This is a genomic window from Natranaerobius trueperi, assembly GCF_002216005.1.
GTDB classification, from domain to species: Bacteria; Bacillota; Natranaerobiia; order Natranaerobiales; family Natranaerobiaceae; genus Natranaerobius_A; species Natranaerobius_A trueperi.
Genome location: NZ_NIQC01000016.1, coordinates 1 through 56,740, shown reverse-complemented (window position 1 = coordinate 56,740; position 56,740 = coordinate 1). Strand labels below are relative to the sequence as shown.

Sequence of the window (56,740 nt, the reverse complement as noted above, 5' to 3'; positions counted from 1 at the left end):
GAAGACATTAATGAACTACCTGTTTCTTATAACATTGCATGGTATGAACAAAAAGCTGTATTAGTACTTCTTGCATTATTGCACTTAGGTGTAAAGAAAATCTATATTGGTCCAACCTTACCAGCTTCTATATCAGAAAATGTATTAGTTGATAAGTTTGATATGAGACCAAACTCTACAGTTAATGATGATTTAGAAAAGATTATGGTTGGAGAGTAAGATTACACTGGTTTAGTGAGTGCTCCCCTTAATGGAATCGCCATTAAGGGGAGCACATTTTTATTTATGGCCTTTTATATAAAACGAAAAATCCACTTATAATCACAAATGTAGTTACAAGTCCACCTTCAATACCAAAGGCACCTCCAGTAAAAATATTATTTCCAACATATTCAATAGAGAATAGTCCTTGAACAGGCAAACCACTAACTGAAAATCCAAAAATGTTTCCTTGAAAGAAATTCCATGTTAAATGATACCCAATCGGCATCCATAAATTATCTGTAAAGAAAAACATTGCCGCAAATAATAATCCCACAAGAAAGATATTAAGTATTCCTATTAAGGTTAAATTGGGATTACCAATGTGAAGAATAGCAAAAATAATAGAAGAAATAACAACAGCTAAAGCCATCCCCCGTTCTTTAGTTATAACTGTCATACAATAACCACGAGCAAATAATTCTTCTACAAAAGCTACCATACTAAACATAAATAATCCAGATACTAGATAACCAAAAAGCTCTAAGTCGAATGTAGAAAGGTTTGCTTCAATACTACCAGTTAATAGTAGAATTAAAAAAATTACCGTAATAGAGACTGCTCCTAGAGCCATTCCAAATATTAAATCAGACTTAGTGTTTTTAGTTAAATTTGTTATCCCAATTATACTTAATGATCTACCTTCCCAGAATCTAACAAAGAGCCATACTGCTAATAGAAAGGCTACATTCTGTAATATAGCAAATATCATCATACCAGAGTTATTTAAGTTCACAATATCTATTCCACCAAATGTATTAACTAATATACTAACACCTACACTTAATATCGTCATAAATATAAAGGCCGTAACTAAAACAAGGGCTATTTTGATTAACCATTTAGGCTCACCTTGTTTATTCAGAAATAATACTTTCATGATAATACACCTGCCAATACTTTTTAGATTTTCAATTGATCCTGTTTCTTTTCATCAAATTGCTTAGTAAATTTAAGTTGTAAAAGAAAAATATAAGTAAAAATAATACCAGCTGTAAATCTAGCTAATAATAGAATAAGTGCATTTCCTCCAATTCCTGCAAATATAACAGTTTCTTCAATTAAAGAATGAGCGATACCAATAAAAACACAAGTAACAGTTAATTCTTGTTTGGTTAGGGTTCCTTCCCTTCCAACTTGCATAACTATTCCTGCTCCAAACTGTAAACCAATTGTCCATCCTATCACCACGGGGAAAGCTGCTTCGCCAGGTAAGTACATTCTTTTTGTAAAAGGTCTAAAAAAGTTAGTTAATTTCTCTAAAAAGCCATAAGCCTTTAAAAATTCTGTCCCTATGAGAAGAGGGATAACAATAAGAGCTATTTGGAGCATTGAAGCGATACTAGACTTTGTAGCCTCTAAGATCATTTCAAACCAGTTCAAGTTCTAATTCCCCCTCTAAATTGTTAAGAACAAATTAACTAAAAATCCAAAAACCAGACTTGCTATGACACGATAAATTAATACCCATCTACCTTGAGCACCAGCTTTACTAACTACTGCAGTTTCAGTAGGTAAGCTATGACTTATAGTAACCATTACACTTAATACTGTTAGTTGCTGTTGTGTTATATCTATACTAAGCATAGCACCAATTGCCCCATATACATTTGTTAAATTTCCAATTACAAGTACCATTGCTGCTTCACCAGGAAGTCCAAAAATATTCATCAAAGGTTCTGCAGACCCAGCTATAATAGGTAAGATTCCTGAGACCTCTAAAAAAGTAACAAAAAAAATTACGGGAACTAACACCTTCCCTAGCTCTAAAATGACTTCTTGTGAGCTCTTTAAACCATTTTTAATAATTGTTCCATTATCAACTGACTTCATTGTCATCCTCCCTATATCTTGCCTAACTCCTCTAATAATTGAGAAACATTATAGAAGTTGGTATCATGTGCGTATACTCTTTGTAAATGTGTAATAGCTCTATCATTTTGTCCATTTTCTTTATATGCAAGACCTAAGAGGTATTTAAAATACATTTTATCTTCGTCTAACTTTCTTGCACGCACTGGGCCTGATTTCAACACTTCTAATGCTAGCTCTGGATTGTCTTTTTTCATAAAACAATCCCCAAGATGGGAGATCACCTTTACTCTAGATTCATCTTCTTTTGATAAATCATTATTTAAAATATCCTGAAAAATATTTATAGCTTGATCAAAGTTATTTGCAAGCTTTAATGATAATGCATATTGGAATTTAACACCTATGTGTTTTGGATTATGGTCTAAATATTTTTCAAAATAATTACAAGCTTTTGTATACTCATTATTCTTAAGAAACAACTCACCTAAGATTGGATAAAGTTGAGGTATTTCCTGTATCTTTAATAATTCAGTAAAAACTTCTCTAGCCTTTTCATAGTCCCCTTCTGTTAATGCTTTCTTACCTGTTTTAAATTTATCTCTAGCCTTACCTTTAGAGGAGTTAGCTAGTTGTTTTTTCCCATATACAGCAATTGCTAACAAGAAAACACTAGCAATAGGTAAAAAAGGTAACAGAATTAACATTAAAATTATACATAATGAAGGATAATTAAAGCTTTTAAGATCTTGAGGCATGGGTAAAGGATCTTTGTTATTATCAGTAGATCTAGCCGTTTTGCTCGTAGAACTTTTCTTTCTATTAGATTTATTTAAATAATCTATGGCATAAATTCCTGTTCCAGGAATACTCATTGACCTATAGGCACCCTTAGGTCCAACCCCAAACCTCATACCTTTCCCACCTAAGCTGATACCAGCACCTCTTTTGCTCAAATTCACCCTTAGCCCCTTCCCAAGTTTCATACTTCTTCGAAACCTAATACCCATAAACATCCCCCTTAACCAATTTTATAATTACAGTATACAATATAATTAAACCTTTTTCATTAATAAAGCCCCGTATTTTTTACGAGGCTTTTATGATTACCTTTTATCAATCTGAAATTCTTGTGTTTCTCTGTTCCATGAGACCGTTACATCAAAGTAGTCTTCTAATACTCTAACAGGAATATATACACGACTTTCAATTAAGTATGCAGTACCCTTAAAATCTTCACCATCAAACTTTCCGTTAATTCTTCTTGAAATATTAGGTAGATCTTTTTTTTCATTAATCCTGCTTTCTACTTCTTCTCTTATTTGATGTATATTGAAATTATCTCCCGGACATGAAGTATTATTAAATTCCCTATTTTTTTCTAAAGTAGTATTTGGGAATTCATGACTCAACCAAGCTAATAAATCAATAAGGGCTTCTTTTTGGTCTGGAAATTCTTCAGGTTTATTACTATTAAAATTACCCGCTAAACAAACAGCCAATGATTTAGAATTTACACTAGATGTGTGAACACCTTGTTTAGTTATTGGCCTTCCCCGGTAGATACTACCATTTTGTCTAATATAAAAATGATAACCTATCCCTGCCCAACCTCGATCATTTTTATGAAAATTATTAATTGTTTCTACTCGCTGATCTAACGAAACCCCTGTATGATGAATTATTAAAAATTTAATATCTTCTCGTTTTAAATCACTCATAAAATTTAAGTTCATATTTAGTTCTTTTTTAATAATTTGTGGTTTTTCCATCATATTCCCTCCAATTATTAAACTTTAAAATAATTATATGGTCGCCAAATGCTATTAAGAATTTAAAAACTACAGTATAATTGTATCCCAAAAAACCAAAGCGTAAAAAACACCAACCATAATAATATGATTGGTGTCAGTGTTTTCACTATTGTTAGAAACAGTTCTACTGTTATACATTTATTTTTGCTCGTCTATTAAATCTTCGTAATCACATGTGAATTCAATTAACTGGAAATTAATAAAAATTGGTGCATCAAACCTTAATGCTAAAGCTATAGCATCACTTGGTCGTGCATCTATCTCAACAAACTCATCATTGTGATCTAACATATGAATTCTTGCATAAAATATATCATCTTTAACATCATTGATAAATATCTCTACAATCTCACCATCTAAAGTCTCACACAAGGTTTTTATTAAATCATATGTCATAGGTCGTTGATATTCTTGACCCTTTAGAGCTGAAATTATTCCTTGTGCTTCAAAAGATCCAACTACGATTGGTAATATCTTGGATTCTTCTAGATCAGATAATAACACCGCATAACTTTCTCCATTTTGAGAAGTACCAATTCCTTTAACTTTTACTTGTATACTAATAGTTTACACCTCCTATAGCCAAATGACCCAATAAACTCTTATTTAATTTACTTATAATTATATTCTAAACCCATTATAAAAATTCCTTCAGTTATTATTGTATAGAATACCGTCTAATTCAATTAAAAAAGTTATTCTAAAAAAATGTTCCATTACCAAAGGTAATGGAACATAAACCATTCCTAATCTATTTAGATTTAAAGTAAAATTTCAATATCACTATCTTCTCTTAATTCTTCAATAACTGTACCTGTTCTTTTCTGCATTTTTTGTTGTTTAGCCATTTCTTCTAACTGTGGCTTCATTTCTTCAAGTTCAGGAAGTTCTTCTTCATCAATTCCCTCTTGCCCTTGTTGCATAGCCATTTGTTCTTCATATATTTCTTCTAACTCTTCATCAGTAACTTCAAGCTCATCTTCATCAACTAATGTATCTACTAGTTCTTCTATCTTAATAGAATCTCTAATTTCATTTTCCAAATCATCAGCATCTAGATTAGCCATAGCTAACATTTCTTCCATTTCCTCTTCTGTTTCAAATTCTTCTTCTATAGCTTCAATTTGTTGTTCAACTACTTCTTCATCTACAGTAATACCTTCGTTTTCAGCTTCCTGAAGAAGTAAAGTTTCAGTAATCAATTCGTTGATAGCTTGTTCTTCAATCATTTCCATCATTTCGTCATCATCTTCATCAATTTCCATGCCGTACATCTCATACATTTCTTTTGTATGATTCAAGACACCCTCAAAGTCTTTTCTTAAAAGTTCCTCTCCGTTTACTGTTGCTACGACTTCCTCATCTTCTTCACCGCAACCCACTAGTGAAACTACCATTAAAATGGCTAAAGCTAATAATGAAATCTTTTTGAATAGCATCGAAAACCTCCTAATTTTAACTCTAATATTTCACAAGATACTACTGATATTATAGAGAACAGTTCAACAACTGTCAATAGTATAGCTCTCGGAATATAGGGGATTAGAGAACTGTCTCCTAACCCACTATTTTGGCAAGTACTTTCTCCTTTTTAAACTAGTGCTGCTGAAACTGATGTTCTTACTATAAGTCCTAATAGTTTTTCATCTTTATCAACAACAGCAATAGGATATTTACTGTCCTTTGCTATTGGAATCAAATCATAAACAAAAGTTTCAGGATCCGTTTATGGTAATCATCATTCAAGATTTCATCTAATGTACTATTATTCTTAAGAGAATTTCGTCAAACAAATTTGGCGATGGTTTTCCAACACTTTGGGTTGTTTACTCACAAAACAGTACAAGACAATGTTGAATTCGGACTAGAAGTAAAGGGGTATCTGACAAAGAACGAGAGAAAATTGCAATAGAAACATTGGATGCAGTTGGTCCTAAGGGTTGGGAAAAGAAATTGCCAAATGAGTTGAGTGGTGGTATGCAACAACGAATTGGTTTAGCAAGAGCGCTTGCTAATGATCCAGATGTACTGTTGATGGATGTTGACCTAGCTCTAATTTTATTTCTGGAAATTCTCTCATTTTAAATTGAACTGCCCCTGTAAATATCAGGAGCAGTATCTCTTCACCTCACTCTAGTTTAAAATTTTATGTTATTGAATATAATTTAAGACATTATAAGCTACTTCTGCATCTACCCATTCTGTCCATAGGTCTTAATATTCGTCGAAAAAGTATTTAGCAGCTTCTCTTTCATCTACATCGTTTTCTTCCATATAGGCTAATACTTCACTAGTAATCTCACTACTTGTTTCATAGTTACTTAAGAATTCAGTTACTTCAGGGGCCCTGTCATCAAGAGATTGATTTACAGATATAGTTACTTCCATAGACGGAATTTCTGTTGTATAACCACCTTCGTAGTAATTCTGTTCATTAAACTCCGGTTCTTTTAATAAAGTAAGATCATATCGACCCATAACCCACGTAGGTTCCCAATTATATCCTACCCAAGCTTCTCCACTTTCGTAAGCATCAGCTAAAGAAGTATTTAATGCTGGCTCAGAACCTGGCCTAAAATAGTTATAATATCTAATCCATAGGTTTGTATTTTAGTATCTATAATTTCATCAATAGCCCAATCCGACGGTGCCCCATATATTCTACCCTTATCACAGTCAGATGGGTCTTCAAATACTTCATTATAATCAGCTAGATCTTCTACATATTCTAAATTCGGAGCCATTGGTTCTATCCCTCTTTCTTCATCTCCTTCTATCACATAAGTAGGAACATATATACCCTGATGGTTATCATCAAAATTGATTCCAAGTACTTCAATATCACCTTGTTCTTTTGCTTCTTGATATTCTTATTGAATATTTTCTTGCCATGTTTCCATATAGATATCTATATCTCCATCTCTTAGTCCTGTAAAAGTAGCAGGGGTAGAACCTGGAGTCATGTCCATTTCATATTCACCATAACCTTTTTCTGAAATTATACCAGCGATATAATTATGGACTCGAATACTCTCCCAACCAACATCTGCAAACACAAACTTTTCGTCATCATCAATATCCGCACACCCTACAACTACCAAAACTAACAAACTTACTCCTAAAAAAATAATCTTTGGTCACATAATCTTTTTACTTTCATTTTATAAACCAACTCCTCCTTCGTCTAACATTTTTGTTTTCATTTTTTAAATCTGTTAAATAATTATACATAACATGCTTGTCTAGAAAAAATAGACATAAATGTGCTATAAAGCCAAGTTCTTTAATATGATTTTGTGATAACGTGCGAAAGAGTTATAGTAGTTGTAATGAACTAGTTAAAGTAAAATTTTCACTAAATATTAAAATGAAAATAACGTAACGGTAGCTGTATTTTATAAAAGCTTTTTTTTTTCATAAAAAATATATTACAATTAAAAGGACATACTTTTAAGAAGAATAGAAATGATTATAAATTGAAATATAAATAATTTCTCCTATAAGAACTACTATGATGTGAGGTGAAGTTTATGATTATTATAATTAATAAAGAAAGTATAACTGATAATGAAATCGAGCAAGTAACTCTTAGACTAAAAAATTTAGGATTTAACAGTCATGTTTCTAACGGTCAATCAAGAATTGTAATTGGTGCTATAGGTGAAAATAAGAAAGATGCTCAGAAAGCTTTAGAGGCTTTACCCTATGTAGAAAAAATTGTTCCTATAAGCAAACCTTTCAAACTAGTATCACGTGAGTTCAAAAGTCATGATACAAAAGTAGCCATCGAGGATCTCACTATAGGTGAAAATACTTTTTCTATCATGGCAGGCCCTTGTGCTGTAGAAAATAAAAATAGTTTAAAAGAAGTTGCTAAAGGAATTAAACAAGCTGGTGGAAAAATATTAAGAGGAGGTGTTTTTAAGCCTAGAACCTCCCCATATAGCTTTCAAGGGTTAGGTGAAGAAGGTTTGAAAATCCTTTATGAAGCAGCTAAAGAAAATGAACTTAAAATTGTAACCGAAGTAATGGATCCTAGACAAATTGATTTAGTTAGTAAATATGCTAATATCTTGCAAATTGGCGCTAGAAATATGCAAAACTATGAGCTATTAAAGGAAGTCGGTAATTCTAATAAGCCAGTAGTTTTAAAACGAGGCATGTCTTCTACTGTAGAGGAATGGCTAATGGCAGCAGAATATATACTTGTCCGTGATAATTATCAAGTCATCCTTTGTGAACGTGGTATTAGAACCTTTGAGACCTCAACTAGAAACACCCTAGATCTAGCTGCTGTTTCACTAGTTAAAGAACTAACTCATTTACCTGTAATAGTCGACCCAAGTCACGGAACAGGTAAATGGAAATTAGTATCCCCTATGAGCAAAGCAGCTTTAGCAGCAGGAGCAGATGGTGTAATGGTTGAAGTTCATCAATCACCAGAAGAAGCTTGTTCCGATGGCTTGCAATCGTTAACAATTGAAAACTTCACTAAACTAACTCAAAACTTACAAGCTTTAGCGCCACATTTTAATAAAAGAATGGTAACAAATTGAAAGGAAGTTATATTATGTATTTAATCATTGATAATACACAAAACAACAATAAGCTACATGGTGAGCTAGAAGTACCAGGAGACAAATCTATATCTCACAGAGCTTGTATCCTAGGAGCAATTTCAAAAGGTACAACAATCATTAAAGGTATAGCACCTGGTCGTGATGTAAACGCTACTAAAAAATGTTTAGAACGTCTAGGAGCAAATATACGTAATGAAAACAAAAAAACTATTTTCATTAGTTCGACCCTAAGTGAACCAGAAAATATCTTAGATGCAGAAAATTCAGGTACAACTGCTAGACTATTACTAGGACTATTATCAGGACTCAACCTATTTTCTTGTATAACAGGTGATTCTTCTTTAAATAAAAGGCCTATGGATCGTGTAATTAACCCATTATTAGAACTTGGTAAAGTTGTAAAAAGTAGAAACAATAATACATTACTTCCAGCTACTGTAATCCCTACTAGTTATGATACTAAAAAAACTCATATTTTTACAAAAATAGCTAGTGCACAAGTAAAATCTGCACTCCTTTTGGCAAGTTTAAATTCAACTAAAAATATTACTATTACCGAACCACAAATAACACGTGATCATACTGAGAGAATTCTAAAGTTTTTCGGATGTAATATCAGTTCAGCTAAAAACTCAATATGCAACAATATTACAATATACAGTAAACAAATATCAAATCTATATGGTCAAACATTTGATGTACCAGGAGATATATCCTCAGCCGCTTTTTTAATCGGAGCAGGGATTTTAGTGCCAAATAGTCAAGTTAGATTAAATAATGTTGGACTTAATCCAACACGAATTGGTTTTTTAAACATTCTTACTAAAATGGGTGCCGAGATTTCAATTACAAATAAGCAAGTCATGTCCGGTGAACCCAGAGGAAATATTACAGCGAAATATACTCAAAATATTAATAATATCAAACTGAAAAAAGAAGATATCCCTGATGCTATAGATGAGCTCCCTTTATTAGCTGTTATAGCAACTCAAGCACATGGGACCACAGAGATAACTGGTGCAAAAGAATTAAGGTTTAAAGAAAGTGATCGCATCCAAGCAATCAAAACTGAGTTAAAAAAAATGGGGGCAAAAATCGAAGAACTTTATGATGGATTAACAGTAACAGGCCCTACACCATTAAAGGGAGCCGAAGTGAATACATATGGGGATCATCGCATCGCTATGGCTTTAGCAATAGCTGGTTTAATTGCAACTGGTAGGACAGTAATACATAGTGCTGATTGCATAGATATTTCATATCCAAGTTTTCAAACAGACTTACAAAAACTTGGGGCGTCAGTAGAATAGCACAGAAAAATTATTTTTAGAACATTTGTAACTTATTTTAATAAGGTGGTTATCTTTTTATGGATAACTACCTTATTTCTTTACAGTATTAGGGCTTTCATCCCACGCTTTCAATCTTGGGATGAAAGCCTATTTTTTTAATAAAATACAGTTGTAGTATAAAGCAAAACCATATACAATTAAATCATATGAAACGAAGAAAAATATTTTCTAATCAAAAGGTAAAACAGCGTTTTAAAGAAATTGTTCATGAAGTATGTACTGAACAAAAAATTCCAAAGTGCTCTTCCTTCAATCATTTCTTCTAAACCACAAAAGAATCGAAGAAATCGTTCTTTTTGCTGAAATTTACCCCTCCTGAATGTTACGAGCTAATCTGATAAGCTAATTTAATTATACTTATATAGTAATATTCCTAAAGCATATCATTAATTTTCTATATAATTTCACAACTTCTAGCAAAAAGACCTAATCACTGAATTATAAAAAAAATATATAAGGAATACTTTTATAATTAAGATAGGGGGCGGTGACTAACCGCCCCCTCTTACACCACCGAACATACGGATCCGAATACGGCGGTTCCACATTATGTCTGACGTAAGAATTCATATCTAGACACAAGACTTTTAAGCCCTAGACCAGTCCAATAGGTTCGGTCTAGGGTTCTTTGTAGTATTGGACTTTTAGCTATACGCCAATAAGCTTTCCGGGAATTACCCCATTCATACGCTTTACATGGAGAAACTCCAAGTGAGATAAGATTCTTCACCTTTGTTCGTGGAAACCTCCATTCCTTCCACCTAATCATTCTCAACCTACGACTTAACCACGATTCGAGACCCTTCAGTTTGCTTTAAGTATCAATTAGTTGATAATAGCCAATCCATCCTATTAGGTAGCGATTCAGCTTCTTTATTCTTTTCTGCATACTAATCCGGTCCTTTGCGAGATGTTAGTTGTTTAATTTTAGCTTTGAAACGGTTTATTATTTGTCTAGCTAGTCGTAGCTTAGGGTTCTTTTTGTGATGAGTGAAGCTAAATCCTAGTAGTTTACGCTTCTATGGTCTATCCACCGCACTTTTCTCTTTTTTTACTTTTAGTTTTCAGTTTCTTCTCAATATAAGTTGTAATAGACTGCATTATTCTTTCGCCTGCTCTTTTGGATTTCACATAAATGTGAAAATCGTCAGCATAACGAACGAATTTATGACCTCGCTTTTCAAGTTCTTTGTCTAATTCATCTAAAACTATGTTAGAAAGTTGTACATGTTAACTTAAAAGTCCCCCGTGGGATTCACCACTTCCTTCTCAAGGTAGGAACTTTGTTTTCTGCTTCTTTGAGACAGATGAACGCCTGGTAATGATTCTCCATAATTGGTTTGGTCCTTCTTTTATATCTTAAGCTACCAAGTACTATGACGTCTGCTGTTCAACATAGTCTCTCGACCATGCTTACCTCTTATCTGTGGCGTTCCAGCAGATTCTCCCCAGGTAGTAAGGACTTTGTCTTGATGTGCAGACTAATCCAGTGTTGCCTAGCCTTGTATGAGATTCGTGTCCCTCGGGGCGAAAATTTGCCGCTTACTTCCTTCAGATGATAGAGTCACCTCCACCACCCTTGTCTTGAGCTACAGCTACTACTACCTTCGCTGTTCGGGACTTTCACCCTATAGCTTATACCCATGCCGGGCACACAAAAAAAGTCGCAGAATTCTTGCTCTGCGACTTTTTTTAATACTATGAAAATAATGCTTTACAAATTCATTATCAAACCATAACTTTTATATAACTTGAATATTTTATTATTAAAATTTAGAACTAACCTTAAAGGTGAGTTCTAAAAAACACTTATTTCGATTTACTTAAATTCATTTTCTATAGCTTCTTGTCCATCTTCGCCATCTACAGTATAAACACCATCTACCCATTGTAATACTATATCAATATTTTCAGTAATCCATTCTTCTGCTACTTCTTCAGGATCTCTTTCATGATATCCAAATTCATAAACCCACTCATTAACAATTTCTTGGTCTACATCAAATTGTTTTAAATACTTAGTTAAGTTAGGATCAGCTTCTTCTAGACCATCTCTAACAACTGTACTAATACTTTCACTGTCACCCCAAATACCTTTAGGGTCATCTAAATATTCCATATCTAAAACAACATTCATATAATGCGGTTCCCAACCACTAAAAACAACCCATTCTTCATCTTCCATCTGTTGGCGTACATCAGTAATCATAGCCGCTTCATTACTTTCAACAATGTCCCATTCACCAAGACCATAAGTATCATTGTCAAAAGCTTCAATCATAATTTCATTCCCATCATTACCAGATTCTAAACCATAATAACTATATTCGAATTTGTCTGAATATTTCGCTAAGTCTTCTAAAGATTGTACCCCTGCTTCATAAACGTAAGTAGGCACAGCCGGTGAATACGAAGCATCGTCAATCTGAGTGTTAATATCTATCATATCTCCTGCTTTTAGGGCTTCATCTAAAGGTTGCCCCCAAGTTTTATCCCAAGCATCAGTAAAAAAGTCTATTTCTCCATTAGACATTCCTTCTATAATAATAGGTAAAGTGTAGTTTTCTCGTGATACATCATAACCCAAAGTTTCAAGTATTGCTGTGTTAACATAAGCTTTCTGTGTAGCACATGTCCATTCAACCTTAGCCATTTCAATTTCTTTTTGTACAGGAATTTCTTCTCCATCTGCCCCTTCTACTGTTGCTTCTTCTTCCTCTACTTGCTCCTCACAACCTAATGTGACTCCTGCTAAAATTAAAGTTAGAGCTAAAACTGAAATCAATAGAAGCTTACTTTTGTTTCTTAAAAAATGATCCATAAATTAAAAAAAACCTCCTCGAATTTGATAAATATTATTTTATTCTGTCATAAAAAGTATAAGCTTTTTATCAATAATAATCAAAAGTTATTTACAAGCCTATACCGTAATATTTACTTATGAAAGCTTATAAGAAGAGATTTAATAGTTGTTTCAGCAATTAACTCTTCTATTCACGGTATAGGCTTATTCATCTGTACTAATTTACCATTCTAGAAGCATGAACGATAAATTTGTTCATAACCTTTCACATCAATATCTCTTGGGTTTCCTACCGTTTGTGGATCATTGTAAGCTTCTTTTGCTAATCTAGGAATCATGTCCTCAGAAACCCCTAGGTCTCCCAGTGTTGGAACATCAATATCTTCTACTAATTGATAAACTGCATCTACAGAAGCTCTTGCCGCTTCGTGAAGATCCATTCCATGAGTATCTACACCAAGAGCTTGTGCTATTCTTGCAAACTTATGAGGCTCACCAATCCAGTTATATTCCATTGCTGGTGCTAGTGTGGCAGCAACAGCTTGCCCGTGTGGTACTGATATGATTCCACCTAATGTTTGTGTCATAGCATGAACTGCTCCTGCACTATCGCTACCATATGAAATACCAGCTAACATTGCTGACATTGCCATACCATAACGTGCTTCAATATCTTGGCCATTACCTACAGCACGTCTTAAATATTTTCCAGCATATTCGATAGCTAATAAAGCAGCTGCATCTGTTGTAGGCTGTGAATAATGACAAGTATAGCATTCAATTGCGTGACACAGTGCATCCATTCCTGTTCCTGCAGTTATTGCAGGAGGCATGCTAACATGTAATTCAGGATCAATAATTGCTCTATATGCTGCAATTAATGGACCACCTGTATTAAACTTAAATTCTCTTTCAGGGTCTTTAATAACAGCCCAAAGAGTCACTTCACTTCCAGTACCTGCAGTTGTTGGCACAGTTACTAATGGTGGAATTCTCTTAGTTAAAGGTTTTTTACCTTCTGCTGCTTCATATTCTACTACAGTTCCTTCTCCATCATGAGATGCTTCAACACCGATAGCCTTAGCAGTGTCCATTGAGCTTCCTCCACCAACTGCAATTAGACCATCACAATTTTCCTGATTATAAGTTTTTGTACCTTTAGCAACTACATTTAAATCTGGATCTGCTTGAACTCCATCATAAATAGCAAATGGGATATTTGCTTCAGATAAGCTTTTCTTAATTGGTTCAAGAAGTCCAGCATTAATTACACCTTGGTCTGCTACAATAAGTGGTTTAGATACTCCTAATTCTTGCACATCCTGATTAATGTCCTTGATAATACCTAACCCATGCTTAATTTTTGTTGGTAGTACAAATTCATTTTGTTGCATCTGCTCAAATCTTAACATTTTAAATGCCCCCTTAAATATATTTTTTACTTTTGAAATCTTCAAAAATATTTCTATAATATTTCAGAAAGATTAAGCTCTTTTAACTTTTCATCAGTTGGCTCTCCTTCTTCATTCCAACCACGATGATAATAATATTCTTGCAGCATAATCTTTTCATCTTCTTTTGTAAATTTATGACCTTTACCCGGACCATCAGGTAATGGTTCATAAAAACGTTTTGGTAACTTTTCATCTTTCTTTGTTAAGCCTTGCTTTAGGTTAAACACTCTACTAAGGTTCCAAATCCTTTCCCCTAATTTATATAGGCGTTCAGAACTCATATTTTCTCCTGTAGCGGCTTCATATAATGCTAGATAGCTTTCTTCAGAAATTCCAAATGTACCAAAATCACATTTTACAAAAGCATCTAAACCTGCAATGAAGTTTTGATCACTTGCTACAGTTTCTGCCTTTCCTCTTACCTGGAGTCTTTCATAAGTCTTACCATTAAAAGAAGCTCCACCTACTTCATAATCTATTGGAAAAGCTCTCTGGTGACATGCACCACGATCAGCAGTCATATAAGCAAGCCCCATTCCAGGTGTACTCCTAGGTCCCCAGGCAGGGATATCCATACCTTTTACATGTGAAGCTTTATCTTCTGCTTCTTTTCCAAGTTCAGCGGCTGCATTCTTTGTTCCTTGAGCTAATAATTTGCCTAGTTTTCCTTTTCGATTTGCAATCATTTCTAATACTTCTGGAACATTTTCTGAAGAACCGAAAGTAAGTTTAATACCATCATAATCTTCTGGCTTTAAAATGCCTTCTTCAAAGCATTCCATAGCAAAACCAATCACACTACCTGCTGACATTCCATCCATTCCAAGACTATCACATAAATATACTAGATAAGCTACTTCTTTTATATCAGATAACCCTAGATTAGTTCCCATTAAAGCAGCAGTTTCATACTCTACTATATCTGAAATTGTCCCTTTTCTTTTTCCTTCTCTTATAACTCCGACTTTACTACATCTAATAGGACAAGATGCACAACCAACATCTCTTAACCAAATCTTTTCTCGTTGTGCTGTATGAGCTAAACCATTAGGATTAAATGTTCCTTTTTGATAGTTTTTTACTGGTAATAGCCCCTCGCTATGGGCAAACCATAAAGCTGGTGCTGTTCCCGACTGTGTTAGTTCCTCTATCTCTTCAGATTCTTTTAATTCTTTGGATGCCATATCTATAGCTTCTTCGAATTTTTCATGATCATCAATCTTAACTACATTGGTACCCTTAAGAGCAAAAGCTTTCAGCTTTTTGCTACCCATAACCGCACCAATACCACCACGACCAGCATGACGATTATATTCACAAGAAACGAGAGAATAAGGAATCAAGTTTTCACCTGCTTGACCAATAGAAGCAATTTTAAGTGTTGAATCATTTTGATCTTCTTTAATCTTTTTATTTACTTCTAAACTATCTAGACCCCAATATTGATCTGCTTGTAGGAATTCTACATTGTCATTTTCGATATTAAGTACTACCGGCTCTTTTGAGATTCCTTTAACCACTAGTGCATCAAAGCCAGCATATTTAATTTCTTGACTTAAATGTCCACCATAATAAGAGTCTACATATCCACCTGTTAAAGGTGATGTAGATACAGCTACGCCTCTCATAGCAGGTGCGTCGGTGCCGGTTAAAGGTCCTCCAGCAAAAATAACTGGATTTTCTTCGCCATATGGATCAATATTATCGTGACTCTTGGTTTCATTATAAAGAAGCCACGTTGCTAATCCTTTACCACCAACAAATAGTTCACTTATTTCTTTGGAAACTTCCTTAACCCAGTAACTTTTATCACTCAGATTTACATATAGAACTTTATCCATAGCTCCGCCTCTTCTATTCAACATCGTCACCCCCTTTTCGTGAATCTTCAAAGAGTTTCAATGCTCCTGTAGGACAGTTTTTAACACAAACCGGATCTCCTCCACATAAGTCGCATTTTGAAGCCTTATTATCAACTAATACAATTACATCTTTTGGACAATATTCCATACACCGTCCACAACCGATACACTTATCTTCTTTGATAACTGGTATTTCATTTTCTCTTGTTATTGCTGAAACCGGACAAACTTTCTCACAAAAAGCATTTTCACATTGGTTACAAACAATTGGTTCTGTAACTAACCCATCCATTTGCTCTTCTAAACGAAGTCTTGCAAATCTAGGGTTATACCCACCTTGCAATTCCTTTGAACAAACTAATGTACAAATAGCACATCCCGTACATAAGTCAAACTCAGATACAAGTTTTTTTCGAGTCATGAGCTTCACCCTTTTATTTTTAAATTTATAAAGTTTTTGCTGAACAGACTGAATATATTGTACAATTTATATTAACTTCCTACAAGTTCAATATTCGCCATAAAGACTGATGAAATAAAATTAGCTTCTTATAGTTCTTTTTTTTTCACTTTTTTACTGCCATTTGTTTCACTTTATAATAGATATTGATTTTATCTATACAAGTTCTCACTTCTATCGATAATTTCAATGTAAATACGTATTACATTACAATTATGAATATAGTATGATAATTCAGAAGCCAGTTAAAATTGTTCTTACTTAAATTAGGAGGAATCTACATGAAAAAAGAAGTAAGTATTAAAAAAATCCGAAAAGATGCTGAAGAACTATTCAAGAGAGGGGAATTTTACTGTTCTGAAGCAATTGTAGCATCAATAAAAAGAAATTTCGATATAGACATGCCTGATGAAATGATTGCTATGGCTTCAGGTTTTCCTGTTGGAATTGGTAGGTCAAAGTGTGTTTGTGGGGCTATATCTGGAGGGGTTATGAGTATTGGATACTTTTTAGGACGTACAAAAGGGACAAACCCAAAAGATCCAAACAGTATAAATACCATGGAAGCTTGTCATGAATTACAAGAAAACTTTAGAAATAATCACAAAGTATTATGTTGTAGTGTGCTTACCAAAGGGATGGATATGTCCTCAGGTGAACATAAAGATCAATGTGTTTCATTTACTGGTGAAGTTTGTGAAAATGCTGCAAAAATTATCGTTAGAGAGTTGAATCTTACAAATACTGATAAATAGAGGTGTTTTCTATGATATTACAAAAAGTCCCTTCAGGTATATCAGGTTTAATGTTAGGTCTCGCAGCACTCGGTAATTTATTAGGAACTTTCAGTGAAAATATGAGATATTTTTTAGGGACTATTTCTGGAATGATTTTATTGATATTACTGTTAAAATTATTCTTGTTTCCAAAAATCACAAAAGAAGAGTTTCAAAATCCCGTTTTAGGTTCAGTTATGGCAACCTTTCCTATGGGGATAATGGTTCTTAGTACTTACTTGACTCCAATATTCTCTAATCTTGCTTTCTATATTTGGATATTTGGTTTAGTAATACATTCTATTTTAATTCTACTCTTTACTAAAATTCATATATTAAAGTTTGATATTAATAATGTATTTCCTAGCTATTTCGTTATATATGTTGGTATAGTAATAGCTAGTGTAACTGCAGCTTCGTTTAATTTAAACTCTTTTGGACAAGTGATTTTTTGGTTTGGATTTAGTATTTATCTCGTTTTATTACCAATAGTCATTTATAAACAATTTATTACAAAAGAAACTGTAGAAGCAATAAAACCTATTGCAATTATCTTTGCCGCTCCGGCTAGCTTATGTCTTGCAGGTTATTTCAGCGTTTTTCCTGAAAAAAATATTTTAATAGTAGGGTTTTTAGGAATGTTAGCTTTCTTTAACATTTTATATGCCCTTATTAAAATGCCAAAAATGTTAAAACTATCTTTTTATCCCAGTTTTTCAGCTTTTACATTTCCTTTTGTGATCAGTGCTATAGCTTTCAATCAAATGTCAAATTATTTACATGGTATTGGAATTAATATCCCGCTACTAGAACAAGTCCGCATCTTTTTAATTTTTTGGGCAACATTAATGGTCTCTTTAGTTTTCATAAAATATATCCAATTCTTCTATAAACATCTAGACTTTAGTACTAATACAGTTAAAGATATTTAGAAAAGAAATGCTCACCTTTTTGGTGCAGATCTCTAGTCTGTCTACCTTTAAGGAGAGCATTTTTTATAAATCAATTTTTCCTTTCTTTACAACAATCTAAGACTTGATTACCTTTTTCATCCACTACTCTTAAATTACATTGAGTACAATCTATTTTATTTTCCCTTTCTTTACATTTCTTAGCTAATTGACGAAGTTCCTGTTTCGTTATTTTTTGTTCTCCATCATGATCTTCATTTTTATTACAAGAAATTAGCAAATAATACTCCTTCAATTGTTTCACCTCTCAATCCATAAATCTAACTGTATCTAAATCCTCCTATATTATATGCAAAAAAAAGAAATGGGTTAATTCCCATTTCTTTTTATCATTACTCTTTAGGAATGAAATCATATATTTCGCCTGACTCCACACTATCTGCAATTTTTTCTAACCAACTGTAATACTTTTTGGAATGTTCTATTTTTTCTAAGTCTTTTTGGGCCTTATAGCTAACTTCCTGATCTTCACTCTTAGCTAGTTCTCTAAGCTTTGGCTCAGCATCTTTTATAACATCCATATTAACCTCATACTCTCGTCGCCACATAGGTACAAAGAAATTAACAAAGTTATTAAAGAAATCAGTCTCACCTTCATATAGATGTTTTCTAACACCTTTTTTCCAAACTTTTTTAACCATTTTATTTTTTTCTAGTCTCCGTACTCCTGTACTCATACTAGTTTTACTCATACCCATATAATCTCTTAATTCATCAAGGGTCAAAGGTTCTTCATTAAAGTACAAAATACCATATAACCTACCGATAGAAGGTGGCACTCCATATAAATCCATTGTTTTTGCCATTGCAACGCTTAATTCCGATCGTATCTGTTCAAGTTCTTCTTTTTGACTTTCATTAATCTCAGACAAATTTCCCACCTCTTTGTTATTATCACAATTTTTTTTACTCAATCTTCTATCAAATAAAAACTGTATAAAATGTTACTTTTATAATAATTAAAATAACGTTATTTTGCAAGCTTTTTTTGATAAGTTATTTAGAAAATCTAATCAAATTTAAGGTTAAGAGGTTATCTAAACTACTTATAGATATAAAAAGCCCATTCCTATGTCCATCACTAGTCTTTCGTGAAGCATAAATAATACCAAGTAGCTCCCCTTCACTATTAACTACTGGACTTCCGCTATGACCAGGATAAATCTTTGTATCAATTTCAATTATTGAAAGATAATCATTTATTTTATTTATATCTCTTATTTTACCTTTACTAGCTAGTACTCCTATGCCTCTAGGGTTTCCTACGACATAAACTTCTTTATCTGTATTTAAATTCTCAATTTTACCGTTATAGATATCTACATATGGTAATTCTCCATCACTTTCTATATCTAATAGTGCAAGATCGATACTAGAATTTGGTGAAATTTTTTTACCCTTTACTCGAGCTGTCGTTTCATTGCTTTCTCTAAAGTTAACTGTAATCTCCTTATCACCTTCAATAACATGACGATTAGTTAAAACTTTACCAGATGGATCAATGTTTACACCAGTCCCTGAAGTTTGACTTGTTATAAAATCAATATTATTTAAGTTTTCCCTAGCTATAATAGACACAACTGACTCTTTAACCTCCGCAATTGTTTGATTATCTCGTAAAGTTAAAGATTCAAAGTATGTAGTTATAGGGAATTTTGCAACAACCTTAAAAAAACTAGTGAATACTGTAATTACAAAAATGATTAATATAAAAGAAGCTATCCATCTCACATGTTTTTTCCTCTCAGCTTGTTCTTCTTCAAAAAGATTTTCTTCATCTAAATCTCCATAAAAAAAATTATCGTTTTGTTCTTTGTTATTCCCTTTTTTTCTTTTATTAATAAGTGTCACCACCAAAATGTAATTCAATAATAGATATTTTATTATTAAAAATAGTTCACTTTGGTATAATTTATCTTCAACATAATTTATACCAAAAAAAAAGTGAAATTATTCCACTCTTTTTTATACAATCAATTATAATTATTATTTGACTCTTCACTTTCTAAAGTTTCTTCTTTATATTTTGAGAAATCTTCTTCTGACTTAATTTCTTCTATAACTTCCTCATCTACACCAGGTAAATTATCCTCCTGTGGATATTCATATTGCTCCCCGCGTCGTTTTGCCTGTTTTCGCAGATTAGATACCCAAAATCCTCCACGAAAATGCTGTGGATCATAGGAAATAACAAAAGCTTCAGGATCAAAGGCAATCACATTATTATAAAGTTCCTTTTGATCCTTTCTAGAAGTTAAAATCTCCATAACAAGTCTTTCTCCATCCCTACCATTTGCTATCCACTCTGTCACTCCATAACCTTTTTCTCTTAACATCTCAGAAAAGGAATAGTCAGTATATTTGCTAATAACTTTCACAGTTATATAACCTAAAGCTAATTTTTCCTCAATTTTTGTACCTACAACAACACCTAATGCAAAGCCACCAGCATAAGCAAATAAATTTTGAATTTCATCTAAATTATCTAAAACTAATCCTAATCCAAGTACGTATATAAACGTTTCAAATGAGCTTATTACAGCAGCTGAATATCTTTGTCCCTTTAAAGTAAATAACATTCGTATAGTTGACAAAGAAACATAAACCACATTTATTATTAATATAATTAGTACCATTTCCATATCTATCACCACTCTATTTACGTTTCTTTTAGACCAGTCCCAGTTAAAGGTACTACTAAGTTAAATTCCTGATTTTCTGGCCTTGTTGCAAATTTCACTGCACCTGCAACTCCTACTGCAGCTGTATTTTCAACAAAAATACCACTATAACCCAATTCTTTTTTAGCTTTTGCAATATCTTCCTCGCTTACAATTATAATCTCACCATTACTTTCATTAATAGCTGATATCATTTCTTTTTTTCTAGCTGGATTTTCGACAGCTATTCCTTTAGCAGAAGTCGGTTTATATCTATTGACTTCTATTTTATTATATTCATTATATAATGGGCAACAATTTTCACTTTGTACTGCAATTATTTTAGGTAAATGATCTTGTGTGAGTTCTTTAAACCCTTTATATATTCCTAAAAGAAGGGTACCATTACCTGCTGGTAAAACAATTGCTTCTGGTAATCCTACTTGCTCAAAAATTTCTTTCGAGATTGTTTTAGTACCTTCAAAGAATAATGGGTTATATACATGTGAAGCATAGTACTGACTTTTACATGCTTCTTTGATAGCTCTAGAAGTATTCTCCCGATTTCCTGGTATCTTAACAATTTCTGCCCCATAAGAAGAAATTTGTTGTGTCTTTCCTTGAGGGGTGTTTTCAGGTAGATAAATATGACATTTTATATTTGCAGCTGCTGAGTATGCAGCTATAGAAGCACCTGCATTCCCCGAAGAATCTTCGACTATTTCTGTAACTTGAAAGTCTTTCAATGTACTAACAAGAGTTTTTGCTCCTCTATCTTTAAAAGAACCACTGGGCATATAATAATCTAATTTTAACTTTAAATTAATGCCTTCAATACACTTTTCAATTATCGGAGTCTTAGATTCTCCCAAACTAATTAATTCTATTTTATTTTTTATGGTTGATCCACAATAATCAAAAAGTCCACCACATTCACATTTATATTCTAAACTATTTATAGGATAAGTTTTGTTACATTCTAAACAAATTCTTTGCATAAAAACCCTCCCTAAAACAGGTATTTGGCTATTAAAAAGAAACCCCCCAAAAAAGGGGGGGGAAACTTACCAGTTTTGGTCAACAAGTTCAAAGTGAGCTTTTGGATGATTACAAGCTGGACACTTTTCTGGAGCCTTCGGACCTTCACATCTAAAGCCACAGTTGCCACATCTCCATGTAACTTTTTCATCTTTTTCAAAAACTTTATTCTCTTGTATGTTTTTCATTAATTTCATAAATCGATCTTCATGATATTGTTCTGCAACAGCAATATTTTCAAAAACTCGAGCTATTTCATTAAAACCCTCTTCTTTTGCAACTTTTGCAAATTCAGGATACATTTCTGTATGTTCATGATTCTCCCCATTAGCAGCTTCTTTTAGATTTTCTTCTGTAGTACCTATAACTCCTGCAGGAAAGGTTGCTTGAATTTCAGCCTCTCCGCCCTCTAAAAACTTAAATAATCGCTTAGCATGCTCTTTTTCATGATTTGCTGTTTCTTCAAATATTTTAGATATTTGAACAAACCCTTCTTTTTTAGCCTGACTTGAGAAATAAGTATACTTATTTCTTGCTTGTGATTCTCCAATAAAAGCAGTTAAAATGTTTTTTTCTGTTTTTGTTCCTTTTAAGGACATAGTTTGCCCCTCCCTTTTCTTTATTTTTCTCTTAACTATATTTAGACATACTTCGATGAAAATCCTGCTAAACAAATGATATTAATAAAAATTATTATTAATGCATAATCGTAAAATCAAATTGAACTAAATAAATAACTCCATAGTGCACCCAACTGTAATATAATTAATTCGCCAAAAAACTAATTACAGGAAGGGGGCCACTATGGATCACTTTAATGATACACCAACTCCCGCAATAATAAACACCTAAATGATTTCGAACGAGGAAAAATTGAGTTACTACATAAACAAGGCTAAAGCCCTGGACGAGGCGTTCTTAGAACAGTGTAGTGTTCTATTGGAGTAACAATTTTTATATTACAGTTGGAAACTAGTTCAATTTAATATTGCAATTTAGCAATTATTATTAATATCATTCAAGTAATTTGCTTTCTTACATTAGATATAATTAGTTTTAAACTAACATATACAAGTATAAATGCTACATAAGCATTCAAAAAAGCACCAACTATGAAATTATAAGTAAATAATACCAAAATTTAAATTATCCCAAAACCAAAGAAATTTGATAAAATATACGCAATAGCTTCTATTGCACTAAATTAATAGGGATAAAAGAAAGTAGTGAACTAATACCTATCACAGGTATAAAGTGCCAAAATAGCTATGGCTATCCCTAAGGCAATTTTTGGGGTACTTAGGTTCAATCTAACCCTCTCGGATAATCTTTGTATCGATTTTTTAATTTTGATAACATTTTTTTTAACACCAACTCTATTGACTAATTTCGACTTGCTTTATATGATATTAAAGAATCCATTAATAAAATCACCATTTCATTTATGGTTTACAAAAAATTTACGTTCAGATCAGCTTCTTTTTTTAACTCTGGTACATTTATCATAAAATTGATAAAATGTACCTACATGATCCTAACCCAAATAAATTACATAAAAGGAGGGATTATTATCCCTAGTACAAATAATAAATCCAGGTCTAAAAAAGAAAATAGTAAAAATAAAATGAAAAAAATCAAAATAGCACCAATTGGTTTTTTAAAATTAGCTCTGCTAGCATCTGTAGCAATGATACTCTTAATTGGTGGAGCAGGTTTTGGAATGGTGGTAGGAGCACTTCAAACAGTCCCTGAATTCAATCCAGATCAGTTACAAGCAACTGTGCCTTCTGTTATCAAGGATGCAGAAGGAAACGAAATCACTAGATTAGATAGAGAACATCAACGTGAAGAAATTTCTATAGATAGAGTACCAGATCACGTAGTTAATGCTTTTATTGCTATTGAAGATGCACGTTTTTATGAACATTTTGGATTTGATACAAGAGGGATTTCAAGAGCTGCAATCAATAACATTAAACAAACCGGTAATCCTTTTCAAGGAAGCCAAGGTGGAAGTACAATAACACAACAACTTGTTAAAAATACTTTTTTATCTCCAAAAAGGCTCTTAGAAAGAAAAATTCATGAAGCATGGCTTTCACTCCATGTTGAAAGGATCTATACAAAAAACGAAATCATGGAGTTTTATTTAAATTACGCAACCTATTTTAACCATAATGCTTATGGAATACAAGCTGCAAGTAATTTCTATTTTGACAAAGATGTTAGTGAATTAACTGTTGAAGAAGGTGCCTTATTAGCAGGTATTATAAGACACCCTTCTAGGCTTTCACCACATGAAAACCCTGATTTAGCAAAGGACCGTCAACAAACGGTACTTCATGCTATGAAAGAATATGACTTTTTATCTGAATACGAATATGAAGAAGCTATAAATCGCGAGTTAGAAGAAATGTTAGCTGATATACCAGAACGTGAGTATCCATACCCACATTTTGTTGATTATGTGTTAAACAATGAGGCTAAGCCCATATTAAGAAATCTTATAGAAACATCTGATGATCTACCTGAAAATGTACAAAATGCAGATGATCTTCTCTATCACCAAGGACTGACTATTCACACAACATTAGATAGAGAATTGCAAGCACATAATGAAAGTATTTTTGATGACCCTAGTAATTTCCCAGCTTCTTATGAGGACGAGCATGGTGTCATACAGCCCCAAGGTGCAGTAGTTGTCTCCGATCCAACTACTGGGGAAGTTCGTTCAATTGTTGGGGGACGAAACTATGGCTATAATAATATGTTAAATAGAGTCACCAGTTCACGCTCACCTGGGTCTGCATTGAAACCAATTAATATATATGCACCTGCATTAGAAGAAGGTATAATTACACCTGGAACTATCATTGACGATGCACCAGCACTTTGGGGAAATTGGGGACCAGAAAACTTTACTAATACTTTTAGGGGATTAACAACTATTAGAGATTCTCTAGTAAATTCTTTAAATGTACCAGCAGTTAAGATCTATAACGATAAACTAAACAGAGATTTAGGTATGGATTATGCTGAAAAATTTGGTATAACTACTATAACAGATACTGATCGAACATATCAGTCCGCTGCATTGGGTGGACTTGATCGAGGTGTTAGACCTTTTGAACTAACAGAAGCATACGGAACATTAGCTAATGATGGTATAAAAGTTGAACATCACACTATTACTAAGATTGAAGATCGTCATGGTAATACTATATATGATAAGGAGCCAAATTATGATGTAGTGGTTTCAGAAGAAACAGCTTGGATAATTAACAATATGTTACAAGATGTAATTGATTACGGAACTGCCAGAATGCTTAATTTAGACTTTCCGGCAGCAGCTAAAACAGGAACTTCGCAAGATGTACGTGATGCCTGGTTAGTAGGTTACACACCCGATCTAGTAACTACATTATGGTTAGGTGATGATCACAATACATCTGCTGTACAAAATAGATCTTATTATTTAGGTAACATCATTGAAAGGGTCATGAATTATGCAGTTGATGAAAATCCTTCAGATTTTCATCAGCCTGCCGGTATTAGTGGTCCAATTGCAATAAGTACTAAATCAGGAAAGCTTGCTTCGGACATAACTCCTAATGAGTACATTAGTTATGAGTACTTCCCAGAAGGAGAAGTACCAACCAAAGAATGTAATGCATTTATAGAAGTTGAAGTTTGTACTGCACCACATCCAGAAAACGCAAACGAAGAGGTGTTACTAGCAAGTGAAGATTGTCCTTCTGAATTAGTAGAAACACAAGTTTTCTTAGATAGAAGTAAGCCTGAAGTTACTGATAGTCGGTGGTCTCACGGAGCTGGGCGCTCTACATCTGATGCTTCACTAATGCCACCAAAAGAGGTGTGTGAATACCATGAAGATGATAACGGAAATGGATTCTTTGATTGGTTAGATAGAGATGATGATGAAGATGAAGATGAAGATGAAGATGAAGAAAAGGAAGAAGATCAAGATGATGATGAAGATGATAACGAAATAGAGAAAGAAGATAATGATGACGAAGGTGATAAAGAAGATAATGATGATAATGAAGTTGAAGAAGATGATGAAGAAAACAATAATGACAACGAATAGGTAATATAAAATTAAAGGATCTTAACTGAACCCTGTCAACTAGATAGTAGAAAAAATTAAATGATAGGTATCATTTAATTTTAGTTACTTTCATTTTATTATCAATTGTTTGTTTACTTTCGGTTACAAAACAAGCAATTGATAATAAAACATACAACACAGATCTATGTTACCAAAAAAATCCTTTTTATTCCATCAACACCTTTTTTAAAACTCCGGCTTTTAGGTCCCAAGAGATGGATAAAATATGACAAATAAAAACGGCCAGGCTTTAACCTGGCGTTTTTATTTGTCATATTTTAATCAAGAGCATCCTGTGCAGCTTCTTTGATACCTACGCTTGAGTCAGTAGCTCCACTTACAGAGTCAACTTCAGTAGATTGTTCTTCTACAATTCGCTCAGGAATTTGATTAAAAGCTTCATCGGAAATGCCATCACTTTCATTATGCTCAACAATTTCTACATTCAAAACTTCATCACCTGATACCTCAACCTCTACTTCTAGGTTGTCCAAATTCGTTGTTTTCACCAACTATTTGAGAATCATTAATCCATATAATACATACCACCGTATTGTTCAAATACTGCATCAGCTAAAACGTCACGTCTTGCATCTTCATGAACAGCAGGCATTTTTTCTAATAGAGTGACATCTACACCTTCTTCAGCAGCAGATACGGCTGCGGCTAAACCCGCTCCACCTCCTCCAACTACCACTACGTCACTTTCAAATTCTTCAGTGGTTACATCATCTGTTCCACATCCCACTGTAACCCCTAATAAGTTCTTAGATAAGGATATTAACTTGATTTAAAATTTGTGCAACTTGATAATTTTCATCCTCACTGACTATTTCTCCACTTCTTTCCCAGCCAATAAATTCTTACCTTTCGATCCATAGGTGAAATCAATTTCAGCATTTTGTGAAGCCTCTTCATCTTCAATTTCTCTAGCACCTTCAGGAGTAGCTTGTATCTCTACTTCATGATCTACTGATGCACAACCTGTTATGAAAAATGTTAAACTTGATATTATTACTAAATAAGCTAATCTTTCCCCTAGGATTTAATCCACCTCACTCTTAAAAATTAAACGCAAAATCTAAATCTTTTCTCCGTAAGGGTGCATTTCAAAATCCCTTTATAATAGGATGAAGTCACAGTGAAAAACTACTGTGACTTTAGATGTAAAAAGCATTGTCTACATAAGAGGAGCATAACTGTTTGTCTCGATTTTTAAATATCAAGTTTCATATCGCCTGAGTTTATATACCCCTTCTTTCTCATTAACTCAGATATTATGAGAGCAATTATAGCCGGAAAAATAAAATGAAAAGCAAACATTCTAAAATATATTTCAAATGTCTGAAATCCTTGACCTTCCATAGCTGCTATAGTCCCAAATTGACCAACAAAGCCACTTGTTCCCATCCCTGCTCCTTCTTTAGTATTTTCCATTCGAAATATTGTCGTTACAAATGGGCCTAAAATAGCAGAAGTTAATGTAGGTGGAATCAATATTAAAGGATTCTTTACTATATTAGGTATTTGAAGCATCGATGTCCCAATTCCTTGAGCTAATAACCCACCAATTTTATTTTCCCGATAACTACTAACTGCAAACCCAATCATTTGCGAAGCACATCCTACAGCAGCTGCCCCTGCAGCAATTCCGCTTAAATCCAGCATAATAGCTAATGCAGCACTACTTACAGGGAAAGTTAATAATAACCCCATTGAAACTGCAATGATTGCCCCCATCGGGATAGGATGTAATTCAGTGGCGTATATAAGGAAATCACCTATCACTTCACTCATTAAAAAGTCCAACATTGGACCTACTCTACTTCCTATATAAGTACCAGTAATAATAGTTACAGCAGGTGTTAAAACTATATCAATCTTCGTTTCCTTTGATACAAGTTTTCCTAATTCAGCACCAACTACAGCACCTAAGAAAGCACCTGCTGGTCCTCCCACTTCAGCTCCTGCCATTCCACTAATAGCAGAAGAAAATATGACTAAAGGAGGAGCATTTAAGCCATATGCAACAGCTACCCCAATTGCTGGACCGGTCATATCATTTGCTATTGGCCAAACTGTTTCTATAAAGAATGCTATCCCTAATTTATCACCTAATTCACGTAATATAAGACCAACTATTAAAGAACCAAATAACCCTAAGGCCATGTGGCCAAGGGCATCTATACCATATCTACGTATAGAAATTTCAATATCTTTTCTCTTTAAATAATTGGTTATTTGCTTAATCATTATCTACACTCCTATAAATATAATAACTCACCTTTCATCACAGTTATAGCTTTTCCTGATATATAAACCCGTTCTTTTAAGTCTTTATCTGATTCAATTCTAACTCTTAATTCTCCTCCGCGATCAGAGTCTTGATAGGCTAAAAATTGTGATTTATTTAATTTGTTTTTCCAATAATATGCTAGATTACAATGTGCTGATCCAGTCACAGGATCTTCATCTATACCAACAGCTGGAGCAAAAAATCTAGAGACAAAATCATATGGTGAAGTTCTACTTTTACTAGTTACAATAACACCTCTATCTGTTATTTCAGATAGTAATTTAAAATCAGGTGCAATTTCTCCTAGTTTTTTTTCAGATACAACTTCTACTAGATAGTCAAAACTATTCTTACCAATATAATTTACTGCTTCATGATTAATCCTTAAAGCTTTTATTAAATCATCCAAGTCATTTAGTGGTTCATCTTTTTCAACAGGGAAACTAATTTCAATATAATCATTATTTTTCCCAGTTAAACTTGCTGTAAGAGATCCACTTTTAGTTTTAAACTTTACATTTTTCTTATTAACATGTCTTTCAGAAAATAATACATGTGCCGCTGCTAATGTTGCATGACCACATAAATCTACTTCCATTTTGGGTGTAAACCATCGAAGATTATATGTTTCACCATCATATGTTACAAAAGCTGTTTCAGATAAGTTCATCTCTTGAGCAACTTTTTGCATCCAAGCTTCATTACCTTCATTTTCTAATAAACAAATTGCTGCCGGATTACCCGAAAAAGGCTTTTCAGCAAAAGCATCCACCTGATACACAGGCACCGAAATCATAATGGACCCTCCAGATAAATATTTATTATTAAAATTAAAATAAGGCCCTCTTCTTATAGCTAAACCAGTTTATTATAAACTATTCTTTTTTAGTAAAAATTATCCTTCTTTTTCAAAGAGCTTTTGCTGATTCTTTTATTAGGAAACTTGACACTCCACACGCCAGATTGTCTAACAATTAATCAGAAAATATTACAAAAAAGATGATATTAGCCATCGCTGTCGAATTTATTATAGGGCAGTAGTCGATAGCAAATAGAGTTTCTTGGTAGACTTGAAATAGTAAATGATATAAATAACCAGAGTCAATTATCAAATATGGTAACAAAAATAAGGAGTAGATTCAGTGATCAAAAAATTATAACATTAGCAGATACTGGGTATTTTAATATGTCTGAAATCTAGCAGCAGTAGATGAAAACACAGAAATATTAATTAAAAACAAAGTCAGGTTTTGAAAAGACGAATTTTCAATATGACAAATCAAAAGATATTTATAGATGTCCTTTGGGTTATCCACTAGAGTTAAATGGAACAGCAAAAGCGGGACGAATTATAGCAAGATTTAAAGATGAAGAGTTTATAGATAAAGTACATGAGAATACCATTAGGAAGAAAGATCTCTACAAACTTAGGAGCTCTGTTCTATTTTTTGATTAGAAAATATCTTTCTTCGGTATCTTGGGCAGAAAACAAAATGATAATTAATTAAAGATACGGTTGTTCTTCTATATTCTTGTTTCATATGATTTGATTGTATATGCTTTTGCTTTATGCTACATCTGTAAGTTTTCCAGTTTGTTCAAAACCTCACCCCTTTCTCTTTCTAACTTATTATAAGAAAACTGGCCATAAGGCCAGCCTCATTGTCCTAGATTTGTTATATTTAATTTTACTGGCTTTTTAGGCATATTATAAGTTTGTAAGTAATTCTTAGTTGTTTCTATGTTACTATGGCCTAATTTTCTTTGAACTAAACGAATATCTTCTGAGTCTTTAAAGCAATTAATAGCAAAAGTATGCCTTAATAGTGATGGGGTGATTTGACGTTGCAGTATTGCTCGTTTTCCGTATCTTTTTAACACATTAATTATATATTGACCTGACAACTGTTTTCCATTAGGTGTAGAAAACAAAAAACTGTTTCCATTAAGTTTATAATTAAGTGCATTGAACCATTTCTCAAATAATACTATATCTGTATTATTTAAGGAAAGTGCTCGGCGCTTTCCACCACGACTTTTTTCTACAATAATTCGCTTGGAATGAAGATCTACATCCCCCCAGCGAATTTCAGTTAATTCATAAACTCGTAAACCATAATTTAGCATCATACGAATTAATAGAAAATCTCGTACACCATTAGGTTCTCTTGTATCTGGTTGTTGTAGGAGCCAACAAGCTTCATCTTGAGTTAAAATTGCTGATAATCCACAAATCACTTTGATTTCCCCCTAAGCTAAGTTCTATATTTAATGGTACTTTACTATATTTGCTATCAATTAAAAAATTCCTCCAAAATTATCTAATTTTTTGCAGGAATTTTACGAAGCCAATCGAACATGTATGTGTATTATAGGTGGAATCTTGTTGAAGGAGGGCAAAAAATGAACACAAAAATTAAGTTAGGGAACCATGTAGTTATATCAGCTTGGCTTGCAATCTTTGTTTTATTTAGTTATCGTGCAACATTCTCTGTACTCTTAGAACCTATGGAACACTCTACAGGTTGGAGTGCTGGAGAATTATCATTGGGTTACTCACTTATGATGAGTATCTATGCAATCACTGCATTTTTAAGTGGATTTATTATTGATCGGGGGGGACTAAACCAGCGTATATTATTGGTGCCATTTTTGCTTCATTAGGTTTTTTTATTACAAGCCATGTAATTAGTTACATGCAATATTTAGTTTTTTATTCTATTTTAGCTGGCATTAGAACAGGTATGTTATGGGTTTCATCGACTGTTTCTGTAAGAAAATGGTATGAAGGGTAATCTTATGCCACAATGTGGGGAATCGCCTTTACTAGAGCACCCGCTGCACAAGTTTTATTAAGCTTAGGTGTTGAGAGTATTTTAGAAGAGATGAATTGAAGAATTGCAATGCAAGGTTTATCAGTTGTTGTTTTAGTTGCATTATTAATTGCTGGTTTTCTAGCTAAGAAAAATCCAGAACACTACGGTCTTACCCCTTTTGGGGACACCAGTATTAAAAATGACAATCAGAGTACATGGGATATGAAAGAAGCTTTTACTAAACCTGCTATTTGGGGAGTAATTGGTGCTTTTTTAACTGCTATGATCGGTGAATTTCTATTTGGACACAAGTAGTAAGATTTTTTGTGGTTGATATAGGATTAGACACAGCGACCGCTACTAATCTATATATAATTACAGGTCTAGCAGGTCTTGTTACTATGCACTTATGGGGGTAATAGCCGATAAATCGTGACTAAAGTTGATCACGAAGCGAAAGGGAGAAAATATCTATTAATCTTTGCTCCAATAGTTGGGGTAATAGCTTGCTTAATGTCATTACTGATAAATCAAAGTATTATATGGGGAGCAATAGCTTCTGTTCTATTTGCAATCTACTGGACAATTGAACCTGGTGGTGCAGCTGGCTATACTGGAGCAATATATGGTCAAAAGTCATTAGGTAAAATTTAGGGATTTGCTACTTTAATAGTAATGGGAGTTGGGCCAGCTACAGGGGGAGCTTTATGGGTGGTTACTTGTATGACTTATTTAGAAGCTATAATTATTCTATTGGTTTCGCTTTAGGATCCTTTATAATATCTGCTTTGTTAGCATCTATATTACCTTTAGAAGAAAAGAAAAATTAATCACGAATAAATACCCATTGTTTATCATTACTATGTTTAGATGAATACCGATAATCATCAGCAGTGAATTTTTTTAATTCATGTGGATCTTGTATACCTTTTTTTACAATATATCTTACCATTTTTCCACGAGCCTTTTTAGCTGAAAATCCAATAACTCGATATTGGCCCTTTTTAAAATCTTTAAATACTGGGGTTACAACATTTCCTTGTATTTTTTCAGTGTTTAACACACCAAAATATTCTTTAGAAGCTAAATTAACCAAGAATTTATGATGACTTTGTTCAACTAATTCAGTTAATCTATTTGTGATCTTTATTTGCCAAAATTCATATAAGTTTTTATATCCATTTAGTTTAAGTTTAATAGACATTTCTAAACGATATGGTTGAATTATATCTAAGGGTTTTAAAAGACCATAAAGTCCTGAAATTATACGTAAATTCCTTTGAGAAAACTCTAATTCTTGATCGTTAAAGTCTTCAGGATAAATTTCCTTATATACACTACCTTGATATGTAAAAAGAGCTTGCTTTCCATCATCTAAGTTGGGAGCTTTTTTAAAGGTTTGAAATCTATTATAATTTAGTTTTGCTAGTTCATCACTTATACCCATCAAGCTAGCCAGTTCTTTAGAGTCATATTCTCTTAATTCTTTTATTAATTCAAAAGCATCATCATGAAAATCAGGTTCTGTCTTCATAGTCTCATATTTTGAGTCAAAATCCATTGTTTTACTAGGAGATATTAGAACTATCATCATTCTTCCTCCTTACATCTTTTTCTCTATCATAATAAACTAAATATTGATCTAATTCTTTACTTTTTTTTATTACTTCTGAATGATTAAAATCCCCTTTTTCATAGACAAGTTCTTCTAATTCTTTACGCAGATCTTCTATGTATTGTAATAAAGTATTTCTATCCACTACTAGGCCTCCTTATATTTTATACAAAAAAGAACCCTTTAATTGAATTACATTATAACAGATAATAGGCTAAATGCCCAACTTTACCTTTAGTACTACAAGTACTTGTTAATTTATAATACCAGATGAAGGAAAAAGCTTTTTAGGTATTGAATATTTTAGAGATACTAGTATATACCTATTAAAAGGAGGTAGCCTGTTGTGATAAAAGGTGAATTATTAGAAACTCTTCAAGAAGCTGCCCATATTCAAAGGTGGAATGATCATTTACGACCACATAATTTTGTTGAACTAGATAAACAAGCTCACAAAATGGTTCTAGCTTACGTTATAGGGAAATATGAAGAAAAAGAAAGAGGGGCTCAAATTAATTGGTGTAAGTTAATAGAAGGTGGAATTTTTGAATTTTTACAAAGAATAGTGCTAACAGATATTAAGCCACCTATTTTCCATAAACTTATGCAAGAAAGCGGAGAAGAACTTAATTATTGGGTTTTAGACCAGTTATCAAACACATTAAAGCCTGTCGCTGGTGATTTCAAAGAAAATTTTAAAAGTTATTTGTTAAATAATGATTTTTCCTTTGAAAAGAAAATTTTAAGAGCATCACATTATCTAGCTTCAGAATGGGAATTTAATATTATTTATAAATACAATGAACATCTATATGGAATAGATGAAACAAAAACTAAAATTGAAAATGAGCTTGAAGATCATTTTGATCTAATCGGGGTTCAAAAACTAGGTCTAAGAAAAAAGTCTTATAATTTTATAGATTTAGTTGGTCAGCTACGTTTTCAAAAACGTTGGGCTCACTCACCTAGAGTTCCAGAAACTTCTGTATTAGGACACATGCTAATAGTTGCTATATTTGCTTATCTAATATCATTAGAGTTATCAGCCTGTAACAAAAGAAAATATAATAATTTCTTCATAGGTTTATTTCATGATCTACCCGAAGTGATGACTAGAGATATCATCTCACCAGTTAAAAGATCTGTTAAAGGATTAGACTCTTTGATAAAAGATATAGAAGAGCGCCAGTTAGAAGAAAGGATCTATCCCCTCCTCCCTCGTAACTGGCACAGTGAGATTAAATATTTTCTAGATAATGAGTTTACTAATAAGGTACTGATCCAAAATGAAGTAGAACACGTCTCAACAGATCAATTAGTTAGATACTATAATCAAGATGAGTTTTCCCCTGCAGATGGAGAATTAATTAAAGTATGTGATGAGTTAGCAGCTTATATTGAAGCTTCTCTATCTATTTCTCACGGTATCACTTCTAAACCATTAGAAGAAGCTAGAAAATCACTATACTATAAGTATCAAAAACAAACTTTTGCAGGAATTGATCTCACAACTTTATTTGATTACTTTCATTATAAAAGCTGAATCAATTTCCCACCTAACAAGTCTGCTGTCTGTGGGTCGCATGTTGTAATTATTAACTGTTTTTCTTTAGAAAAATGTTGTAACATTTCTGCAGCTTGTTGTTTTCTATATGGGTCTAAATCAACAAGAGGATCATCCATTATTAAAAAACCTGACATTTGTTTTAATATTTGTTCAGCCATAGCAAGCCTAATAGCTAAAGATAAGCCTTGATTAGTACCTGTTGATAGGTAATCTACAGGTACTTTTTCATCTTGTTTAGATTTTTTTAGCTCATTTGGTATAACATACTCCATTTGTCCTAATTCATATTGATAATTAGTAACAGGTGATAAATAATTATTTAATGATTCTCTAAGTGGAGTAAAGGTTTCTCTATCTAGCTCTGTTAATAGGTTTTGTAGCTCTTTTTCTATGTCTAATAAAGCCCTTGCCCTTTCTTCTAGTTTTTCAAAAGCTTTTCTTGCTTCTAATAATTCTTCTTGTAATTCTTCAACTGATTTCTCTGGGAGATCTCTTTCAAGTTTAGCTCTTTTTTCCTTTAAATTATAAGTCTTTCTTACAAATTCTTCTCTTTGGCTTCTTATATCTGTAAGTGTTTTAAAAAACTCATCTGTTGATTGATAATCTTCAGGTAATTCTGCAAGCTGTTCTAATTCCTGATATATTTTTCTTTCTTTGTACTTAAGTTCACCAAGTTCATCGAACAATTTATCATGACTTTCATACTTTGCTTTCCACTTTTCTATTTTTCCTTTCAATTCATTTCTCTCTGAATCTAATTTTTGCCTTTCTAGTTTCTTGTTATTTAATTCATCATTTATCTCTTCAACCGTTCTAATCTCTTGTAAATCTGTCTCACTATCATTTAAATTTGTTTTTAATTTCTCATACTTTTCTTCAAAGTCAAGTCCAAGCAAGCTTTCAAGTTTTGTTTGTATTTGTTGTAGTTTAGAATTTAATTCTTCCTTTGTTTTTATTAATTCCTTTGCTTTATCAATAGTTTCGACCCCTAAGTTTGCTAAGCTTTCATTTAATTGTCTTTCTCTTTCTGTTACATCCTTTACTAACTTTTCACCTTCTTCTTCTCCTGATTGTACTTCAAGACACCATTCATCACACTCAAGTCTAATCTTACCTTCTCCTGTAAAACGAGTGCTATCATTAATTTCTTTAGTATAACTTTCACCATACCCTGGAGTAACAGTTATTTGGATAGGTGTCTCTGTTGAAAATTGTGCAGAAAGTTTCATACCAGCTAATTGTGCTTTTAAGGCAGAGATATTTCTATCTAGATTATCTAAATGTTCGATTTTCTCTTTTGATAAATGTTTATAGTTATCTAATTTTACTTGTAATTCGTTTCTTTTTGTTATGAGGGGGCTGGTTTTATCTAAAGTTTCCTTTATTTGTTTAATTCTTTGACCTTCTTTTGCCTTAATGAGTTCTTGTTCTAATTCTTTAATTCTCTCATCAATTTCCTTTATTTCTTCATTCTTTTCATTGTACTTTTCTTCTGTTTTTGGCCATTCGAAAGTAGCTGTCTTTAATTGGGAAATTTTTAATTCTTCTTCATTCAATTTTGGAGAAAGTTCACCACGTTTTCTAATATCTTGTTCTATCATCGCCATATTAGTCTCTTGTTTATATAACTCTTGTTGTTTATTAGTTAAAACAGACAGTTCTTCCATAACAGAGCTGAGTTCTTCTTCCATATTTTTAGTTTTCTCAAGCTCTTTTTTTAGACTTTCTACTCGATAATAAGCTTGTAAAAGTTTTCCAATGTTTTTAAGGTAAGGATTATTAACTCCTCTATTAGGATCTTTTGGACCACATCTATCTAAATCAAAATTACTAAGTAAAGCTTTTTTTTCTTGTTCTAACTCTCTTTGAAATTTTTCTACAGATACTCCTCCCTGATGATAAACAAAGTTTCTCAAAGTTTCACTTACAGTTTCAGTAGCTTCTGGTGTATTATCAAGAGTTTTTAATGTATGGTTAATCTCATCTTGACGAGTAAAAAGAATGCTTTCATATGTTTTTTTACCATACCTCAACAACTCACTCATCTTTTTTGTAACACTTGTTTCTTTTGTTAACTCTCCTTCTTGGCTAATTAAGCGTACATTATCATCTTGTTTAGATAAACCCCAATGTCTTTCTAGATAATAGTTCTTATCATTCCAACTATTAAATGATAACGATACTCGTATGATATCACCATTTGGATAGGGAAAGAACTTTTTTAGGTACTGACTCCATTCAACACTACGTCTATTTGGAGAGCCTAATACTAAAACAGAATAAAGTGCATTTATTATCGTACTCTTACCCGCTTCATTGGGTCCATAAATAACATTCAAATTAGACGAAAAATCCCAGCTACCTTCACTTACCCCTCCAAAAGGGTGTAATTTCACCTCTTTTAATTTCATTCTCTAACCCTCCCAATGAGCTCATCAGCCAACTGCAATGCAGTTCTATCATCTTTTTCTGCAAGTCTATTTAATAACATATATGGAAACGACCCTTCAGAAAATTCATCTGCTATACTCTCTTTTGTAACTTCAAATTGTAAGTTATCTAAATTTACATCTAAGTGTAGCGCCTTTGTTCGAAGATTTTCTATACTAGCTGTAAGCTCTCGATATTCCTCTCTAGAAATGGCTCCAGTTATATTGATCTTAAGTAATAATTTTTCTGAGGGACTATCAGTTATATTATTAAGATTTATTTCTTCTATTTCTTCAACTTTGTCTATTTCTAAATCTAACTCTTTAAACCTAAACTCACCAGTTTCAATACATTGTGAAGTTATCCTGTCTTCATTAAAAGTAGTTAATCTAGCATAACCAGGGTGATTACAATCAAACCCATCAGGTTCTGAAGTTCCTGCATAAGAAAAACCTACAGACGATAGGTCTACTATACTTTTTTCTGGATAAGGTAGATGAGTATGTCCTAAAAAGATATGATCTAATTTTGTTTTTCGTATTTCTTCTTCACTCATTGGAAAATACCGTTCATCAAAATCAGGCGATATACCCTTTACTGAACCATGAGCAATTCCTAAATGCCATAAATCATTAGATCTAGTATGTTCTTCAATCCATCCTATTTTGTTTTCACAAGACCATTTATCATTACAAGGCGCTGGATACAATACTATATTAAGTCCAAATTCCTCTAAGGAATATGGTTCTAAATCTTTTAATACCAAAACATGTTCTGGAGTATGTTCCATAAAGGTATTCCATAAATTACTTTCAGAATGGAAATAATCGTGATTTCCAGGTAAAACTACAACACACCCATTAAACTCTGATAATATGCGTACAGTTTCTATAACTCGTTTATTTGAAACATTAGGACGATGAAATAAATCACCAGCTATTATAAATAAATGACACTTTTCTTCATTAGCTATAGTTACTAGTTTTTGTAAATTATCAAACCTTGCTTGTCTAAGCTGATTTCGTAAATCTTTTGAGTAATTTCTTCCACTAAAAGTCATACCTAAATGATTATCTCCTGTATGAAAAACTTTAAGCACTTTACATCCCACCTATTATTATTTAATCTCTTTATTGTATTTCTATAAAATTATAATAAATCCTGTAGGGAAAAAAAACCGTCCATTTCAGGACGGTTTTACATAATTTACTAGATATTTAACGCACTTCGCACATCATTTTGTAAAAGGCGTAATTGTTCTAGATCAGTAGTTTCACCATAAATTCTAAATAACGACTCAGTACCAGAAGGTCTAATAAGTACCCAACTACCGTCATCTAAGCTAACCTTTAATCCATCGACTTTAGATATATCTACTACCTGTTTATGACCTAACTCTTCTGGTTGCCATTTCTCTAATAAGCTTAATACACGTTCTTTTTCTTCATAAGTAGTATGCACATCTATTCTTTCATTCACTAATTTTCCGTATTTTTCATCTATCTCCTGTAAAATATCACTTAACGATGTACCTTCTTTTGCTATTAGTTCTACTATTAACAGACAAGCTAATATACCATCCTTTTCTGGAACATGTCCTAAAATACTCAATCCTCCACTTTCTTCACCACCTAGTACACACCCTTCTTCCATTAAATTTTTTCCAATATACTTAAAACCTACAGGCGTTTCTAGGATTTGTTCACCATAATGTTTTGCAATCCTATTTAACATTTGGGTAGTAGAAACCGTTTTAGTAACTGGTCCTTTTTCACCTTTTTTTAGTAAATGTAGATATAACATTGAAAGAACTTGGTTTGCTGTTATAAATGTACCGTCTTTATCAATAATTCCAAATCTATCAGCATCACCATCCATTGCGAGTCCAACATCGTAATTATTATCTTTTACCATTTGTGTTAATTCATCTAATACCTTTTCACTAGGTTCTGGCATTTTACCACCAAATAATGGGTCACGGTAGTTGTTAATAGCTGTTACATTACATCCTAATTCAGTTAAAACACGATCTAAATAACCTACTCCAGCACCATACATAGGATCAACTGCTATCTTAAGTCCTGAGTTAGCTATAACATCTTGATCAACTAAATCTTTTAGCTTAGTTATATACTGATCCATTACATTAATTTCTCTAACCTTACCTTGCTCTTGTCCTTTGGTATATGGGATATGTTTAATATCTAAACTTTCTTGTACTTTTCTCACATGTTTCTCTATAGAGTCTGTGATTTCAGGGAGTGCTGGTCCACCATAATATGGAATGAATTTTACTCCATTGTGAGATGGTGGATTATGACTAGCAGTAAACATTAATGCTCCAACTGCATGTTTTTCAACTACACTATAAGCAGTCACCGGAGTTGGCATAGCTTTATCACTAATGAGTATATTTAAACCATTTGCCATCAATACTTCAGCTGCTCGTTTAGAAAACTCTGGTGATAAAAAACGATTATCATATCCAATTACTAACACTTTTTCTGTTTGACTGGCTTCATTTAAATAATCAGCTATTCCTTGTGTCACAATTTCTACGTTCTTAAATGTGAAATCTTCAGCTATAACAGCTCTCCAGCCATCAGTTCCAAATTTAATGCCCATTTGTTTCACTCCTTATTTTATATCTTCCTTAATATTAATTTGATAAAAAGTTGTAAGATCCTTCCTAAAAACAAAAAGAGCCTTAACCGGCTCTTTTAATCTTTTTTACCACTATATGTAAAAGAGTCTTGATTCATTTGTATCAATCTTTCTTCTAGATTACCAATTACATTATTACAACTTCCACATATTAATTTATTTGAGTGAACCTTTCCTTGATAAACTCTCTTGATCCGTTTTTTATAACATCTTAAAACTTTCCCTTTACCAATTTTTTGATACTTAAATATTTTACTTTTACACCCTCCACATTTAATGGTCAGCAAACTTTCACCCCCAAAAAGACTGGTACTTAAGATGTGCTGTGAATTAGTACTTCAGCTGTTGCTAGGTTAGTAGAGACTGGAATATTGTGGACATCACATATACGTAATAGAGCTGTAATATCAGGCTCATGGGGTTGTGCAGTTAATGGGTCACGTAAAAAAATTACTAAGTCCACATTTCCAGTAGCAATTTCGCTACCAATCTGTTGGTCCCCCCCAAGTGGTCCTGACAAATGGCAATAAACGTCGAGTAAAGTATTTTCTTTAATCATTTTTCCAGTACTATTAGTAGCAGATAAAATATGTTTTTTAAATTGCTCTTGATGAGTCTTTACAAATTGAAGCATTTCTTCCTTTTTATTGTCATGTGCAATTAATGCAATCCTCAACTAATTACCTCCTATATCGCAATTAATTTACTTTATCTTATCAAAAACAGAATTAATATTAAAGTTTAATATTAATAAAGGCCCTAATAAGGGCCTAATATTAAGTACCGATCTTCCATGAGTTCAGATATTCTACTTGCTCACTAGTCAATCTTTCTAGTTCCATACCCATAGCTTCTAATTTTAATTTAGCTATACTTTCATCAATATGTTTTGGTACAGAATAGACATCATTCTTTAAGTTATGATCTCCTTTAGCTATATATTCAACAGATAACGCCTGATTTGAAAAGCTCATATCCATAACATCAGCGGGATGACCTTCACCTGCTGATAAGTTAACTAAGCGTCCCTCACCAATTGTATAAACTTTTTTCCCATTATTAAGCTGATATTCTTCAACATCCTTTCTAACAGTCTGTTTTCCATTAGACATTTCTTCTAATGCTTCTATATTTATTTCTACATTAAAATGACCAGCATTAGATAAAATACAACCATCTTTAATTTGTTCTAGGTGATGCTTATCTACTACATTTTTATTGCCAGTTGTAGTTACTATAAAGTCGGCCTTAGCTGCAGCTCTATCCATACTCTTTACATCAAAACCATCTAAAGAAGCTTCTAATGCTCTCACAGGATCAACTTCTACTACTGTAACTCGAGCACCTAATCCTTTAGCATCTTTTGCTACTCCTCTTCCACACCATCCATAACCGACTACTACAAACTTTGCACCTGCTAATAAGTAATTAGTTGCTCTCATTAACCCATCAATTGTTGATTGACCTGTACCATATCGATTGTCGAACATATGTTTAGTCATGGCATCATTAACTGCAATAACAGGATAATTCAAGCGATTATCTTTTGCCATGGCCTTTAAACGTGTAACGCCAGTTGTGGTTTCTTCTGTTCCTCCTAAGACATTTTTTAACAGTTCAGTTCTTTCACTATGAAGAGTATTTATTAAATCAGCACCATCATCTACTGTTATATCTGGTTTCATATCTAGTACAGTTAGAATTCTATTATAAAAAGATTCTTTATCTTCTCCTCGCTTCGCATAAGTAGGAACTCCATAAACTTCATTTAAAGCTTTTGCAACATCATCTTGTGTACTAAGTGGGTTAGAACCACATAAAGAAACGTCAGCTCCTCCATCTATTAATGTTATTAGTAAGTTAGCGGTTTTAGAGGTTACATGAAGACAAGCACCTACTTTAACTCCTGCTAAAGGCTTTTCTTGTGACCACCTTTTAGAGATACTTTCTAGTACAGGCATACGATTTCTAGCCCATTCAATCTTTTGTTTTCCTGCTTCTTTTAAATTAACTTCTGAACTCAAAATAAATCCCCCTTCAAATATTTTTTAAGAAACATATAACCACTAGTTAAGATTATATGATTGACACTCCACACGCATGAATGCGTGGGATTTTCGGGTAACTATGCGTCCTCTATTCATTTTCTGCTTTAGACAGCTCCCAAGCTAAGGGTATGCCAGTACCCTTCCCATACCAGTGCATATAGCAGTATAGGCTGATAGACTTTTGCTTACGCTACTCCATCTATCACAGGTGCATGGATGATGTTCATTCCTGCTACCCGATCTCGGTGGGTTTTAAAACCACATGAGCATTGATAGTTTCTGTCTTTTACATGGTTGCGATTTCTACATATGGGACAAGTTTGACTCGTATATTTTGGATCTACATATCCTACTGCTATACCTCTTAGTTTTACTTTGTACTCAATAAGTTACACATACTTGGGCGATCCATTTATTTGATTTTTTTGTGATGCAAAGTGTCCCTAACTTGTTTTTTAATAGATTCTGTTGATACTCTGTTAAAATAGCTTTTACTGCAATCCGTTTTGATTTACCATTGATGTACGCTGGAAATTCAATCGTGTTTTCTTTTATCCTATAGTTTTGGTTGTTCCATATGCAGACAGGCTTTTTTAAGACTGGTACTCTTTTTATCTTCTTAGATTTGCGGTAGACACTTTTGCTTCACGAATAGATCGATTTTTTACTGCACTTGGCATAGATGCTTGAATATCTTTTGACGACGCTTTAATTCTTTTTCTTCTTGTATCATTTATTGCTAGTACTTCAATTTTTTTTCAGTACATACTTCATGGACAATTTCTTTAAAACGCTGTTCTACCTTTTGATTAGAAAATATCTTTCTTCGATATCTTGGGCAGAAAACAAAGTGATAGTTAATTAAAGATACGGTTGTTTTAGTTCTTCTGTATTCTTGTTTCATATGATTTAATTGTATATGTTTTTGATTTATACTACAACTGTATTTTATTAAAAAAATAGGCTTTCATCCCACAATTGAAAGCGTGGGATGAAAGCCCTAATACTGTAATATGTAAATTTAATGATAGAACTTTAGAAGCAGTCATTAGACTGCTCCTAATTTAAATCATTATAAAAATAATGCACCTATTCGAGCTATTAATCCACCTATACCAAAGGCCGTAACTGTTGTTAATATCAGAATAAATGCTGCAGCTTTGAAATCAAACTCACGTGCAAGAGCTGCAATTATTGCAACACATGGTACATAAAATAGTCCGACAATCGCTCCTGTAAATAATTGTAATGTAGTTAAATCCATTTCTATTAGAGGTATGACTGTTAATTCTCGTCTAAACACACCTAATACTAAAGGTGTAGAAGCCTCTGCAGGTAGGTTTAACCAATTAACAACTAATGGACTTAATACTTGTCCTACTATTTCCATTACACCCGATTCATATAATAGTGCTGCTATACCGATTATACCGATCATAGGTAGCGCACCATCAAAGATATAGTTCTTCATTCTCAGCCATACTTTTTTTAATACTACATTTTTTCTAGGTGGTAATAATTCAGGTATTTCCATAATTGTATAAGGCCTAGCCCCTGGTAATGTTTTATCAAGGGTAATTCCTGCTAAAAATAATACTATCAGTGAAAATAAAAATACAGCTATCAATACAGAAATAGATCTTTCTGCTAATAAGGCAACAAAAGCTCCTGATTGCGCAACACAAGGAATTGCTAGTGATACAAGAGTAGAGACTGTTAATCGTTCTTTATAAGAATTTAAAGAGCGAGTTGCCATAATTGCTGGTATCCCACATCCATACCCTAATAAAAGAGGTACTACACTAGAACCAGGTAGGCCAAATTTATTTAATATCCCATCTAATAAACCGCCAAGCCTAGGTAAATACCCACTATCTTCCATAACACTTAATACGCTATAAAATGAAATAACATAAGGTAATACTAATGTAAACGGCCACTCTAACCCTTTAATTAAAAGCCCATACTCACCTATTAAAACACCGTAAATTAACCCGTCAGGTAAAAATGGCTCTACTAACCCTACCAGTGACGGAATTATCAAATTAAGAAAAAATGGTAATAGAATATACTGTCGAATTCCCATTCCTATTCCGACAATTGCACCAAAAGCTAAAAGTATGATCAAAATACTAATAGGCAATCCAGGCCAAGGTCTTACTAGTAATTCACCCCATTTTTGCCTTGTAGATTCAATTGTAGTCTCCGGTTTAGTTTTAACTTTTTCTGTTATTTCTTCAGCTTTTTTCCAAAGGTTTTCACTTTGATAATGATTAAAAGATTTAGTTTCAGTCGTAGATCCTACTGTCATGAAGCTTGAAATGACTTCATTTACTTTTTCAAATCCTTTTTTTTCTACTGCAACAGTAGGTACAATTGTAATACCTAAAACTTTACTTAGATATTCAATATCAATTTTCTCACCACGTTCTTCAATTAAATCCATTCTGTTAATAACAGCTGCTGTAGGTAAATTGTATTGAAGTACTTGTTGTAAAAGATATAAACTGCTTTCTAAGTTATAAGCATCTAAAACACAAATTACTGCCGCAGGTTTCTTAGATACATCTACATCATTAACATCATTAATATCAGAGCAGTGTGAATTATTTTTTTCATTTGCGTTACCTTGAAGCATATCTATAGCAACCTGTTCTGCCTCGTTAGAAGCTTCTAATGTATAAGTTCCGGGTACATCTATTAGGTTTGCTTTAGTACCATCTATATCTATTTCTCCAACTGTATATTCAACTGTTGTACCTACATAATTAGCAATACTTATATCTAATCCAGTTAAATTATTAAAAATAACACTTTTTCCTATATTAGGAGGACCAATTAAAAGGATATTACTCTTTTCTTGGCTATCTCTCACATAAATCACCGTCCTCATCTTCCGTCAGATTTTCTTTATTTATCTTTGGGATTAAGAAAACTGTCACAAATGCAGCAATTATTAATGGAACCCAAAAAGTAAAAACTCTAGTCATGAGTGCAATTGAAAAAGCTTCAGAAGTCATTAGTCCATCATAAGATAACAACAAAGCCATCGTCCCTTCAAAGGTTGCAAGTCCCCCTGGTAATAAAGGAACCATACTTACAAGGTAAGCAGTATAGGTAGCAACTATGACTACTGCTGGATTTAAATCAAATCCAAGCATTGCAGACACCATATACACTTTAATAGGGTAAAAAGCCCATACTATGAGACCAAGAGTAAATAGAGTAATTTTTTGAGTAGGCTTAGCAACTAGATCTCTTGATGTCTCTGAAGATTCTTTAATAAAATCATGAGCTTTCTTTATACCTCGTTTTAATTTTTGTAATAGCAAATTATTTTGTTCTTCTTTATAAGAAAAACTTATTCGATTAAATTTAAAAAATACAATAAATAAAATAAAAAATAACAATAAACCAATAAAAGCTATATAAACAAAAATCGGTAATTCAAAAACAAAAAAAGCAAAACTTAATGTAATAAAACTTATTAATATAAACGGTAATAAAGAGAAAAACTTGCTCACTACAGCTATAGCAGTCAGAGCCTGGTAGGACAACCCAGTTTTCTTTCTTATTAGGTACATTTTAAGGGTTTCGCCACCTATTTTTACTGAAGGGGTAACACTCTCTACAAATTTACCTGCTAAACTGATTGAGAACACATAAGTTAGAGCAATATATGAATTTTTTTGTTTTATCAGGTAATGCCAAATAAAAGCAGTTAAAAAGAGTGTCCCAACCTGAAAAATAGTCATAAATAAAAATTCTACAAAAGTTATCCTTCTAAGCACTTCATAAACATCATCGAAACCTAATAATAAAACTATACCTGTTATAACGACAATACCTAATACTAACAATAAAGATTTTCTCATCTTAGCACTCCTTATCCTATTGTAACTTGTATAAATAGGAGTCTTTAAATGTTTTCATCTTTTGAGATACTTTAGCATCTGGTGGGTATTTTTTGGATAAATAACCATATTCTAGACGATATTCTTTTACTGGTTGTCGAAAGATAGCACGAGCACCCGGTTTAGCCTTTTGTTGTAAATTTTTTAGTACTTCTTCTTTTTTATCAACTTGTAATGCTACCATTGCAACTGTAAAATCATTGGGTATATTTAAACTACCATCTGCATAGATAATTTTAATTTTATCGTCTAAACCAAATTTATTTAAACTATGTCTCGCTCTTCTAACTGCCTCCTCATCACGATCTAAGGCAATAACATTAGCGCCAGAAAGTTTCGCAACATGGATTGCTGTACATGGTATAGCACCACACCCAATATTCAAGACAGTATCATTTGAATCAATTTCTGCTAATTCTACTTCCTTTTTTACTACATTTGAGTAAAAATTAGAATAGATCAGAAAAGAAGGATAAAAGTTACAACTCACCTTTTCTAGTTTAGCAAATGCTTTTTTCATATTATTCCTCCTCTACTGCCTTGATCATGTTAATGAGAATCATTATCACATAAAATTAAAGAAAATTACTAATAAGTTTCTATCAAAACTTTTTTTGCAACATCCCGACTTATTGCAACATTTCTATCATCAATAGAACAAATTAATGGTCCTTTAAAAATTTCTTTTGCTTTAATTGTTACATGCTTTCCTTCTCTAAATCCCAGTGAAGCTAGTAAAGGATTAGAAGGAGTCTGATTTATCACACCATGTTGCCCCTCTTTTAAGTGGTCAAGAGGAACTTCTCTTAAAATTTCTTGTTTTAACATAGCCATTATACATCGCCCCTTTGAGCTATTTTAATGAAAATCATTCTCAATATACATCTTAATCTTACATTATTTCTTTGCTCTTGTCAATTCAATTTAAGAACTACAATGACAAAATTAGACTACTGTATATTTATTATAACTAATGTAAATATATACTTGTAAACGGAAATAATTCCCTAGCATTAAAAAAAGGAATATTTTATTCTTTATCGAATATGTGTTTTTAGTCAAACAAAGAACACAAAAAAGGATGTGATTTAATTTATGAAGATAAGAAAATCATTCAAGTTTACTTTAGTAATCAGTTTTTTCTCTTTACTATTCATGGGAACAAGTATTGTTCAAGGTCATGAGAAAGTTTCTGTATTAGTAAATGACAATGAAATTAATTTCCATGATCAAAAACCTTATATCGATAATAATTCTAGAACGCAAGTTCCTATAAGAGCTATTAGTGAAACTTTAGGGGCTAATGTAGATTGGATAAGTAACTCAAATAACGGACAAGTACAAATAAAACATAATGATAATACAGAAATTTTATTTACCATTGGAGAGTCACACTTTTTACGTAATGGCGAGACTATAAAAATGGATACTAAACCTAAAATAACTAACAACCAAAGAACTGTCCTTCCTTTAAGAGCAATGACTGAAGCTTTAGGCATACAAGTAGATTGGGATGGAACAAATAAGCACGTACTCATAACAACAGATAATGATATTAATGACAATTACATTAAGGATAATGACGAACATGAAGTAACTGAAACAATGAATGGAACAGCTTCATGGTATGGTTCTGATTTTCATGGTTCTAATACAGCTAGTGGTGAAACTTACGACAAAAACGCCTTAACTGCTGCTCACCCTACACTTCCCTTTGGTACTAATGTAAGGGTTACTTTTAAAAGAACAAATGAAAGTGTTATTGTACGAATAAATGATAGAGGTCCATTTTCTCCTGATCGGATTATCGATCTATCAAAAAAAGCAGCTGATACAATCGGATTAAAACCTCATGGTTTAGGTGAAGTAACAATTGAAGTTCTAGACAAATAGAAAAAAGCACCTTCAGGGTGCTTTTTCTAATATGATTATACTCTACCCTAAAACGTTAATACTAACAGAAAGCTGTCGCAATTGAGATAACAGGATATAAGTAGTCGAACGTTTTTTTAAAAAAGATGAAAATGTTCATAGTTTCTGTTGACGTACAAAAATTATCGTGCTATTCTATAAATGTCCTGCAGGATACAATTTAATTATTGATACTTAAAGTATCTCGTATATTTTCGGGAATATGGCCCGAAAGTTTCTACCGAGTGACCATAATAATCACTCGACTACGAGGTAAAAGAGTACCTAGGGTTCTAACTAATTATAGTTAGTCCAAGCGGTACTGGCCATGTAGTTGGCTACACCGAAGGGATAAAAGCCCAGGCGGTAGGTTTTGCTTCGATAGTAACCTACCACGCCTGGGCTTTTTTGTGTTTTCTTAAATTAGCACTTTGTAGACTAACTATAAAACAAGGAGGTATTAAAATGAAAAACTTTTTTGGATTTGATAAATATAACACTAATATGAAAACAGAAATTATAGCTGGTTTTACTACGTTTATGACTATGGCTTATATAATATTTGTTAACCCTGCTATGCTTGGGGAAACTGGCATGAATGAAGGTGCGGTTATGACTGCAACAATTATAGCAGCAGCTATCAGTTGTATTTTAATGGGAGTTTTAACTAATTATCCCTTTGCACTTGCTAGTGGAATGGGACTAAATGCTTTCTTTGCATTTACCATAGCACCTGAAGCTGGATGGGAAGGAGCACTTGCAGCTGTCTTTATTTCTGGTATAGCTTTTCTTTTATTAGCTTGGCTAGGCTTAATTAATAAAATAGATGACGCTGTTCCTACTTCTTTAAAAAAAGCTGTAGCAGCAGGAATTGGGTTGTTTATTGCATTCATAGGTCTAAAAAACTCTGGGATTATAATTGGAGATGCTGATAATTTATTAGCATTAGGAGATTTAACAGAAACTAACTCATTATTAGCTGTAATTGGTTTAATTGTAACAGCCTCATTGATGGCACTTAAAATAAAAGGAGCAATTCTAATAGGCATTATAGTAAGTACTTTTTTAAGTTTTTTTATGGGATTACAAGAATTCCCAACTGGGGTGTCAAGTTTTATTGGACAACCAGCCAGTCTATCTCCTATAGCTTTTCAACTTAGTTTCTCAAACATTTTTGATTTAGGTATTGTTACAATATTTGCTCTTGTCTTCGTTGACCTCTTTGATACTATGGGAACTCTTTTAGGTGCTGGAGCTAGAGCTGGGTATTTAAATGAAAAAGGCAACTTACCAAAGGTGAAAAATGCCATGATAGCTGACGCTATCGGTACCATGGGAGGAGCACTTCTTGGCACAAGTACTGTTACAACATATGTTGAAAGTACTTCAGGAATCAGTGAAGGAGGTAAAACAGGTTTTACTGCTGTAACTGTTGGCATACTCTTCCTTGTATCTTTATTTTTTGCTCCATTTGCTGGATTAGTTCCTGCAGAAGCAACAGCTCCTGCTCTTATTATAGTTGGTGTATTAATGGTAGGCTCTGTTAAAGAGATTGAGTTTGATGATTTTACAGAAGCATTTCCAGCTTTTATAACAATTTCTTTCATGCCTTTTACTTTTAGTATAGCTCATGGTATAGCAGGAGGTTTTATTGCTTATCCTTTAGTAAAACTATTTGCTGGTAAGACTGACGAACTAAATTGGTTCAACTATGCTTTAGGTATCATATCTATCTTACATTTTATAGGCTAAAAAGAAGGGGGATCCCCTTCTTTTATACTTTAATTGGTATGGGTTTAAAACCTAAATAATCACTAGAAACAAAGTAATATACAATCCCCTCTTTTTCGCCTATAAAAGCATTTTTATGATCTTCTCCATGTAGATGTCCATAAATACAAACCTTAACACCATACTCTTTTAACACTTCTGTAAAACTAGTTTTATCGTTATCCCTTGCAAAAGGAGGATAATGTAAAGTTACAATAAAATCTTGATAACCATCTTTAATTGCAGCATCTAAAGACAATTTCAGCCTGTTTATTTCTCTATTATATACTTTTTTATCATGATCTCTTTCTTCACATGGAGTTTGCCAGCCACGAGTTCCACAAATAGCAATTTTATCATTAAATGGATAATAATTGTTTTGAACTACAAAAAAACTCTCTGGTAAAGTTTCTTTCACTTTTTTGTAACTATTCCACCAATAGTCGTGATTACCTTTAAATAAAACTTTCTTTCCTGGAAGCTCATGAATAAAACAAGCATCTTTTTTAACTTCTTCTAACTTTAAAGCCCAGGAAAAATCGCCTCCAATAATTACTGTGTCATCTTCTGTTACTACTTCTTCCCAGTTTTCTTTAATCCTTTCATGATAATTTTCCCATAATGGTCCAAATACATCCATAGGTTTGTCTGCTTGAAGAGAAAGATGTAAATCACTTATAGCAAATAAATGCATATCTATCATCCTTTACTATGTAATCATTATCTAGCTAAATCTAAAATTATTATATCATATTACTATTCAGTATTATTTTGCTACATAATTCTTAAAAAAACAAGGTTAACTTGTATATAATTTGTTGATAGGTAAAAAATAACATATGAGGTGATCTGCTATGCTAAACAAATTCAAACTCAAAAAAAATATAGTCTACAGTATCTTACTAGTTTTTTTTCTAACACTTTTATTGTCTACAGCTATAGGTTGTGAACGAGTACCTGAGGAAGAGTTAGACAAAGAAAACGATGAGAATAATGAAGAGGAAGAAGATGATGATGAGGAAGAGGAGAATGAGGATGAGGATGAGGATGAGGATGAGGATGAGGATGAGGATGAGGAACTTGAAATGGGGCTTATTTAACCACCCAAAGGGGTGGTTTTTTTGTCTAATATAAATAAGCGATTTTAATCACACATTAAAAATTCATTAAGATACACAGGATTTTAATTGATTTTGTCGAAAAAAATGTTAATGAATCTTTAATCTTAGAAAGTGGGGGTTAAATGAAATATAACTTTACAGATCTAGTAAGTTTAGATGAGCTTAGGTCTACCCTTGAAAAGCTTTATTCACTTATAGAGTTACCTATGAGCATTGAAGATGTAAACCAAAATCCACTAATTAATATTGGGTTTAGTGATATTTGTAAAAAATATCATACACAAAATCCAAAAACTTTATGTCGGTGTAAAAGAAGTGGTGCTTTTGTTACTGATTATTTATATGAAAATGATTACATTACATATAGATGTCAAAATGGTTTAATAGACATGGCATCACCTATTATTATAGAAGGAGAACATGTAGCTACTTTCCTTATTGGACAAATTTTTTTCCAAAAACCAGATAGAGATTATTTTAAAAAACAAGCTATAAAATTTGGTTTTAACGTAGATGAATACTTACAAGCACTTGATAGAATACCTGTATACTCAAAAGAAGACGCCTATAAAATTATGGACTATTGTACCAATTTTGCTCAAATACTTACTAAATTAGGGCTAAACAATCTAAAAGAAATCAAGCATAAAAATAAATTAGAAGAGAATGAAAAGAAATATGATCTCTTAATAAATGGCATTTCTGACATTACCCTTTTGTGTAAGATCGAAAAAGTTAATGATTTAAGAATAGCAAAGGTTAACAAGAACTTTCTTAAAAAAATTAACTTAACGGAAAGTGAAGTAGTCGGAAGCTTATTAAAGGAGATCATAAATAATAATTTATATACTAAATTAAATGATAAAATAAATACTGCAATAAAAGAAAGAAAAAAAATGCAATTTGAAATCTTCAATTTGAATAACTACTATGACATAAAATTAATGCCGTTAGAGTGTGATGAATATATTAAACATTTAATTATTACAGCTTCAAATATTTCGCACAAAAAGGAAATGGAAGAATATAGACTACAATTAGAAAAACTAGAATCTGTTGGCTTTTTAGCAGGCGGTATTGCACATGATTTCAATAATTTATTAACAGTCTCCATGGCAAATATCTCACTAGCCAAAAAATATATCTCAGAAGAAAATGAATATAACAACACTAAAGTACTCAACTTATTAAACGAAACTAATTCAAGTTTTAATCAGGCGAAAAATTTAACACAACAGCTACTTACCTTTTCAAAGGGGGGGCTCCTGTTGTAGAAACTACATCAATAAATGAATTGTTAAAAGAATCCGTCACTTTTACTTTACGAGGTTCTAATGTAAAGTATCAATGTAATATTGATAATAGACTATTTCCTGTAGAAATTGATAAGGGACAAATAAGTCAAGTTTTAAACAATATTATTATTAATGCAGATCAGGCAATGCCTCATGGAGGTAAGTTAATTGTTAATGCTGAAAATTTCAATATAACTGAAAAGGATAAAGCTTTACCTTTACCTAAAGGTGATTATGTAAAAATTTCCATAAAAGATTTTGGGCCCGGTATCCCAAAAGATATCTTAAATAATATTTTTGACCCTTACTTTTCCACAAAAGAACAAGGTAGTGGTTTAGGGTTAGCTACAAGTCTTTCAATTATTAATAAACATGGTGGACATATTAGCGCCAAATCACAAGTTGGAGAAGGTACAACTTTATATATTTATCTTAAAGCATCTAATAAACAGAAAATTAAGAAAAAGAAAACGAAACCAAAGTTAGATTCAAATGAAAAAAAGAGCAATATCTTAATTATGGATGATAAAAAAAATATACGCGAGTTATTATACGAAATATTACATTCTTATGGTTATAAAGTTAGCTGTGCAAAAGACGGTGAAGAAGCAATCCAAATTTTTAAAAATACAAAAACTCGATTTGATCTAGTAATATTAGATTTAACTGTTCCTGGCGAAAAAGGCGGAAAAGAAGCAATTAAAGATATCAAAAAAATTGATCCTCATGTAAAAGCAATAGTAACTAGTGGTTACAGTGAAGATCAAGTTCTTTCAGATTTCCATTCGTATGGATTTCATTACTATATAGAAAAACCATTTGGAATCGAAGAAGTTATTTCTGCTATAAATAACTTAAATATTACATAAAAAAAGATTAAGCTTAAATAACTTTCTCCCCTTTTAATAAAAATTAAGATTCTTACCAAAAGGGGAGGGTTTTTGAGTCTGTCAAGTGATTTGTATAAACATTCCGATAATGACACATAAGAATAACTTAATATAATCTCCTCATTAATCATTAAATAGCTTTGCCCTCTTCCCTAGTAGCTTTTTCATCAGGAGAATCTCCCGTTATCTAAAGACATAGCCTCCATCCCCAATATTGAAGTTACTTGATTAAACTATCTTTTGAAGTAAGCCCGGTACCGAGCTTCAGGCGCTTGATATATTATAATAATACTTTTTTCTTACCATATAGGTGTAGGTATCTTTTGATCACCTGGTGTTAATTTTTTCTTATAATCTTCTAAATATGGAACTTCATCTCTTGCCCAATTAAGAGTCTCCATATCAATAGCCCTTATTAACAGTTCTTCTTTTTTACTTGAAGCTTCTGCTAACTCGTCTCCCATCGGGCTTATTAGTCTACTTTTTCCACACGTATTATTTCCTACGGTATTAACACCTAAAACAAAAACTGTATTATCAAGGGCTCTTGCCGGAAGCTGAATATCCCACCTATGTGAAGCTGACATACTCCAAACAGAAGGACAAACTATAAGTTCAGCACCCTCTAAAGTAAGCAATCGACTTGTCTCAGGAAATTCCATTTCATAGCAAATTAAGATTCCGATCTTACCTACTTTAGAGTCAAAAGTAGGATATTCCATATCAGAAGCGTCAAAAATTTGTTGTTCTCTTCCCCATAGTAAACTCTTTTTTACTACTCCCCTAACTTCACCGTCATGATCTATAACTGCTGCAGCGATATAAATTTTACCTTCCTCTTCAAGAACAAAAGGACATACAATTGATACATCACCTTTTTTAGCTATTTCCTTAAAGGTTGACACGGTTTTACCATCAGGCTTTTCAGCAAGTTTTTCAAAAGATTTTCTAGATAAATAATAACCAGTAGTCCATAACTCCGGAAAAACTAACAGATCAACATTTTCTTCAAGTGCCTTATGTGCAAAATGTACTCCTCTTTTCAGATTTGCTTCTACATCGTTCATAATTGGTGTCATTTGTACAGCTGCTACTTGAAACATAAAAACACCTCCTCACTAAAACTTCACACCATCCTAACACATTAAAGTTAAAGCTTAAAGTGGGAAAATAAAAAAACCACTCGTTAAATTATAACATAGGCGAGTGGCGAAATTATAACTATATATTAACTAACCTTTCACACCGTATCTTGTTCGTTCTTATTAGTCTTGACTATTGTTAAAGTTTTATTATTATTTTCTCTTAAATCTAGATCATATGGATCGATGTTTTTGTCATTTTCTCTTATAATTCTTAATTTGGGTCTTAAAGTAAATTTTTCAAAGTTTTCAATTACTAAACCAACCCGATTATCATTCAATGTTACTTCTGTACCAATTGGAAATACTGCAACTTTTTTAAAGAAATGTCCCACTACTTTTCTATCAAAAAATGATCCAGCACCACCTAGTATATATTCCATAACTTCCGATGGTACGTAACCTTTTCTATAGGGTCTATCGGAAGTCATAGCATCAAAAACATCAGCTACAGCAACTATCTTACTATATATATGTATTTCATCATCATTTTTTCCTTCCGGATAACCTTCTCCATTAACTCTCTCATGATGCTGTAGAGCTATTATTTTCGAAGTAGAAGGAATTTCATTATTCTCTTTTAATTTGTCATAGCCTTGTTTAGTATGTTCCTTAACAACCTCAAATTCTTCATCTGTTAACTTCCCTTTCTTATTAATTAGTTCATTTGAGACATTAACTTTTCCTATATCATGTAATAACGCACCTAAACCAATTTTATAAAGACTTTCCTGGTTAAATCCCATGGATAATCCAACAATAATTGATAAAACTGCAACATTTACACAATGATGAAAAGTATATTCATCATACATTTTTATATCTACCATATCAACTATTAAATTTTTATTAGATATAATATCCTCTAACAACTTATCAACGATACCCTTAAGCTCTAATACTTGAACAGCTGAAACCGTTGTTTTAGCCTTTACAGAACGAAAAGTCTCTTTCATATGATTAATAGATTCTCGTCTTAATTCTTCAGTAATTAGATCATTTACTTCAACATCTTGTAGTAGCTTATCTTGAATATACACACTAGAATACCCAAGTTGTTTAATTTTGGGAACATACCCTTCTTTTAAAGTAGCTCCCTCTTGTAACAGTTTATTGCCATTCTTACTATACACTGGTCTAGCTAAAATCATGCCTTCTTGTATATCATTTACATTTATTAGCCTCAATGAAAGGCACCCCCATTAACTGATACATTTATTTTTCTTGATTATATAGGTAGAGGTTGTATTATAAATTAGGTATTTTAACGTAATTTCTTGTTTTAAAAAATTTCGCGTTCATATAATTACAATTATTGGTAAATTAGTATATAGCTATTATATTACAATACAAAAACCTTAGTAAATTTACAATGGGAAGTTTGAATTATATTTTTCTAACAGTAGGACTTCTACATCAAATAATTCTATTCATATCATCATATTGTTTATATATCTTAAGATTAAGGAGGTGAATTAGTTAAACTATATCACAAAGCTTCAAAGAAAGGAGTTAAAAATGGAATTTAATCTTTCTCCTGTAATTGTAAGTATCTTTATCGCTTTCTTTTTATGTTTAACTTTTAGTGGAAGTCAGGTTTTTTCTTCAGATGATGACTTAACTTTATTCATTAACGATGAACTACAAAAAGCAGATATGTTTTTAGAAGATGGTCGAACCAAAATAGATACACAAATAGTCGAAAGATATCTCGATGATAGTTTCGAAAAAGAGTATGTCCAATTAAGAGATACTTTTGAAAAAGTAGGTTTTGTATCCTGGGACAGTTCAACCAGCACAATTGAAATTGATATTGAAGTTTCACAAGAAGAACAATTTATCTCAAAGTTAGAAATAGATAAAGCAATCAATCACATTAAAGCCTTATCTGAAAATATAGGAACACGTCCAGCTGGTTCTAAAAATGAACATCAAGCAGCAGAATATCTAAAAGAATATTATAATGAATTAGGTTATGAGGTTAATAAACAAGATTTTTCAGTTGATTATGCTGGACCTAATAATATGACTTTGGGAACTGTAACAATTAAAGATGGTGAAAAGTGGTATGGTGACATAAGTTATAAATATGAAGAAAAAGAGTATGATTGGGGAACTTATCAAGAGTGGCATGGAACAGAATGGGAAATGGGCGCTTCTGCTAATGGAAAAATTCTAGGTGAAGAAATCACTGGTGAGGTTGTTAATGTTAAATATAAAGATGAGCACTTTACTGACGATATTGAAGACAAAATTGCTTTAATTAATAGTGATGAATTAGAAAACACCAAAATAGCAAAAAAAGCAAAAGATAATGGTGCGAAAGCAGTGATCCTCTACATTACAGGGGGTGGCCGTGGAAATTTAGGAGAAGCTTTTGATCCTCGATTAGAAAAGCAGTTAGATATTCCTGTATTAGGAGCTGCAAAAATCCATGGTGTTTGGTTAGAAGAAATGATAGAAGTTGATAGTGAAAAAGAACAAGGATTAGAAATAAGTTTAAATACTTATCAAAACATGGACCTTACATCATATAACGTAGAAGCTATCAAATCTGCTGAAAGTGATGATGCTCCAATCGTCGCCATTACAGCTCATTATGATAGTGTCATAGCCTCCCCAGGCGCTAATGATAATGCCTCTGGTACTGCAGCTACTATGGAACTAGCTAGAGTATTTAAGAAGTTTGATAATGATGTGGAACTTAGATTTATAAATTTCGGGGCTGAAGAAGTAGGCCTTGTTGGTTCTTTCTATTATGTAGATCAATTATCTAAAGATGAGTTAGAACGTTTTGAAGGAGTATATAATGCTGACATGATTGCAACAAGTGATCCATACATCGAATCTTTATTTGCTGTCACAGTTGATGGAGAGTCTAATTCAGTCACTGAAAATATTATAGAAGCTGACAAACGTTTAGAACATGATCATACAGACACCGGTCATTTTGCAGCTAGTGATCATCTACCTTTCCATCAAGCTGGTATAGATGCTGCATTATTTATTGATATGGCAGGTGAAGGTACTCCTGAAGATTATTATATTGAACCTATTTATCATACACCACTAGATACCATTCAGGATAATATATCACAAAAGCGACTTGAAACTGCTCTAGAAATCATAGGAAAAGCAGTCTTTAAAGAAAGTATAAATTAAGAGTCTGTCAAGTAATTGGTGTAAACATTCCGATAATGACCTATAAGAATAACTTAATTACAGGATAAAATGCTGAAGAAATCGAGGGAGTTTCCTTAGATAAGGGGAGCATCTCCCTCGATTTATC

At 32.6% G+C, this 56,740-nt stretch carries 56 protein-coding genes, 6 pseudogenes and 1 riboswitch; of the genes and pseudogenes, 19 read left to right on the top strand and 43 right to left on the bottom strand.

The genetic code is table 11. The annotated features are described in order from the left end of the window. Positions 1-219, top strand: a pseudogene (locus CDO51_RS08150) (hydroxylamine reductase); the annotation flags it as partial. A 64-nt stretch (positions 220-283) separates the two neighbouring features. Here the strand turns inward: CDO51_RS08150 and CDO51_RS08145 are convergent. The 7 genes from CDO51_RS08145 to CDO51_RS08115 form a co-directional block, all read right to left on the bottom strand. Further along, positions 284-1,141: a CPBP family intramembrane glutamic endopeptidase gene (locus CDO51_RS08145; RefSeq protein ID WP_089023786.1), complete on the bottom strand. Its 858-nt coding sequence runs from the start codon at positions 1,139-1,141 to the stop codon at positions 284-286. Positions 1,142-1,164: 23 nt separating this feature from the next. Then, positions 1,165-1,644 (bottom strand): nucleoside recognition domain-containing protein, encoded by a 480-nt coding sequence (locus CDO51_RS08140; protein ID WP_089023785.1) that lies wholly within the window; start codon positions 1,642-1,644, stop codon positions 1,165-1,167. A gap of 15 nt (positions 1,645-1,659) precedes the next feature. Then, complete coding sequence (locus CDO51_RS08135; RefSeq protein WP_158212390.1) at positions 1,660-2,094, bottom strand: nucleoside recognition domain-containing protein; 435 nt, start codon at positions 2,092-2,094, stop codon at positions 1,660-1,662. 11 nt (positions 2,095-2,105) lie between these two features. Further along, positions 2,106-3,083 carry a DUF4236 domain-containing protein gene (locus CDO51_RS08130; protein ID WP_158212389.1) on the bottom strand — a complete coding sequence of 326 codons (978 nt, stop codon included), beginning with the start codon at positions 3,081-3,083 and terminating at the stop codon, positions 2,106-2,108. 96 nt (positions 3,084-3,179) lie between these two features. Beyond that, a complete protein-coding gene (locus tag CDO51_RS08125; RefSeq protein ID WP_158212388.1) occupies positions 3,180-3,845 on the bottom strand; it encodes an N-acetylmuramoyl-L-alanine amidase in 666 nt (221 codons plus the stop codon). 180 nt (positions 3,846-4,025) lie between these two features. Beyond that, positions 4,026-4,391: a bifunctional nuclease family protein gene (locus CDO51_RS08120; RefSeq protein ID WP_240503529.1), complete on the bottom strand. Its 366-nt coding sequence runs from the start codon at positions 4,389-4,391 to the stop codon at positions 4,026-4,028. A 257-nt stretch (positions 4,392-4,648) separates the two neighbouring features. After that, positions 4,649-5,341: a SurA N-terminal domain-containing protein gene (locus tag CDO51_RS08115; RefSeq protein ID WP_276207011.1), complete on the bottom strand. Its 693-nt coding sequence runs from the start codon at positions 5,339-5,341 to the stop codon at positions 4,649-4,651. A 317-nt stretch (positions 5,342-5,658) separates the two neighbouring features. Here CDO51_RS08115 and CDO51_RS15385 point away from each other — a divergent pair. Then, positions 5,659-5,927: pseudogene (locus tag CDO51_RS15385) on the top strand (ATP-binding cassette domain-containing protein); the annotation flags it as partial. Between the two features lie 174 nt (positions 5,928-6,101). Here the strand turns inward: CDO51_RS15385 and CDO51_RS15020 are convergent. Both CDO51_RS15020 and CDO51_RS15015 read right to left on the bottom strand, forming a co-directional pair. Further along, the gene (locus CDO51_RS15020) at positions 6,102-6,482 is read right to left on the bottom strand and encodes a glycine betaine ABC transporter substrate-binding protein (RefSeq protein ID WP_205842168.1); all 381 of its coding nucleotides are present in this window, start codon (positions 6,480-6,482) and stop codon (positions 6,102-6,104) included. Continuing rightward, positions 6,437-6,943 (bottom strand): annotated as a pseudogene (locus tag CDO51_RS15015) (glycine betaine ABC transporter substrate-binding protein). Before CDO51_RS15015 ends, CDO51_RS15020 begins: the two are co-directional and overlap by 46 nt. 474 nt (positions 6,944-7,417) lie before the next feature. On the opposite strand from CDO51_RS15015, the gene aroF reads away from it, so the two are divergent. Continuing rightward, a complete protein-coding gene (gene aroF, locus CDO51_RS08100) occupies positions 7,418-8,443 on the top strand; it encodes a 3-deoxy-7-phosphoheptulonate synthase (RefSeq protein WP_089023779.1) in 1,026 nt (341 codons plus the stop codon). A gap of 14 nt (positions 8,444-8,457) precedes the next feature. Beyond that, positions 8,458-9,777 carry a 3-phosphoshikimate 1-carboxyvinyltransferase gene (gene aroA, locus CDO51_RS08095; RefSeq protein ID WP_089023778.1) on the top strand — a complete coding sequence of 440 codons (1,320 nt, stop codon included), beginning with the start codon at positions 8,458-8,460 and terminating at the stop codon, positions 9,775-9,777. A 589-nt stretch (positions 9,778-10,366) separates the two neighbouring features. On the opposite strand, the pseudogene CDO51_RS15380 reads toward aroA, so the two are convergent. The 5 genes and pseudogenes from CDO51_RS15380 to CDO51_RS08065 form a co-directional block, all read right to left on the bottom strand. Continuing rightward, positions 10,367-11,040, bottom strand: a pseudogene (locus tag CDO51_RS15380) (group II intron maturase-specific domain-containing protein); the annotation flags it as partial. A 598-nt stretch (positions 11,041-11,638) separates the two neighbouring features. Further along, on the bottom strand, positions 11,639-12,640 hold the full coding sequence (locus CDO51_RS08080) for a glycine betaine ABC transporter substrate-binding protein (protein WP_089023777.1): 1,002 nt from the start codon (positions 12,638-12,640) through the stop codon (positions 11,639-11,641). Between the two features lie 212 nt (positions 12,641-12,852). Next, positions 12,853-14,034, bottom strand: a complete 1,182-nt coding sequence (locus tag CDO51_RS08075) for an iron-containing alcohol dehydrogenase (RefSeq protein WP_089023776.1) — start codon at positions 14,032-14,034, stop codon at positions 12,853-12,855. Between the two features lie 53 nt (positions 14,035-14,087). Then, positions 14,088-15,938 (bottom strand): aldehyde ferredoxin oxidoreductase family protein, encoded by a 1,851-nt coding sequence (locus tag CDO51_RS08070; protein ID WP_158212387.1) that lies wholly within the window; start codon positions 15,936-15,938, stop codon positions 14,088-14,090. Next, positions 15,931-16,359 (bottom strand): 4Fe-4S dicluster domain-containing protein, encoded by a 429-nt coding sequence (locus CDO51_RS08065; protein ID WP_089023774.1) that lies wholly within the window; start codon positions 16,357-16,359, stop codon positions 15,931-15,933. Before CDO51_RS08065 ends, CDO51_RS08070 begins: the two co-directional genes overlap by 8 nt. Positions 16,360-16,679: 320 nt before the next feature. Between CDO51_RS08065 and CDO51_RS08060 the strand changes: the two genes are divergently transcribed. Further along, complete coding sequence (locus tag CDO51_RS08060) at positions 16,680-17,153, top strand: C-GCAxxG-C-C family (seleno)protein (protein WP_089023773.1); 474 nt, start codon at positions 16,680-16,682, stop codon at positions 17,151-17,153. 11 nt (positions 17,154-17,164) lie between these two features. Next, entirely contained in the window at positions 17,165-18,106 is a 942-nt protein-coding gene (locus CDO51_RS08055) for a TDT family transporter (RefSeq protein ID WP_089023772.1), read from the top strand. A gap of 70 nt (positions 18,107-18,176) precedes the next feature. Here CDO51_RS08055 and CDO51_RS08050 read toward each other — a convergent pair whose 3' ends face one another. From CDO51_RS08050 to rbr, 6 genes are all read right to left on the bottom strand, one after another. Beyond that, the gene (locus tag CDO51_RS08050; RefSeq protein WP_089023771.1) at positions 18,177-18,389 is read right to left on the bottom strand and encodes a hypothetical protein; all 213 of its coding nucleotides are present in this window, start codon (positions 18,387-18,389) and stop codon (positions 18,177-18,179) included. Between the two features lie 88 nt (positions 18,390-18,477). Further along, positions 18,478-19,017 carry a GbsR/MarR family transcriptional regulator gene (locus tag CDO51_RS08045; RefSeq protein WP_240503527.1) on the bottom strand — a complete coding sequence of 180 codons (540 nt, stop codon included), beginning with the start codon at positions 19,015-19,017 and terminating at the stop codon, positions 18,478-18,480. A gap of 124 nt (positions 19,018-19,141) precedes the next feature. After that, entirely contained in the window at positions 19,142-20,014 is an 873-nt protein-coding gene (locus tag CDO51_RS08040; RefSeq protein ID WP_158212386.1) for a S1 family peptidase, read from the bottom strand. A gap of 104 nt (positions 20,015-20,118) precedes the next feature. Continuing rightward, positions 20,119-20,787 carry a DUF2179 domain-containing protein gene (locus CDO51_RS08035; protein WP_089023769.1) on the bottom strand — a complete coding sequence of 223 codons (669 nt, stop codon included), beginning with the start codon at positions 20,785-20,787 and terminating at the stop codon, positions 20,119-20,121. A 17-nt stretch (positions 20,788-20,804) separates the two neighbouring features. Then, complete coding sequence (locus tag CDO51_RS08030; protein WP_089023768.1) at positions 20,805-21,803, bottom strand: pyridoxal-phosphate dependent enzyme; 999 nt, start codon at positions 21,801-21,803, stop codon at positions 20,805-20,807. Between the two features lie 66 nt (positions 21,804-21,869). Further along, the gene (gene rbr / locus CDO51_RS08025) at positions 21,870-22,442 is read right to left on the bottom strand and encodes a rubrerythrin (RefSeq protein ID WP_089023767.1); all 573 of its coding nucleotides are present in this window, start codon (positions 22,440-22,442) and stop codon (positions 21,870-21,872) included. 1,025 nt (positions 22,443-23,467) lie between these two features. Here rbr and CDO51_RS08020 point away from each other — a divergent pair. Beyond that, the gene (locus CDO51_RS08020) at positions 23,468-25,951 is read left to right on the top strand and encodes a transglycosylase domain-containing protein (RefSeq protein WP_158212385.1); all 2,484 of its coding nucleotides are present in this window, start codon (positions 23,468-23,470) and stop codon (positions 25,949-25,951) included. 299 nt (positions 25,952-26,250) lie between these two features. Here CDO51_RS08020 and CDO51_RS08015 read toward each other — a convergent pair whose 3' ends face one another. The 4 genes from CDO51_RS08015 to CDO51_RS08000 all read right to left on the bottom strand — a co-directional run bounded on the left by CDO51_RS08015 (position 26,251) and on the right by CDO51_RS08000 (position 29,064). Continuing rightward, positions 26,251-26,481 (bottom strand): FMN-binding protein, encoded by a 231-nt coding sequence (locus tag CDO51_RS08015; protein WP_158212384.1) that lies wholly within the window; start codon positions 26,479-26,481, stop codon positions 26,251-26,253. Between the two features lie 17 nt (positions 26,482-26,498). Continuing rightward, the gene (locus CDO51_RS15010; protein ID WP_276207010.1) at positions 26,499-26,720 is read right to left on the bottom strand and encodes an FAD-dependent oxidoreductase; all 222 of its coding nucleotides are present in this window, start codon (positions 26,718-26,720) and stop codon (positions 26,499-26,501) included. 467 nt (positions 26,721-27,187) lie between these two features. Next, positions 27,188-28,225 carry a PTS sugar transporter subunit IIC gene (locus CDO51_RS08005; protein WP_205842162.1) on the bottom strand — a complete coding sequence of 346 codons (1,038 nt, stop codon included), beginning with the start codon at positions 28,223-28,225 and terminating at the stop codon, positions 27,188-27,190. Between the two features lie 11 nt (positions 28,226-28,236). Further along, positions 28,237-29,064, bottom strand: a complete 828-nt coding sequence (locus CDO51_RS08000; protein ID WP_089023763.1) for a PhzF family phenazine biosynthesis protein — start codon at positions 29,062-29,064, stop codon at positions 28,237-28,239. A gap of 507 nt (positions 29,065-29,571) precedes the next feature. Here CDO51_RS08000 and CDO51_RS14015 point away from each other — a divergent pair. Next, entirely contained in the window at positions 29,572-29,724 is a 153-nt protein-coding gene (locus CDO51_RS14015) for a hypothetical protein (RefSeq protein ID WP_169710434.1), read from the top strand. Here the strand turns inward: CDO51_RS14015 and CDO51_RS07995 are convergent. Continuing rightward, positions 29,705-29,809, bottom strand: a pseudogene (locus tag CDO51_RS07995) (transposase); the annotation flags it as partial. The gene CDO51_RS14015 and the pseudogene CDO51_RS07995 sit on opposite strands and share 20 nt — an antisense overlap. Before the next feature lie 118 nt (positions 29,810-29,927). Continuing rightward, positions 29,928-30,506, bottom strand: coding sequence for a tyrosine-type recombinase/integrase (locus tag CDO51_RS07990; protein ID WP_158212383.1), 579 nt, complete (start codon positions 30,504-30,506; stop codon positions 29,928-29,930). A gap of 165 nt (positions 30,507-30,671) precedes the next feature. Here CDO51_RS07990 and CDO51_RS14280 point away from each other — a divergent pair, with 165 nt between their 5' ends. The 4 genes from CDO51_RS14280 (at position 30,672) to CDO51_RS15005 (ending at position 31,914) form a co-directional block, all read left to right on the top strand. After that, on the top strand, positions 30,672-30,932 hold the full coding sequence (locus tag CDO51_RS14280) for a hypothetical protein (RefSeq protein ID WP_205842161.1): 261 nt from the start codon (positions 30,672-30,674) through the stop codon (positions 30,930-30,932). Positions 30,933-31,171: 239 nt separating this feature from the next. Continuing rightward, a complete protein-coding gene (locus tag CDO51_RS14275; protein WP_205842160.1) occupies positions 31,172-31,399 on the top strand; it encodes a hypothetical protein in 228 nt (75 codons plus the stop codon). Positions 31,400-31,516: 117 nt separating this feature from the next. After that, positions 31,517-31,738, top strand: a complete 222-nt coding sequence (locus tag CDO51_RS14270; RefSeq protein WP_205842159.1) for a hypothetical protein — start codon at positions 31,517-31,519, stop codon at positions 31,736-31,738. Between the two features lie 53 nt (positions 31,739-31,791). After that, complete coding sequence (locus CDO51_RS15005; RefSeq protein WP_276207009.1) at positions 31,792-31,914, top strand: hypothetical protein; 123 nt, start codon at positions 31,792-31,794, stop codon at positions 31,912-31,914. Here CDO51_RS15005 and yaaA read toward each other — a convergent pair. Together yaaA and CDO51_RS07975 are read right to left on the bottom strand one after the other, a co-directional pair. Then, positions 31,911-32,675: a peroxide stress protein YaaA gene (gene yaaA, locus CDO51_RS07980; RefSeq protein ID WP_158212382.1), complete on the bottom strand. Its 765-nt coding sequence runs from the start codon at positions 32,673-32,675 to the stop codon at positions 31,911-31,913. The genes CDO51_RS15005 and yaaA overlap by 4 nt on opposite strands. Continuing rightward, on the bottom strand, positions 32,653-32,844 hold the full coding sequence (locus tag CDO51_RS07975; RefSeq protein ID WP_089023760.1) for an aspartyl-phosphate phosphatase Spo0E family protein: 192 nt from the start codon (positions 32,842-32,844) through the stop codon (positions 32,653-32,655). Before CDO51_RS07975 ends, yaaA begins: the two co-directional genes overlap by 23 nt. Positions 32,845-33,045: 201 nt before the next feature. Between CDO51_RS07975 and CDO51_RS07970 the strand changes: the two genes are divergently transcribed. Then, positions 33,046-34,242 carry an HD domain-containing protein gene (locus tag CDO51_RS07970; RefSeq protein ID WP_089023759.1) on the top strand — a complete coding sequence of 399 codons (1,197 nt, stop codon included), beginning with the start codon at positions 33,046-33,048 and terminating at the stop codon, positions 34,240-34,242. Here CDO51_RS07970 and CDO51_RS07965 read toward each other — a convergent pair. From CDO51_RS07965 to CDO51_RS07910, 12 genes and pseudogenes are all read right to left on the bottom strand, one after another. Next, positions 34,230-36,677 carry an ATP-binding protein gene (locus CDO51_RS07965; protein WP_089023758.1) on the bottom strand — a complete coding sequence of 816 codons (2,448 nt, stop codon included), beginning with the start codon at positions 36,675-36,677 and terminating at the stop codon, positions 34,230-34,232. The two genes, CDO51_RS07970 and CDO51_RS07965, sit on opposite strands and share 13 nt — an antisense overlap. Beyond that, the gene (locus CDO51_RS07960) at positions 36,674-37,795 is read right to left on the bottom strand and encodes a metallophosphoesterase family protein (RefSeq protein WP_089023757.1); all 1,122 of its coding nucleotides are present in this window, start codon (positions 37,793-37,795) and stop codon (positions 36,674-36,676) included. The genes CDO51_RS07965 and CDO51_RS07960 overlap by 4 nt, the downstream gene beginning before the upstream one ends. A gap of 110 nt (positions 37,796-37,905) precedes the next feature. Then, entirely contained in the window at positions 37,906-39,321 is a 1,416-nt protein-coding gene (locus CDO51_RS07955; RefSeq protein WP_089023756.1) for a phosphoglucomutase/phosphomannomutase family protein, read from the bottom strand. Positions 39,322-39,416: 95 nt separating this feature from the next. Continuing rightward, positions 39,417-39,647, bottom strand: a complete 231-nt coding sequence (locus tag CDO51_RS07950; protein ID WP_089023755.1) for a hypothetical protein — start codon at positions 39,645-39,647, stop codon at positions 39,417-39,419. A 26-nt stretch (positions 39,648-39,673) separates the two neighbouring features. Further along, positions 39,674-40,036 carry a methylglyoxal synthase gene (locus tag CDO51_RS07945; protein WP_089023754.1) on the bottom strand — a complete coding sequence of 121 codons (363 nt, stop codon included), beginning with the start codon at positions 40,034-40,036 and terminating at the stop codon, positions 39,674-39,676. Between the two features lie 100 nt (positions 40,037-40,136). Further along, the gene (locus tag CDO51_RS07940; protein WP_240503526.1) at positions 40,137-41,384 is read right to left on the bottom strand and encodes an adenosylhomocysteinase; all 1,248 of its coding nucleotides are present in this window, start codon (positions 41,382-41,384) and stop codon (positions 40,137-40,139) included. 209 nt (positions 41,385-41,593) lie between these two features. Beyond that, positions 41,594-41,794, bottom strand: a complete 201-nt coding sequence (locus tag CDO51_RS15375; protein WP_089023788.1) for a zinc ribbon domain-containing protein — start codon at positions 41,792-41,794, stop codon at positions 41,594-41,596. A gap of 371 nt (positions 41,795-42,165) precedes the next feature. Then, positions 42,166-42,312 (bottom strand): annotated as a pseudogene (locus CDO51_RS07930) (transposase); the annotation flags it as partial. 168 nt (positions 42,313-42,480) lie between these two features. Further along, positions 42,481-44,283: a ferrous iron transporter B gene (locus CDO51_RS07925; RefSeq protein ID WP_240503525.1), complete on the bottom strand. Its 1,803-nt coding sequence runs from the start codon at positions 44,281-44,283 to the stop codon at positions 42,481-42,483. Then, complete coding sequence (locus CDO51_RS07920) at positions 44,273-45,283, bottom strand: lysylphosphatidylglycerol synthase transmembrane domain-containing protein (protein WP_089023751.1); 1,011 nt, start codon at positions 45,281-45,283, stop codon at positions 44,273-44,275. The genes CDO51_RS07925 and CDO51_RS07920 overlap by 11 nt, the downstream gene beginning before the upstream one ends. A gap of 16 nt (positions 45,284-45,299) precedes the next feature. After that, complete coding sequence (locus CDO51_RS07915; protein ID WP_089023750.1) at positions 45,300-45,842, bottom strand: SAM-dependent methyltransferase; 543 nt, start codon at positions 45,840-45,842, stop codon at positions 45,300-45,302. A 68-nt stretch (positions 45,843-45,910) separates the two neighbouring features. After that, the gene (locus CDO51_RS07910; protein ID WP_089023749.1) at positions 45,911-46,156 is read right to left on the bottom strand and encodes a FeoA family protein; all 246 of its coding nucleotides are present in this window, start codon (positions 46,154-46,156) and stop codon (positions 45,911-45,913) included. Positions 46,157-46,417: 261 nt separating this feature from the next. On the opposite strand from CDO51_RS07910, the gene CDO51_RS15000 reads away from it, so the two are divergent. Both CDO51_RS15000 and CDO51_RS07900 read left to right on the top strand, forming a co-directional pair. After that, a complete protein-coding gene (locus CDO51_RS15000) occupies positions 46,418-47,215 on the top strand; it encodes a septal ring lytic transglycosylase RlpA family protein (protein ID WP_205842158.1) in 798 nt (265 codons plus the stop codon). Between the two features lie 203 nt (positions 47,216-47,418). Beyond that, positions 47,419-47,522: riboswitch (purine riboswitch) on the top strand. A gap of 176 nt (positions 47,523-47,698) precedes the next feature. After that, positions 47,699-48,985, top strand: a complete 1,287-nt coding sequence (locus CDO51_RS07900; protein WP_089023748.1) for an NCS2 family permease — start codon at positions 47,699-47,701, stop codon at positions 48,983-48,985. Positions 48,986-49,007: 22 nt separating this feature from the next. On the opposite strand, the gene CDO51_RS07895 is transcribed toward CDO51_RS07900, so the two are convergent. Then, positions 49,008-49,697: a metallophosphoesterase gene (locus CDO51_RS07895; protein WP_089023747.1), complete on the bottom strand. Its 690-nt coding sequence runs from the start codon at positions 49,695-49,697 to the stop codon at positions 49,008-49,010. Positions 49,698-49,857: 160 nt separating this feature from the next. Here CDO51_RS07895 and CDO51_RS14260 point away from each other — a divergent pair, with 160 nt between their 5' ends. The 3 genes from CDO51_RS14260 (at position 49,858) to CDO51_RS07885 (ending at position 52,288) form a co-directional block, all read left to right on the top strand. After that, complete coding sequence (locus CDO51_RS14260; RefSeq protein ID WP_205842157.1) at positions 49,858-50,103, top strand: hypothetical protein; 246 nt, start codon at positions 49,858-49,860, stop codon at positions 50,101-50,103. Between the two features lie 143 nt (positions 50,104-50,246). Then, a complete protein-coding gene (locus tag CDO51_RS07890; RefSeq protein WP_089023746.1) occupies positions 50,247-51,398 on the top strand; it encodes a PocR ligand-binding domain-containing protein in 1,152 nt (383 codons plus the stop codon). A gap of 20 nt (positions 51,399-51,418) precedes the next feature. Continuing rightward, entirely contained in the window at positions 51,419-52,288 is an 870-nt protein-coding gene (locus CDO51_RS07885) for an ATP-binding protein (RefSeq protein WP_089023745.1), read from the top strand. A 320-nt stretch (positions 52,289-52,608) separates the two neighbouring features. Here the strand turns inward: CDO51_RS07885 and CDO51_RS07880 are convergent, their stop codons facing one another. Together CDO51_RS07880 and CDO51_RS07875 are read right to left on the bottom strand one after the other, a co-directional pair. Then, positions 52,609-53,412: a nitrilase-related carbon-nitrogen hydrolase gene (locus tag CDO51_RS07880; RefSeq protein WP_089023744.1), complete on the bottom strand. Its 804-nt coding sequence runs from the start codon at positions 53,410-53,412 to the stop codon at positions 52,609-52,611. 137 nt (positions 53,413-53,549) lie between these two features. Continuing rightward, entirely contained in the window at positions 53,550-54,638 is a 1,089-nt protein-coding gene (locus tag CDO51_RS07875) for an HD-GYP domain-containing protein (RefSeq protein WP_089023743.1), read from the bottom strand. A gap of 331 nt (positions 54,639-54,969) precedes the next feature. Between CDO51_RS07875 and CDO51_RS07870 the strand changes: the two genes are divergently transcribed. Then, on the top strand, positions 54,970-56,613 hold the full coding sequence (locus tag CDO51_RS07870; protein ID WP_089023742.1) for a M28 family metallopeptidase: 1,644 nt from the start codon (positions 54,970-54,972) through the stop codon (positions 56,611-56,613). Positions 56,614-56,740 lie beyond the last annotated feature (127 nt).

Excerpts from the sequence above, each read along its gene's own strand:
- CDO51_RS08145 (WP_089023786.1), bottom strand. The coding sequence starts at position 1,141 with ATGAAAGTATTATTTCTGAATAAACAAGGTGAGCCTAAATGGTTAATC.
- CDO51_RS08135 (WP_158212390.1), bottom strand. The coding sequence starts at position 2,094 with ATGAAGTCAGTTGATAATGGAACAATTATTAAAAATGGTTTAAAGAGC.
- CDO51_RS08130 (WP_158212389.1), bottom strand. The coding sequence starts at position 3,083 with ATGGGTATTAGGTTTCGAAGAAGTATGAAACTTGGGAAGGGGCTAAGG.
- CDO51_RS08125 (WP_158212388.1), bottom strand. The coding sequence starts at position 3,845 with ATGGAAAAACCACAAATTATTAAAAAAGAACTAAATATGAACTTAAAT.
- aroF (WP_089023779.1), top strand. The coding sequence starts at position 7,418 with ATGATTATTATAATTAATAAAGAAAGTATAACTGATAATGAAATCGAG.
- aroA (WP_089023778.1), top strand. The coding sequence starts at position 8,458 with ATGTATTTAATCATTGATAATACACAAAACAACAATAAGCTACATGGT.
- CDO51_RS08080 (WP_089023777.1), bottom strand. The coding sequence starts at position 12,640 with ATGGATCATTTTTTAAGAAACAAAAGTAAGCTTCTATTGATTTCAGTT.
- CDO51_RS08075 (WP_089023776.1), bottom strand. The coding sequence starts at position 14,034 with ATGTTAAGATTTGAGCAGATGCAACAAAATGAATTTGTACTACCAACA.
- CDO51_RS08065 (WP_089023774.1), bottom strand. The coding sequence starts at position 16,359 with ATGACTCGAAAAAAACTTGTATCTGAGTTTGACTTATGTACGGGATGT.
- CDO51_RS08060 (WP_089023773.1), top strand. The coding sequence starts at position 16,680 with ATGAAAAAAGAAGTAAGTATTAAAAAAATCCGAAAAGATGCTGAAGAA.
- CDO51_RS08055 (WP_089023772.1), top strand. The coding sequence starts at position 17,165 with ATGATATTACAAAAAGTCCCTTCAGGTATATCAGGTTTAATGTTAGGT.
- CDO51_RS08035 (WP_089023769.1), bottom strand. The coding sequence starts at position 20,787 with ATGGAAATGGTACTAATTATATTAATAATAAATGTGGTTTATGTTTCT.
- CDO51_RS08030 (WP_089023768.1), bottom strand. The coding sequence starts at position 21,803 with ATGCAAAGAATTTGTTTAGAATGTAACAAAACTTATCCTATAAATAGT.
- rbr (WP_089023767.1), bottom strand. The coding sequence starts at position 22,442 with ATGTCCTTAAAAGGAACAAAAACAGAAAAAAACATTTTAACTGCTTTT.
- CDO51_RS08020 (WP_158212385.1), top strand. The coding sequence starts at position 23,468 with ATGAAAAAAATCAAAATAGCACCAATTGGTTTTTTAAAATTAGCTCTG.
- CDO51_RS08005 (WP_205842162.1), bottom strand. The coding sequence starts at position 28,225 with ATGATTAAGCAAATAACCAATTATTTAAAGAGAAAAGATATTGAAATT.
- CDO51_RS08000 (WP_089023763.1), bottom strand. The coding sequence starts at position 29,064 with ATGATTTCGGTGCCTGTGTATCAGGTGGATGCTTTTGCTGAAAAGCCT.
- CDO51_RS14280 (WP_205842161.1), top strand. The coding sequence starts at position 30,672 with ATGAACACAAAAATTAAGTTAGGGAACCATGTAGTTATATCAGCTTGG.
- CDO51_RS14275 (WP_205842160.1), top strand. The coding sequence starts at position 31,172 with ATGCAAGGTTTATCAGTTGTTGTTTTAGTTGCATTATTAATTGCTGGT.
- CDO51_RS15005 (WP_276207009.1), top strand. The coding sequence starts at position 31,792 with ATGGGTGGTTACTTGTATGACTTATTTAGAAGCTATAATTATTCTATT.
- yaaA (WP_158212382.1), bottom strand. The coding sequence starts at position 32,675 with ATGATAGTTCTAATATCTCCTAGTAAAACAATGGATTTTGACTCAAAA.
- CDO51_RS07965 (WP_089023758.1), bottom strand. The coding sequence starts at position 36,677 with ATGAAATTAAAAGAGGTGAAATTACACCCTTTTGGAGGGGTAAGTGAA.
- CDO51_RS07955 (WP_089023756.1), bottom strand. The coding sequence starts at position 39,321 with ATGGGCATTAAATTTGGAACTGATGGCTGGAGAGCTGTTATAGCTGAA.
- CDO51_RS07920 (WP_089023751.1), bottom strand. The coding sequence starts at position 45,283 with ATGAGAAAATCTTTATTGTTAGTATTAGGTATTGTCGTTATAACAGGT.
- CDO51_RS07915 (WP_089023750.1), bottom strand. The coding sequence starts at position 45,842 with ATGAAAAAAGCATTTGCTAAACTAGAAAAGGTGAGTTGTAACTTTTAT.
- CDO51_RS07910 (WP_089023749.1), bottom strand. The coding sequence starts at position 46,156 with ATGGCTATGTTAAAACAAGAAATTTTAAGAGAAGTTCCTCTTGACCAC.
- CDO51_RS15000 (WP_205842158.1), top strand. The coding sequence starts at position 46,418 with ATGAAGATAAGAAAATCATTCAAGTTTACTTTAGTAATCAGTTTTTTC.
- CDO51_RS07900 (WP_089023748.1), top strand. The coding sequence starts at position 47,699 with ATGAAAAACTTTTTTGGATTTGATAAATATAACACTAATATGAAAACA.
- CDO51_RS07895 (WP_089023747.1), bottom strand. The coding sequence starts at position 49,697 with ATGCATTTATTTGCTATAAGTGATTTACATCTTTCTCTTCAAGCAGAC.
- CDO51_RS14260 (WP_205842157.1), top strand. The coding sequence starts at position 49,858 with ATGCTAAACAAATTCAAACTCAAAAAAAATATAGTCTACAGTATCTTA.
- CDO51_RS07890 (WP_089023746.1), top strand. The coding sequence starts at position 50,247 with ATGAAATATAACTTTACAGATCTAGTAAGTTTAGATGAGCTTAGGTCT.
- CDO51_RS07880 (WP_089023744.1), bottom strand. The coding sequence starts at position 53,412 with ATGTTTCAAGTAGCAGCTGTACAAATGACACCAATTATGAACGATGTA.
- CDO51_RS07870 (WP_089023742.1), top strand. The coding sequence starts at position 54,970 with ATGGAATTTAATCTTTCTCCTGTAATTGTAAGTATCTTTATCGCTTTC.